The 56,159-nt window shown below is 72.2% G+C and carries 50 protein-coding genes and 1 pseudogene (1 of these 51 cut by a window edge); 26 read left to right on the top strand and 25 right to left on the bottom strand.

Annotated elements, in window-relative coordinates; all coding sequences use genetic code 11:
• The 8 genes from ACZ573_RS25305 to ACZ573_RS25270 form a co-directional block, all read right to left on the bottom strand.
• Nucleotides 1–1,216 carry the 5' portion of a molybdopterin molybdotransferase MoeA gene (locus ACZ573_RS25305; RefSeq protein ID WP_471307817.1) on the bottom strand. It extends 107 nt beyond the left edge of the window, so the window shows 1,216 of its 1,323 coding nt (coding positions 1–1,216); it begins with the start codon at nt 1,214–1,216; its stop codon lies beyond the left edge, outside the window.
• Nucleotides 1,213–2,094: an NTP transferase domain-containing protein gene (locus tag ACZ573_RS25300; RefSeq protein WP_471307813.1), complete on the bottom strand. Its 882-nt coding sequence runs from the start codon at nt 2,092–2,094 to the stop codon at nt 1,213–1,215. Before ACZ573_RS25300 ends, ACZ573_RS25305 begins: the two co-directional genes overlap by 4 nt.
• Nucleotides 2,095–2,308: 214 nt before the next feature.
• Nucleotides 2,309–2,848, bottom strand: coding sequence for a bacterial proteasome activator family protein (locus ACZ573_RS25295; RefSeq protein WP_030014634.1), 540 nt, complete (start codon nt 2,846–2,848; stop codon nt 2,309–2,311).
• Between the two features lie 107 nt (nt 2,849–2,955).
• A complete protein-coding gene (locus tag ACZ573_RS25290; RefSeq protein WP_471307989.1) occupies nt 2,956–5,712 on the bottom strand; it encodes an ABC transporter permease in 2,757 nt (918 codons plus the stop codon).
• Nucleotides 5,713–5,813: 101 nt separating this feature from the next.
• Nucleotides 5,814–6,560, bottom strand: a complete 747-nt coding sequence (locus ACZ573_RS25285; protein ID WP_301368810.1) for an ABC transporter ATP-binding protein — start codon at nt 6,558–6,560, stop codon at nt 5,814–5,816.
• Nucleotides 6,561–6,585: 25 nt separating this feature from the next.
• Nucleotides 6,586–7,239 (bottom strand): PadR family transcriptional regulator, encoded by a 654-nt coding sequence (locus tag ACZ573_RS25280; RefSeq protein ID WP_471307810.1) that lies wholly within the window; start codon nt 7,237–7,239, stop codon nt 6,586–6,588.
• 95 nt (nt 7,240–7,334) lie between these two features.
• Nucleotides 7,335–7,880, bottom strand: a complete 546-nt coding sequence (locus ACZ573_RS25275; RefSeq protein WP_471307808.1) for a hypothetical protein — start codon at nt 7,878–7,880, stop codon at nt 7,335–7,337.
• A 138-nt stretch (nt 7,881–8,018) separates the two neighbouring features.
• The gene (locus tag ACZ573_RS25270) at nt 8,019–9,689 is read right to left on the bottom strand and encodes a protein kinase domain-containing protein (protein ID WP_471307806.1); all 1,671 of its coding nucleotides are present in this window, start codon (nt 9,687–9,689) and stop codon (nt 8,019–8,021) included.
• Nucleotides 9,690–9,918: 229 nt separating this feature from the next.
• On the opposite strand from ACZ573_RS25270, the gene ACZ573_RS25265 reads away from it, so the two are divergent.
• Complete coding sequence (locus ACZ573_RS25265) at nt 9,919–11,529, top strand: protein kinase domain-containing protein (protein ID WP_471307803.1); 1,611 nt, start codon at nt 9,919–9,921, stop codon at nt 11,527–11,529.
• A gap of 70 nt (nt 11,530–11,599) precedes the next feature.
• Here the strand turns inward: ACZ573_RS25265 and ACZ573_RS25260 are convergent, their stop codons facing one another.
• Both ACZ573_RS25260 and ACZ573_RS25255 read right to left on the bottom strand, forming a co-directional pair.
• Nucleotides 11,600–12,016, bottom strand: coding sequence for a pyridoxamine 5'-phosphate oxidase family protein (locus ACZ573_RS25260; RefSeq protein WP_382542611.1), 417 nt, complete (start codon nt 12,014–12,016; stop codon nt 11,600–11,602).
• A gap of 149 nt (nt 12,017–12,165) precedes the next feature.
• On the bottom strand, nt 12,166–12,828 hold the full coding sequence (locus ACZ573_RS25255; protein WP_471307799.1) for a response regulator: 663 nt from the start codon (nt 12,826–12,828) through the stop codon (nt 12,166–12,168).
• 327 nt (nt 12,829–13,155) lie between these two features.
• On the opposite strand from ACZ573_RS25255, the gene pdhA reads away from it, so the two are divergent.
• The 10 genes from pdhA (at nt 13,156) to ACZ573_RS25205 (ending at nt 25,456) form a co-directional block, all read left to right on the top strand.
• A complete protein-coding gene (gene pdhA / locus ACZ573_RS25250; protein WP_052870486.1) occupies nt 13,156–14,355 on the top strand; it encodes a pyruvate dehydrogenase (acetyl-transferring) E1 component subunit alpha in 1,200 nt (399 codons plus the stop codon).
• Nucleotides 14,355–15,335, top strand: a complete 981-nt coding sequence (locus tag ACZ573_RS25245) for an alpha-ketoacid dehydrogenase subunit beta (RefSeq protein WP_030010542.1) — start codon at nt 14,355–14,357, stop codon at nt 15,333–15,335. The genes pdhA and ACZ573_RS25245 overlap by 1 nt, the downstream gene beginning before the upstream one ends.
• Before the next feature lie 12 nt (nt 15,336–15,347).
• Nucleotides 15,348–16,763, top strand: coding sequence for a dihydrolipoamide acetyltransferase family protein (locus ACZ573_RS25240; RefSeq protein ID WP_471307795.1), 1,416 nt, complete (start codon nt 15,348–15,350; stop codon nt 16,761–16,763).
• A 145-nt stretch (nt 16,764–16,908) separates the two neighbouring features.
• Nucleotides 16,909–17,322, top strand: coding sequence for a hypothetical protein (locus ACZ573_RS25235; protein ID WP_471307790.1), 414 nt, complete (start codon nt 16,909–16,911; stop codon nt 17,320–17,322).
• Nucleotides 17,322–17,879, top strand: coding sequence for a hypothetical protein (locus ACZ573_RS25230; RefSeq protein WP_471307789.1), 558 nt, complete (start codon nt 17,322–17,324; stop codon nt 17,877–17,879). Before ACZ573_RS25235 ends, ACZ573_RS25230 begins: the two co-directional genes overlap by 1 nt.
• Nucleotides 17,879–22,492, top strand: coding sequence for a putative T7SS-secreted protein (locus ACZ573_RS25225; RefSeq protein WP_471307787.1), 4,614 nt, complete (start codon nt 17,879–17,881; stop codon nt 22,490–22,492). The genes ACZ573_RS25230 and ACZ573_RS25225 overlap by 1 nt, the downstream gene beginning before the upstream one ends.
• A gap of 12 nt (nt 22,493–22,504) precedes the next feature.
• Nucleotides 22,505–23,134: a hypothetical protein gene (locus ACZ573_RS25220; protein ID WP_471307785.1), complete on the top strand. Its 630-nt coding sequence runs from the start codon at nt 22,505–22,507 to the stop codon at nt 23,132–23,134.
• Nucleotides 23,135–23,215: 81 nt separating this feature from the next.
• Nucleotides 23,216–24,151, top strand: coding sequence for a GNAT family N-acetyltransferase (locus ACZ573_RS25215; RefSeq protein WP_471307782.1), 936 nt, complete (start codon nt 23,216–23,218; stop codon nt 24,149–24,151).
• Nucleotides 24,148–24,633, top strand: a complete 486-nt coding sequence (locus ACZ573_RS25210; protein WP_471307779.1) for a hypothetical protein — start codon at nt 24,148–24,150, stop codon at nt 24,631–24,633. Before ACZ573_RS25215 ends, ACZ573_RS25210 begins: the two co-directional genes overlap by 4 nt.
• Nucleotides 24,634–24,691: 58 nt before the next feature.
• On the top strand, nt 24,692–25,456 hold the full coding sequence (locus ACZ573_RS25205; RefSeq protein ID WP_471307776.1) for a hypothetical protein: 765 nt from the start codon (nt 24,692–24,694) through the stop codon (nt 25,454–25,456).
• 27 nt (nt 25,457–25,483) lie between these two features.
• On the opposite strand, the gene ACZ573_RS25200 is transcribed toward ACZ573_RS25205, so the two are convergent.
• The 3 genes from ACZ573_RS25200 to ACZ573_RS25190 form a co-directional block, all read right to left on the bottom strand.
• The gene (locus ACZ573_RS25200) at nt 25,484–25,894 is read right to left on the bottom strand and encodes a PPOX class F420-dependent oxidoreductase (protein WP_314243005.1); all 411 of its coding nucleotides are present in this window, start codon (nt 25,892–25,894) and stop codon (nt 25,484–25,486) included.
• Nucleotides 25,895–25,990: 96 nt separating this feature from the next.
• Nucleotides 25,991–27,196, bottom strand: coding sequence for a DUF1266 domain-containing protein (locus ACZ573_RS25195; RefSeq protein WP_471307774.1), 1,206 nt, complete (start codon nt 27,194–27,196; stop codon nt 25,991–25,993).
• Between the two features lie 11 nt (nt 27,197–27,207).
• A complete protein-coding gene (locus tag ACZ573_RS25190; RefSeq protein ID WP_471307771.1) occupies nt 27,208–28,242 on the bottom strand; it encodes a TetR/AcrR family transcriptional regulator C-terminal domain-containing protein in 1,035 nt (344 codons plus the stop codon).
• A 166-nt stretch (nt 28,243–28,408) separates the two neighbouring features.
• Between ACZ573_RS25190 and ACZ573_RS25185 the strand changes: the two genes are divergently transcribed.
• From ACZ573_RS25185 to ACZ573_RS25175, 3 genes are all read left to right on the top strand, one after another.
• On the top strand, nt 28,409–29,518 hold the full coding sequence (locus tag ACZ573_RS25185) for an FAD-dependent monooxygenase (protein ID WP_471307768.1): 1,110 nt from the start codon (nt 28,409–28,411) through the stop codon (nt 29,516–29,518).
• Between the two features lie 153 nt (nt 29,519–29,671).
• Entirely contained in the window at nt 29,672–31,567 is a 1,896-nt protein-coding gene (locus tag ACZ573_RS25180; RefSeq protein WP_471307763.1) for a C1 family peptidase, read from the top strand.
• Between the two features lie 15 nt (nt 31,568–31,582).
• Nucleotides 31,583–31,915 carry a protease inhibitor I42 family protein gene (locus ACZ573_RS25175; protein ID WP_471307760.1) on the top strand — a complete coding sequence of 111 codons (333 nt, stop codon included), beginning with the start codon at nt 31,583–31,585 and terminating at the stop codon, nt 31,913–31,915.
• On the opposite strand, the gene ACZ573_RS25170 is transcribed toward ACZ573_RS25175, so the two are convergent.
• A complete protein-coding gene (locus ACZ573_RS25170) occupies nt 31,899–33,080 on the bottom strand; it encodes a DUF418 domain-containing protein (protein ID WP_471307757.1) in 1,182 nt (393 codons plus the stop codon). The two genes, ACZ573_RS25175 and ACZ573_RS25170, sit on opposite strands and share 17 nt — an antisense overlap.
• Nucleotides 33,081–33,269: 189 nt before the next feature.
• On the opposite strand from ACZ573_RS25170, the gene ACZ573_RS25165 reads away from it, so the two are divergent.
• On the top strand, nt 33,270–33,920 hold the full coding sequence (locus ACZ573_RS25165; protein WP_471307755.1) for a GntR family transcriptional regulator: 651 nt from the start codon (nt 33,270–33,272) through the stop codon (nt 33,918–33,920).
• On the top strand, nt 33,917–35,278 hold the full coding sequence (locus ACZ573_RS25160; protein WP_471307752.1) for an MFS transporter: 1,362 nt from the start codon (nt 33,917–33,919) through the stop codon (nt 35,276–35,278). Before ACZ573_RS25165 ends, ACZ573_RS25160 begins: the two co-directional genes overlap by 4 nt.
• On the opposite strand, the gene ACZ573_RS25155 is transcribed toward ACZ573_RS25160, so the two are convergent.
• Entirely contained in the window at nt 35,253–36,083 is an 831-nt protein-coding gene (locus ACZ573_RS25155) for a maleylpyruvate isomerase family mycothiol-dependent enzyme (RefSeq protein ID WP_389114359.1), read from the bottom strand. The two genes, ACZ573_RS25160 and ACZ573_RS25155, sit on opposite strands and share 26 nt — an antisense overlap.
• A gap of 149 nt (nt 36,084–36,232) precedes the next feature.
• Here ACZ573_RS25155 and ACZ573_RS25150 point away from each other — a divergent pair, with 149 nt between their 5' ends.
• Nucleotides 36,233–37,012 (top strand): carbon-nitrogen family hydrolase, encoded by a 780-nt coding sequence (locus tag ACZ573_RS25150; protein ID WP_471307746.1) that lies wholly within the window; start codon nt 36,233–36,235, stop codon nt 37,010–37,012.
• 99 nt (nt 37,013–37,111) lie between these two features.
• Nucleotides 37,112–37,423 (top strand): hypothetical protein, encoded by a 312-nt coding sequence (locus ACZ573_RS25145; protein ID WP_471307743.1) that lies wholly within the window; start codon nt 37,112–37,114, stop codon nt 37,421–37,423.
• Here the strand turns inward: ACZ573_RS25145 and ACZ573_RS25140 are convergent.
• A complete protein-coding gene (locus ACZ573_RS25140) occupies nt 37,395–37,916 on the bottom strand; it encodes an LURP-one-related/scramblase family protein (protein ID WP_471307741.1) in 522 nt (173 codons plus the stop codon). The genes ACZ573_RS25145 and ACZ573_RS25140 overlap by 29 nt on opposite strands.
• 32 nt (nt 37,917–37,948) lie before the next feature.
• On the opposite strand from ACZ573_RS25140, the gene ACZ573_RS25135 reads away from it, so the two are divergent.
• Together ACZ573_RS25135 and ACZ573_RS25130 are read left to right on the top strand one after the other, a co-directional pair.
• Nucleotides 37,949–38,761, top strand: coding sequence for a hypothetical protein (locus ACZ573_RS25135; protein WP_471307738.1), 813 nt, complete (start codon nt 37,949–37,951; stop codon nt 38,759–38,761).
• A gap of 28 nt (nt 38,762–38,789) precedes the next feature.
• The gene (locus ACZ573_RS25130) at nt 38,790–39,317 is read left to right on the top strand and encodes a DUF4240 domain-containing protein (protein ID WP_471307735.1); all 528 of its coding nucleotides are present in this window, start codon (nt 38,790–38,792) and stop codon (nt 39,315–39,317) included.
• Here ACZ573_RS25130 and ACZ573_RS25125 read toward each other — a convergent pair.
• From ACZ573_RS25125 to ACZ573_RS25115, 3 genes are all read right to left on the bottom strand, one after another.
• On the bottom strand, nt 39,308–39,973 hold the full coding sequence (locus ACZ573_RS25125; RefSeq protein ID WP_471307732.1) for an MSMEG_1061 family FMN-dependent PPOX-type flavoprotein: 666 nt from the start codon (nt 39,971–39,973) through the stop codon (nt 39,308–39,310). The two genes, ACZ573_RS25130 and ACZ573_RS25125, sit on opposite strands and share 10 nt — an antisense overlap.
• Nucleotides 39,974–39,996: 23 nt before the next feature.
• Nucleotides 39,997–40,551, bottom strand: a complete 555-nt coding sequence (locus tag ACZ573_RS25120) for a Uma2 family endonuclease (protein WP_471307730.1) — start codon at nt 40,549–40,551, stop codon at nt 39,997–39,999.
• 91 nt (nt 40,552–40,642) lie between these two features.
• Nucleotides 40,643–40,924, bottom strand: a complete 282-nt coding sequence (locus ACZ573_RS25115) for a hypothetical protein (RefSeq protein ID WP_471307727.1) — start codon at nt 40,922–40,924, stop codon at nt 40,643–40,645.
• 74 nt (nt 40,925–40,998) lie between these two features.
• On the opposite strand from ACZ573_RS25115, the gene ACZ573_RS25110 reads away from it, so the two are divergent.
• Nucleotides 40,999–42,840, top strand: coding sequence for an NHL domain-containing thioredoxin family protein (locus ACZ573_RS25110; RefSeq protein ID WP_471307725.1), 1,842 nt, complete (start codon nt 40,999–41,001; stop codon nt 42,838–42,840).
• A 23-nt stretch (nt 42,841–42,863) separates the two neighbouring features.
• Here ACZ573_RS25110 and ACZ573_RS25105 read toward each other — a convergent pair whose 3' ends face one another.
• On the bottom strand, nt 42,864–44,156 hold the full coding sequence (locus tag ACZ573_RS25105; RefSeq protein WP_382548494.1) for a M18 family aminopeptidase: 1,293 nt from the start codon (nt 44,154–44,156) through the stop codon (nt 42,864–42,866).
• A 161-nt stretch (nt 44,157–44,317) separates the two neighbouring features.
• On the opposite strand from ACZ573_RS25105, the pseudogene ACZ573_RS25100 reads away from it, so the two are divergent.
• Nucleotides 44,318–44,494, top strand: a pseudogene (locus ACZ573_RS25100) (helix-turn-helix domain-containing protein); the annotation flags it as partial.
• A 266-nt stretch (nt 44,495–44,760) separates the two neighbouring features.
• Here ACZ573_RS25100 and ACZ573_RS25095 read toward each other — a convergent pair.
• Together ACZ573_RS25095 and ACZ573_RS25090 are read right to left on the bottom strand one after the other, a co-directional pair.
• Complete coding sequence (locus ACZ573_RS25095) at nt 44,761–45,489, bottom strand: hypothetical protein (protein WP_471307722.1); 729 nt, start codon at nt 45,487–45,489, stop codon at nt 44,761–44,763.
• 139 nt (nt 45,490–45,628) lie between these two features.
• Nucleotides 45,629–47,455, bottom strand: a complete 1,827-nt coding sequence (locus ACZ573_RS25090) for an acyl-CoA dehydrogenase (protein ID WP_314242965.1) — start codon at nt 47,453–47,455, stop codon at nt 45,629–45,631.
• A 173-nt stretch (nt 47,456–47,628) separates the two neighbouring features.
• On the opposite strand from ACZ573_RS25090, the gene ACZ573_RS25085 reads away from it, so the two are divergent.
• The 3 genes from ACZ573_RS25085 (at nt 47,629) to ACZ573_RS25075 (ending at nt 49,499) form a co-directional block, all read left to right on the top strand.
• On the top strand, nt 47,629–48,099 hold the full coding sequence (locus ACZ573_RS25085) for an SseB family protein (protein ID WP_030714326.1): 471 nt from the start codon (nt 47,629–47,631) through the stop codon (nt 48,097–48,099).
• A gap of 115 nt (nt 48,100–48,214) precedes the next feature.
• A complete protein-coding gene (locus ACZ573_RS25080) occupies nt 48,215–48,370 on the top strand; it encodes a hypothetical protein (protein ID WP_471307718.1) in 156 nt (51 codons plus the stop codon).
• A 133-nt stretch (nt 48,371–48,503) separates the two neighbouring features.
• Nucleotides 48,504–49,499, top strand: coding sequence for a pirin family protein (locus ACZ573_RS25075; protein ID WP_471307715.1), 996 nt, complete (start codon nt 48,504–48,506; stop codon nt 49,497–49,499).
• Between the two features lie 21 nt (nt 49,500–49,520).
• Here ACZ573_RS25075 and ACZ573_RS25070 read toward each other — a convergent pair whose 3' ends face one another.
• Together ACZ573_RS25070 and ACZ573_RS25065 are read right to left on the bottom strand one after the other, a co-directional pair.
• Nucleotides 49,521–50,585 carry an AI-2E family transporter gene (locus ACZ573_RS25070; RefSeq protein ID WP_471307712.1) on the bottom strand — a complete coding sequence of 355 codons (1,065 nt, stop codon included), beginning with the start codon at nt 50,583–50,585 and terminating at the stop codon, nt 49,521–49,523.
• Nucleotides 50,586–50,625: 40 nt separating this feature from the next.
• Complete coding sequence (locus ACZ573_RS25065; protein WP_471307709.1) at nt 50,626–52,854, bottom strand: SpoIIE family protein phosphatase; 2,229 nt, start codon at nt 52,852–52,854, stop codon at nt 50,626–50,628.
• Nucleotides 52,855–53,012: 158 nt separating this feature from the next.
• Between ACZ573_RS25065 and aspS the strand changes: the two genes are divergently transcribed.
• Nucleotides 53,013–54,836: an aspartate--tRNA ligase gene (gene aspS / locus ACZ573_RS25060; protein WP_471307706.1), complete on the top strand. Its 1,824-nt coding sequence runs from the start codon at nt 53,013–53,015 to the stop codon at nt 54,834–54,836.
• Between the two features lie 77 nt (nt 54,837–54,913).
• Here the strand turns inward: aspS and ACZ573_RS25055 are convergent.
• Nucleotides 54,914–56,159 (bottom strand): VWA domain-containing protein (locus ACZ573_RS25055; RefSeq protein ID WP_471307703.1); only part of this gene is annotated, 1,246 nt, incomplete at its 5' end.

The following is a 56,159-nucleotide window of genomic DNA, read 5'->3' as shown; positions in this document are numbered from 1 at the left end:
CACCGCGCAGCATCGCAGGTCCGTGGTAGCGCAGCGGCACCGCGTGCTCGTCGCTCAGCACGACCGGGACCAGCCGGGTGTCGTACGGGTGGCCGGGCACGTCGCCCTGCACCGGCGCCGTGTAGCGGGGGCGCCTGCGGCGGCCCGCGAGGGCGCGCAGCAGGGGTTCGCCGAGGGTCAGCAGCCCCGAGACGGCGGCCAGCGGGTTGCCGGGCAGTCCGACCACATGGCGCACCGAGTCCCCGTCGGGGGTCCCGGACCCGACGCGGGCCAGCAGCATGGGGTGCCCGGGGCGCACCGCCACCCCGTCGACCAGCAGTTCGGCGCCGGCCTCGCGCAGCACCGGGTGGACGTGGTCGACGGGTCCGGAGGCGGTGCCGCCCGTGGTGACGAGGACATCGGCGGTGCTCGTGGTGACGGCCTCCAGCAGGGCCGCGGCCCCCGCCGGGTCGTCGCCGAGCCGCCGCGTGCCGATGACCTCGGCGCCGAGGCGCTCCATCCAGGGCCCGAGCATGGGGCTGAGGGCGTCGCGGACCAGCCCCTCGTGCGGGAGGCCTTCGGTGAGGAGCTCGTCGCCGAGCACCAGGATCTCCACGCGGGGGCGGGGCCGGGTGGTCAGCCCGTCGTACCCGGCGGCCGCGGCGAGCCCCAGCACGGCCGGGGTGACCAGGGAGCCGGCGGGCAGCAGCAGGTCGCCGGAGCGGCACTCCTGGCCCCGCGGGCGGATGTCCTGGCCGGTGAGGACGGGCCGGTCGGCGAAGAGCTGGGTGCCGGCCTCGCGGCAGTGCTCGCTGCGGATGACGGCGGTGGCGTCGGCGGGGATCCGGGCGCCGGTGGCGATCCGTACGGCCACGCCGTCGGTGAGGGGCTCCGGCCGTTCGGAGCCGGCCAGGACGCCGCCGGCGCGCACGCTCCAGGGTCCGGGGCCCGCGACGGCCCAGCCGTCCATGGCGGAGGTGTCGAAGGACGGAAGGTCGGTCAGCGCGTCCAGGGGGGTGGCCAGGACCTCGCCGAGGGCATCCGCGAGGGGCACGCGGTGGGTGCGGGGCCGCACCCTGCTCCCGGCGTGGGCGGCGGTGTCCCGGGCCCGCTGCCAGCCGGACGCGCGGTGGCCGCCCGCGCCGCCGCCCGCGCCGCCCGTTCCGCCGTCCCGGGCGCGGCTGACCAGAGCCAGGGCCTCGTCGAGGGCCTGGTCGGCGGAGTTCGTGGGGGTCATCCGGAGCCGTTCTGTTCTGAGGTGTCGGCTGCCGCCTCGTCGGCCCACCGCAGCGCCAGGTCGGCCGCCTTGCGTGAGGCCTCGGCGACGGCCTGGGCGGGGTCGGCGCCGGTGGCGGCGGCGTGGGCGGCCGCGTAGCCGACCAGGAAGGTGGTCAGCGGGGCGGCGGGCCGGGCGACGCCGTGGGCGGCGTCCCGGGCGAGGTCGAGCAGGGTCTTGGTGTCGACGGGGAGGTCGATGCCCAGTTCGCTCTTGACGGCGGTGATCCATTGGTCCAGCACGCTTCCATGCTCCCTGATCCTGGCGCGGGCGGCGGCGAGATCGTCCCAGGTGTCGCAGTCGAAGGAGGCGAGTGGCCGTGACGTGACGCGGGCGAGGTCCAGCTCGGCGGTGAGGGCACGGAGCGGGAGCCCGGTGAGGGTGCCGTGCTCGGCGGCGAGCAGGGCGATCTCGCGGCGCAGCGGCTCGGCCCGGTAGGCGGCGACCAGCGGCTGGTCCCGGCCGTCGGGGTCGCGCAGCATCGCCCCGTCCGCGCCGGGGGCCGCGGGCGCGGACGGGGCCTCCAGCAGGGCCCGTACGGTCTCCCGGTCGAGGAACGGCAGGTCGGCGGAGAGTACGAGGACCTGCTCGGCGGTGGTCCGGCGCAGCCCGGCGTCCAGCGCGGCCACGGGGCCGCCGCCGGGCGGGTCCTCGCGGGTCCAGCGGACCGGGCGCGCGGTGGGGCGGCGACCGCCGACCACGACGGTGGTCCGGGCGTCCGGGCAGGCGTCGAGGACGCGGTCGAGGAGTGCGCGGCCGCCGACGCTCAGCGCGGGCTTGTCGGCCCCGCCGAGTCGCCGGGCGGCGCCGCCGGCCAGCACGATCGCGTCGTAGCTCATGCCCTTGAGTATGCGGCGGCCATGTCCCTGGCCGGGAGCCGGACTTCCCGGGGCCCACCCGCGTGCCGGACGTCGGGTGCGGCGCCGTTGCCGGGGGCGCTGCCCCCGGACCCCCGCGCCTCGAACGCCGGCGGGGCTGAATATGGCGGAAGCGGGTCCCGGCCGCGCCCGCGGGGCGTGGGCCGGGCCCGCTTTTCTGCTGTCCGCCGGAGGGCTAGAGGTAGGGGCCCGAGCGGATCGCGCCGTGGCCGCCGTCCTCGTCGTCGTCGTGCGGCCCGCCCGGCGGGAGGGCGCGGCGCATCTGCTCCAACTGGGCCCGCGCCGCCATCTGCTGTGCGAACAGGGCCGTCTGGATGCCGTGGAAGAGGCCTTCCAGCCAGCCCACCAACTGGGCTTGGGCGATCCGCAGTTCAGCCTCGGAGGGGATGGCCTCCTCGGTGAACGGGAGCGACAGGCGCTCCAGTTCCTCCACGAGCTCCGGAGCCAGGCCGTCCTCCAGCTCCTTGACCGAGGCGGCATGGATGTCCTTGAGCCGGACCCGGCTCGCCTCGTCGAGAGGCGCGGCACGTACCTCTTCCAGGAGTTGCTTGATCATGCTGCCGATCCGCATGACCTTGGCGGGCTGTTCGACCATTTCCGTCACCGGGACCTCGCGCGACTCGTCATCGGCGTCGCCGACCGCCGTCCCGTCCTGTCCCACGATCAGGACGTGCGGGGGGCTGTCCTGCGACCGTTCACTCCTCGGCATCTCCATGCCGTCATTCTCTCGCACACCTCCGTACTCACACGGTGTGCCCCCGTACAGTCGTGATCCACCCTGTACGGGGGCACCAAGCGTGGCACCGGTCCCGGCCTGTGGCCCTACCCCGCGGCCCGGCGGGCCAGCGCGCCGCTGGAGCGGGTGACCAGGGCCGCCAGCAGGGCCGCGCCCAGCGGCACCACGACGAGCAGCCCGCCGAGGGTCTCCCACGGCACGGAGATCGGCACGAACGGCACCGCTTCCGTCACCGGCGTGAAGCCCTGCTCGATCGACTCCTGGCGGAGCGTCTCGGCCACCCGCTGCTCCGTCAGGCGCAGGCCGATGGCGGGCAGGATTCCGGCGGCCGAGCCCAGGACGACGCCCATCAGGGCGACCACCCCGCACTGGAAGCCGCTGAGCGTCCGCCGTACCCGCGGCGCGGCGCCCACCGCGGCCAGTGTCTTCAGGTCGGCTTCGGCGTCGGCCTGGGCCAGCCCGGTGGCGATGCCGGCCGCGCCGATGGTGACGATCCCCGCGAAGATGGCGAGGGCGAGCATGGCGAGGCTGTTGTCGCCCTCGTAGCCCTTCTCGATGCGCAGGGAGGTCTCCAAGCCCATCCGGTCGATCTCCCCGTCCAACTTCTGGCGCTGCTCGCTGGTCGGGATCCCGTCGAGGCTGAAGTACGAGCCCACGGGCGCGGTGGCCAGTCCGGCAGCCTTGACGGCCGAGGGCGGCAGGATCAGCTCGACGCCCCAGCCCACGGCCGAGTCGGGTGCCTGGTGGACGGGGAGGACCTTGTCCTCACCGGGCGTCTCGTCGTAGTGCCCGCGCATGATGCCGTTCGCCCCCGGGTCGGTGATGACTCGCAGGGTGAGCTTGCCGTCCTTGACCTGGCGCTTGTCGAAGGAGACGGCCTGGCCGGCCTTGAGGGCGGCCACGGAGCCCGGGTCGGTGACCGCGAGCACGCTCAGCACCTTCTCGTCGCCGACGAGGACGGGGTACTGCGTGCCGTACCGGGACTCCTGGCAGCGCCAGTCCTGGCGCAGTTCCTTCTGCCGCTCCAGCGGGAGCGAATCGCCGCCCTTGGCGTCCTCGTAGAGCGGGCAGCGCTGCTCCTTGGGCGTGATGACCTCGACGCGGCCGCAGCCGGGTTCCGAGGCGGAGGACTCGCACTCCGGCTTGCCGACGACGAGCCGCTCGAAGTCCGCCCGCTGCGTCAGCGGCAGCTGTTTGGCGAGGGCCTCGCGCAGGGCGGGCACCTCCTTGTACTCGCCGTTCTCGTGGGCCACCAGCAGCCCGGTGCCGTGCGGCAGGTCGGCCCGGTACTCCTGGCGCATCTGGACGTCGTTGCTCTGCTCGTACGTCGCGACGGCGACGGTTCCGGCGACGGCGGCCAGGACGGCGGCCACGGCGGGGGCCGTACGCCCGCGGTTGCGTACGGCGTCGCGCAGTGCGAGCCGCGGCGACAGCGGCAGCCACCGGCCGAGCCGGCCGAACAGGCCGACCAGGACCGGGGTCAGGGCGACGATGCCGAGTTCGGCGAGGGCGCTGCCGCCCGCCACGACGGTGCTGCCGAGCCGCGAGGTGGTGCCGTAGAGGGCGATCGCGGCGCCGGCGGCGACGGCGATCAGGCCGAGGACGGGCAGCACCCGGTTGGCCTTGCGGATGCCGCGGCGGCCGGTCAGCGAGGCCAGCACGGTCTGCCGGGAGGCGGTGACGGCGGGGACGATCGCGGCCAGCAGGCCGGTGATCACGGCGAGCAGGGCGATGCCGGCCAGTTCCAGGGGGCGGAAGTCGAAGCCGCCGAAGCGGTTGCCGAGCGTCTCCTCCAGCACCGGCCGCAGGAGGACGGTGAGCAGGACGCCGATGACGGTGCCGGTCACGGCGGCCACGGCGCCGAGGACCAGGCCGCCGGAGAGCACGATGGAGCGGATGTGGCGCCGGTCGCCGCCGTTGGCACCGACCAGGCCGAGCTGGCGGCGCGAGCGGCGGGCGCCGACCGCGAAGGCCGGTCCGGCGAGCAGGCAGATCTCCAGCATGGCCAGGCCCGCGACGGTGGCCAGGATGGCCATTTCGACGACCCTGTTGCCATCGCGCTCGAACATGGCCTTCGGCTCGTCCTGGTAGAGCGGGACCTCGGAGTCGGCGGGCGGGTCGAGGATGACGGCGCGCGAGATGACGACCAGGCCCTTGGCGTTGGCCGCCTTGACGGCGTCCCAGGTGACACCCGCGCCGCCGACCTTGACCAGGTAGGTGTCGTCGGGGGACACCGCGCGGCCGCCGGAGTCCGCCACCGCCTTGTTCAGCGGGGCGATCAGCGTCCCGGGCGGGGCGACGATCTCGGGACGTTCGAGTTCGTCCGGCAGCTCGTAGGCGCCGACGATCTTGTACGGGGAGGTGGCGCCGCGCGGGGTGACCGACGAGCCGACGAACAGGCCGGAGTCCCTCAGGAAGGCCTGGGTGGCGATGACCTCGCCCGAGCTCTCGGGCAGCCGGCCGCGGTCAAGCGTGATCACGCCCTTCACCAGGGGGCTGTGCGTGTCGAGTTCGCGCAGGCGGGTGTCGAGCAGCCCGTGCGTGGTGCGGACCTTGGCGTAGCCGCCGGTGTCCTTGAGGACCTGGGCCCCGGGCGGGAGCGCGGCCTCCACCGGTGCCGGCTTCTCCCGCGGGGACTTCGAGGGGTCGAAGTTCTTGTAGCCGCCGACGGGCGCGGAGGACGTGCCGTCGGGGCTCTGGTTGATGGCCCCGGACATGTGCGAGTGGCTCACCCGGGCGTCGGCGGCGCCGAGCATCCGGGTGAGCGACTGCTCGGGGGAGAGTTCGGCGCTGCGCAGCGTGAGGTCGGCGGCGCTCACCCCGACGATCGGCAGGGCGAGCATCGCGAGGACGAGGGCGCTGCGGCCCTTGGCGCGCCAGGCGTCGCGGCGGGCTATGCGCAGCGCCGCGACCCAGGAGTGGTACCAGCCTTGGAGCGGAGAGGTCACTGGCCGGCCGCCTGCCCGGAGAGGAGGGAGTCGGCGTGGCTGCGCAGGGTCTCGTCGACCACGCTGCCGTCGCGCAGGAAGACCACGCGGTCGGCCCAGGCGGCGAAGCGCGGCTCGTGCGTGACGAGGATCCCGGCGGCGCCCGCGTCGCAGCGGGCGCGCAGCAGGGCGAGGACGGACTCGCCGGTCTCGGAGTCGAGGGCGCCGGTCGGCTCGTCGGCGAGGACCAGGCGGCGGTCGCCGACGAGGGCGCGGGCGATGGCCACGCGCTGCTGCTGGCCGCCGGACATCTCGTCGGGGAAGCGGTCGGCAAGCTGGCCGAGGCCCATCTCCTCGAGTGCGGCGAGCGCGGAGGCGCGGGCCTTGCGGGCGGAGGTCCCGTCGAGTTCCCGGGGCAGCGCCACGTTCTCGGCGGCGGTGAGGGCCGGTATCAGGTTGTAGTCCTGGAAGACGTACCCGATGCTGCGGCGGCGCAGGGCGGCCAGCTGCTTGCGGCTCGCCGCGGTGATGTCGGTGCCCTCGACGATCACCCGGCCGCTGCTCGGGGTGTCGAGGCCGCCCGCGAGGGTGAGCAGCGTGGACTTGCCGGAGCCGGAAGGACCCATGACGGCGACGAGTTCGCCGGGGAAGACGGAGAGGTCGATCCCGCGGAGGGCGTGCACCTCGGTGGCGCCGCTGCCGTGCGTGCGGACGAGTCGGTCCAACTGCAGTACGGGCTGCTGGGACTGGGGCTGGTCAGGCATGGAGTGTCCCCCCTGGAACGGTGGTTCAGCCACGGCGCGTACGAGCGGTACGGGGCGGGGTGGTGGTGGTCGGGGCCGGGGTCCCGGCTGTGTCGGCCTGGGGTCGTTCGGGTTCGGCGGCTCTCCGGTCGGCCGGCAGGGAGAGCCGGACGAGCCGGGCTTCGCAGTGGTCGAGCCAGCGGGCCTCGGCCTCGGTCTGGAAGATCAGCTGTTCCAGGACGAGCAGCCAGGCCACGTCGTCGCGTTCGCGGGACCGGCCGCTCTCGACCGCGGCGAGCGCCGTGGCCTTGAGCCGGGTGTAGTCCTGCATCGCCTTGATCGTGGCGTGCCGCTGGGACTGGATGACCGAGCGGATGTCCACGCCGGGGGCGCCCACGGCCATGGCGAGCTTGATGGACAGCTCGTCGCGGGGCGGGTTGGCCCGGTCGACGGGCCGCTCGTACCACTCGAGCAGCTCGGTGCGCCCGGCGTCGGTGATGGCGTAGAGGGTGTGGCCGGCGGCGTCCTCGCCGCCGGGGGCGACGAGGCCGTCCCGTTCGAGACGGGCGAGGGTCGTGTACACCTGCCCGACGTTGAGGGGCCAGGTGGAGCCGGTGCGGGATTCGAACTCGGTGCGCAGCTGGGAGCCGTACCGAGGACCCCGTTCCAGCAGGGCGAGTAGCCCGTGACGGATCGACATACTCGGTATGTATACCGAGTATGTTCATGTCCGGCAACCGTCCTGAGATGTACGCCGCAAGGGGGACGGCCCCCGCGGCGGGAGGTCCGGGCCGCTCACATCCCCCGGCGCAGACGCATCCCGAGGTAGCCGAGACCGAGGCCCATCAGGGCGAATCCGGTGCCGAGCGGCAGTATGTGCGCGGCCAGGTCGGCGGCCCGGTCGTTGGTCCCGGTGTCGAGGGCGGTGACCACGGCCGGCGGCGGGCTCGGGGCGGCGACGGCGGCCGTCGGCCGACGCCGCGGGGCTGTGGCGGTGGGCGCGGAGGGCTCGACGGGCTCGCCCGGCTCGGTACGCGGGCGGGCCGGCAGCGGGCGGGAGGCCACCGTCAGCTCCGGGTTGGCGGGCTCGCCGACCGGCCGTCCGGGGTGCTCGCGCCCGACGCCGGCGAGGCTTCCGGCCAGCTCCTCGTAGGGGTCGTCGGGCGCGGCGGGCACGGCGGGCGCGGCGGGCACGGCGGGCGCGGCGGGCGCGGCGGGCACGGCGACCTGCCGGGCCGGGGTGAGGTAGGGGCCGGCGGACGCGGAAGCGGTGGGCGCGAGCGCCGCGGCGGCCAGGGCCGCGCAGGCCAGCCAGTGCGGCGGGCGGAAGCCTTGGATCACGGCGAGCCCCTCCCGTCCCGAGCCACGAGCTGCTCGCTGCGCGTCAGAGATATGCGCCCAGATTTACATAGTGGGGCAAAAGCGGCATCCCGGACGCCCCATCAGGGTGTCCGGGATGCCGGTGTGTCGGATCTGCGCTTATTCGGGGTTGCCGGTCGACACGGTCAGCGTGTACTCCGTGCCTTCCTTGTCGATCTTCTCGCCGGCGGCCGGGGACTGGAACAGCACCGTGTCCTTGCCGTACACGGCCTCGTCCTTCGGCACGATCTTGTACCGGCCGCCCGAGGCCTGGATGCACTCCTTCACGGAGAGCAGGTTCTTGTACTTGAGGTCCGGCGCCGAGTACTTCCCGGCCTCGCTGTAGTGCTTGACCGGCTCCGTGCACTTCTTCTTGTCGATCGTGCGCGTGAGGTCGGGCCCCTTGAACCCGGCCTTCGCGGAGGCCGACGCGGACGCGGAGTTCTGCGGGTCCGCCGTGGTGCCCTTGTCGTCGTCGCCGTTCATCGCGATCGACGCGATCAGACCGCCCACGGCCAGCAGCGCCACCGCGATCGCGCCCACCACCACCGGCATGTTCCGCTTGCCGTCACCGGCCGCCGCGGACGAGCCCGCCGCGGACGGCGTGCCCGTCGGGGAGATCGTGTACGGCGGCGGGGTCTGCGGCGCGTACTGCTGCTGCGGCGGGGGCGTGTGCGGGTAGGCGTAGCCGCCCTGCGCGTGCTGGGGGGCCGGCGTCGGCGCGTACGGAGCCGGCGGCGGGGTGTGCGGCGCCTGGTACGGCTGCTGCACCGACTGCGGGGGCGCCTGGTACCCGGACTCCACCGGCGGGAACACGGCCGAGGCCACGCCCGCGCCACTGCTCAGGGGCCCCTGGCCCTGGACGATGACCGGCGCTCCGGTCTGCCCGGCGCCCAGCACGCGAGCGACCTCGTCGCCCATGGCCGCGGCCGTGGGGAAACGCTCGTTCGGGTTCTTCTTCAGGGCCCGTGCCACCAGCGCGTCCATCGCCGGGGTCAGCGACCGGTTGATGGACGACGGGGCGACCGGCTCCTCCTGCACGTGGGCGTACGCGATGGCCAGCGGCGAGTCCGCGTCGAACGGGATCCGCCCGGTCAGCAGCTGGAACAGCATGATGCCGACCGAGTAGAGGTCGGAACGGGCGTCGACCCCGCGCCCCAGTGCCTGCTCGGGCGAGAGGTACTGGGGGGTGCCGACGACCATGCCGGTCTGCGTCATCGAGGTCACCCCCGACTGCATGGCGCGGGCGATGCCGAAGTCCATCACCTTGACCACGCCGCGCTTGTTCACCATGACGTTGCCGGGCTTGATGTCGCGGTGGACGAGCCCCATCTCGTGGCTGGTCTCCAGGGCGGCCAGCACATCGGCCGTCACCTTCAGCGCCTTGTCCGCCGGCATGGCCCCGTGCAGGCGGATGTCCTCCTCCAGCACCGAGCCCAGCGGCCGGCCCTCCACGTACTCCATGACGATGTAGGGCATCACCGCGCCGTCGCCCGCGGCGCCGCCGCCGCCGAACGTCACTTCGCCTTCGCCGGTGTCGAACACCGAGACGATGTTCGTGTGCGACAGTTTCGCTACAGCCTGGGCCTCGCGGCGGAACCGTTCGCGGAAGGACTGCTCGCGGCCGAGGTCGCTGTGCAGCGTCTTGATGGCGACCTGCCGGTCGAGGGCCGAGTCGTACGCCAGGTACACGGACGCCATGCCGCCCGCACCCAGCAAGTCCCTTAGCTGGTAACGGCCACCGGCCAGAGAGCCGCCCGCGTACTGGCCCTGAGTGCCGTCCTGGCTCATGACTGTTGCTTCCCCTCGGGATGTGTCCCCACGCCGCTGGCCGGGCGCATATGGCGCCCAGTCTGCCCGAGGGCAAGCACACGTCAAGCCAGGTGCCCGTTCCGTGACCACACGCGCACAGGCAGCCTTGTCCGAACGGTGACCGGTTCCGAGGCTGTAGCGTTCACCGGAGCACCGACGAAGAGGACGACCGCTGAGCGGCGGCCGAGAGATACGACGGCGAGGACTGATGGCACCCGAACCCGATGGAAACGGCGCCGGGATGACCGATGGTCCTGAGCACTGGGGCGCCGGCGGCCTGGTGGGAGACGGCCGTTACCGGATGACGCACCGGCTGGGCCGCGGCGGCATGGCCGAGGTGTTCGCGGCCGAGGACGTCCGGCTGGGCCGCACCGTCGCCGTGAAGCTGCTCCGCGCGGACCTTGCCGAGGACCCGGTGTCCAAGGCCCGCTTCACGCGCGAGGCGCAGTCCGTCGCCGGACTCAACCACCACGCCGTCGTCGCCGTGTACGACTCGGGCGAGGACCGGGTCGGCCCGAACACCGTCCCGTACATCGTCATGGAGCTCGTCGAAGGCCGCACCATCCGCGACCTCCTGCTCAGCGCCGAGGCCCCGGGCCCCGAGCAGGCGCTCATCATCACTTCGGGCGTGCTCGAAGCCCTCGCGTACTCGCACCAGCACGGCATCGTGCACCGCGACATCAAGCCCGCGAACGTCATCATCACCGAGACCGGCGCGGTCAAGGTGATGGACTTCGGCATCGCCCGCGCCCTGCACGGCGCCCAGTCGACGATGACCCAGACCGGCATGGTCATGGGCACCCCGCAGTACCTGTCGCCCGAGCAGGCCCTCGGCAAGGCCGTCGACCACCGCTCCGACCTGTACGCGACCGGCTGTCTGCTCTACGAACTGCTGGCGCTGCGTCCCCCGTTCACCGGCGAGACCCCCCTCTCGGTGGTCTACCAGCACGTCCAGGACGCGCCGGTGCCGCCCTCGCAGCTGCCGGAGGGGCGTCACCTCCCGCAGGAGCTCGACGGCCTGGTCATGCGCTCCCTCGCCAAGGATCCGGACGACCGGTTCCAGAGCGCCGAGGAGATGCGCGGGCTGGTGCAGTACGCGCTCCAGATGCTGCACGACCAGGGGCCGAACACCGGCACCTGGAGCACCGGCCCGGTCACCATGTCCCTGCCGCACGGGCGGGGCGGTGCCGCCCCCACCACGGCCATGCCCGTGAGCGGGACCGGCGGCCAGCAGTACGGGGCGCACGCCTCGACCTCGCAGTTCCAGCAGCCGATGGTGCCGTCGCTGAACCCGGACGACGGCTCGGCCTTCCCCGGTGGCCACGGCCCGGCCGGCAACGGTGGTTACGACGGATACGACGGCTACGACGACCACGGCGGCAGCGGCAACCGCTGGAAGGCGTGGCTGTTCGCGGTCCTCGCGATCGTCGCGGTGATGGGCGGTGTGGCCTACGCCGTCAACACCGTGGGCCAGGGTGACAAGAAGAAGCCCGAGACCACCCAGACCACGCCGGGCGACCAGCCGAGCAAGTCGGCCTCCCCGAACCTCACCCCGCCGCCGCAGACCCAGGACAACACCCCGCCCACCAGCGATAATTCGCCCCAGCCGACGCGCAGCCGGACGCAGAGCTTCAGCCCGACGCCGACGGCCACCGCGACGCACACGCCGACGGGTTCGGCCTCGCCGAGCAGCTCGGCGTCGACGAAGCCCTCGACGACCCCGCCGACGAAGCCCGCGACGACGCCGCCGACCAAGCCCACGGAGACGGCCGGCGGCGCCGGTGGCCCGGGCGGTGGCGGCGCCAACTCGGAGGAGTGAGACGGATACGGGGACGGGCCCGGCGGAATCAATTCCGCCGGGCCCGTCCCCGTATCCGGGTGAGCGTGGGTCAGAGCGCGTACTGGTACTCCCGGTCCGGATTCCGGGCCAGTGAGTGCACGGTGACGAACTGGGGTTCTATCCGCATGTAGACGGGGTCGAAGACCTGGCCGTCGATGAAATGCGGAACCGGGCCGAAGAGCTCCAGTTCGGCGTTGGTGGGTTCGGTGACCTGCGCCGTTCCGGTGAACTGGACCGACCAGAGCTCGGGGTCCGGCGCATGGGAATTGTCGGCCCCGTAGGCCACCACACTGCCGTTGCAGGCCTGGTGGTAACCGAAACCGGAATGCATTCTCAAGATCACCCTGCCGTCCACCACGATATGGCGGGCGAGCGCGAGGAAGGGCAGCGCGCGCATGCTCGTGGCCACGCGGCCGTACGGCACCCGGCGCAGCAGTTCGACGGCGTGGAGTTCCTCGGGGGACATGGCGTCCACTCTCGGCCACGGACACCCCGCCGGGGAAGAGCAGCCCGCCCCGAGGGCCTGGGACGTTGGTCCCGAAGGGAACGCCCGGCCCCGTGGAACCCGTACCGCCGCCGGGGCGTCACCCTGCGTGACGGGCGTGCGCGCGGGGGTCAGCGCCGCTCGGCCTGCAGGCGGGCCACGTAGGCGGCGGCCTGCGAGCGCCGCTCCATGCCCAGCTTGGAGAGCAGACTGGAGACGTAGTTCTTGATGGTCTTCTCGGCCAGGTGCAGCCGCTCGCCGATGACGCGGTTGGTCAGGCCCTCGCCGATCAGGTCGAGGATCTTGCGCTCCTGCTCGGTGAGGTGGGCCAGGCGGTCGTCGCCGCTGCCGCTCCTGCCGCCGTCGCGCAGCCGCTCCAGCACGCGGGCGGTGGCGACCGGGTCCAGCAGCGACCTGCCGGCGGCGACGTCGCGCACGGCGCTCAGCAGCTCATTGCCGCGGATCGCCTTGAGCACGTAACCGGAGGCGCCGGCCATGATCGCGTCGAACAGCGCCTCGTCGTCCGCGAAGGAGGTCAGCATCAGGCATTTGACGTCCTCGTCCTGCGAGCGCACCTCGCGGCAGACCTCCACACCGCTGCCGTCCGGGAGCCGGACGTCGAGGACGGCCACATCGGGACGGGTGGCGGGGATGCGGACCAGGGCATCGGCCGCGGTACCGGCCTCGCCGACGATCTCGATGTCGTCCTCGACCGACAGGAGCTCGTGGACGCCCCGGCGTACCACTTCGTGGTCGTCCAGGAGGAATACCTTGATTTTTCCGTCTTCGCGCACGAAGTCAGTTTCACACACTCACCCCTTCCCTGCCGGAGTTACCCGGGATAACGTGCCGTTGTTCCCGGCCCCTGCAAGGCTGTGACCAGTGGTTGTTCCCGTTGCTGCGTTTTTACTAGGAAATCCAAGCAAAAACGCAGGTCAAACGGGGTTTCGCAGTTATGCGGCGCACTGGGTAACGTGCATTGCGCAGGGCACTCGCCGGGGCACCTGTCACGCCTGAATCCCCGTACGCGAAGCGCACCCACCCCGTGCGCTCGTTACGGATACAGGTGAGCCGCACTGGACCCCGGAGAACCCGGGTGCCGGACCGACGGAGGAGCACACGTGACCGTGGAGAGCACTGCCGCGCGCAAGCCGCGACGCAGCAGCGGCACCAAGCGGGCGGCAGGCGCGGCGAGCGCCGCCAAGCCCGCCGCTGCCACCGCGCAGACGCAGGATGTCGTACCTCAGCTCGTACAGCTGCTGACGCCCGAAGGGGACCGCGTCGACAACGCGGAGAACGCCGAGTTCGCCCCCTTCGTCGCCGACATCACCACCGAGGACCTGCGCGGGCTGTACCGCGACATGGTCATGACCCGTCGGTTCGACGGTGAGGCGACCGCCCTGCAGCGTCAGGGCGAGCTGGGCCTGTGGGCCTCGCTCCTCGGCCAGGAGGCCGCGCAGATCGGCTCCGGCCGGGCGCTGAACGACGACGACTACGTCTTCCCGACGTACCGCGAGCACGGCGTGGCCTGGTGCCGCGGGGTCGACCCGACCAACCTGCTCGGCATGTTCCGCGGCGTGAACCACGGCGGCTGGGACCCGAACACCAACAACTTCCACCTCTACACGATCGTCATCGGCTCGCAGACGCTCCACGCGACCGGTTACGCGATGGGTGTCGCCAAGGACGGCGCGGACTCCGCGGTCATCGCCTACTTCGGTGACGGCGCGTCCAGCCAGGGTGACGTCGCGGAGGCGTTCACCTTCTCCGCCGTCTACAACTCCCCCGTGGTGTTCTTCTGCCAGAACAACCAGTGGGCGATCTCCGAGCCGACCGAGCGCCAGATGCGCGTGCCGCTCTACCAGCGCGCGCAGGGCTTCGGTTTCCCGGGCGTCCGCGTCGACGGCAACGACGTGCTGGCCTGCCTGGCCGTGACCCGCTGGGCCCTGGACCGCGCCCGCCGCGGCGAGGGCCCGACCCTGGTCGAGGCGTTCACGTACCGCATGGGCGCGCACACCACCTCCGACGACCCGACGAAGTACCGGCGGGACGAGGAGACGGCGGCCTGGGAGGCCAAGGACCCGATCCTGCGCCTGAAGGCCCACCTGCTGGCCACCGGGGGCGCCGACGAGGCGTTCTTCACGGAGCTGGAGGCCGAGAGCGAGGCCATGGGCAAGCGCGTGCGCGAGGCCGTGCGCGCCATGCCCGACCCGGACACCATGGCGATCTTCGAGAACGTCTACGCGGACGGGCACGCGCTCGTCGACGAGGAGCGCGCCCAGTTCGCCGCCTACCTCGCGTCCTTCGAGGAGGGTCACTGATGGCTGTCGAGAAGATGTCGATCGCTAAGGCGCTCAACGAGTCGCTGCGCAAGGCCCTGGAGCAGGACCCCAAGGTCCTGATCATGGGTGAGGACGTCGGCAAGCTGGGCGGTGTCTTCCGGATCACCGACGGCCTGCAGAAGGACTTCGGCGAGGAGCGGGTCATCGACACCCCGCTCGCCGAGTCGGGCATCGTCGGCACCGCCATCGGCCTGGCCCTGCGCGGGTACCGGCCGGTCGTGGAGATCCAGTTCGACGGGTTCGTCTTCCCCGCGTACGACCAGATCGTCACGCAGCTCGCGAAGATGCACGCGCGCGCCCTGGGCAAGGTCAAGATGCCCGTCGTCGTGCGCATCCCGTACGCGGGCGGCATCGGCGCGGTCGAGCACCACAGCGAGTCCCCCGAGGCGCTCTTCGCGCACGTGCCGGGTCTCAAGGTGGTCTCCCCCTCGAACGCCAGCGACGCCTACTGGATGCTCCAGCAGGCAATCCTCAGCGACGACCCGGTGATCTTCTTCGAGCCGAAGCGCCGCTACTGGGACAAGGGTGAGGTCGACTTCGACGCCATCCCCGGTGAGCTGCACAAGGCGCGCGTGAGCCGCGAGGGCTCGGACGTCACCCTGGCCGCCTACGGCCCGATGGTGAAGGTCTGCCTGGAGGCCGCGGCCGCGGCCGCCGAGGAGGGCAAGTCGGTGGAGGTCCTCGACCTGCGCTCGATGTCTCCGGTCGACTTCGACGGGATCCAGGCCTCGGTCGAGAAGACCCGCCGGCTCGTGGTCGTCCACGAGGCGCCGGTCTTCCTCGGCGTGGGCGCGGAGGTCGCCGCCCGCATCACGGAGCGGTGCTTCTACCACCTGGAGGCGCCGGTCCTGCGCGTGGGCGGTTTCCACGCCCCGTACCCGCCGGCCCGCCTGGAGGACGAGTACCTGCCCGGCCTGGACAGGGTGCTCGACGCCGTCGACCGCTCGCTGGCGTACTAGGAGACCCGCGTCATGACCATCCGCGAATTCAAGATGCCCGATGTGGGCGAGGGCCTCACCGAGGCCGAGATCCTCAAGTGGTACGTCCAGCCCGGTGACACGGTCACCGACGGTCAGGTCGTCTGCGAGGTCGAGACGGCCAAGGCCGCCGTGGAACTGCCGATCCCGTTCGACGGTGTCGTGCACGCGCTCCTCTTCGAGGAGGGCACCACGGTCGACGTCGGCCAGGTCATCATCTCGGTGCAGACCGGCGAGGCGGAGGCCGCGGCCCCCGTCCAGGAGGTGGCCGCTCCGGCCGCCGCCGAGGCGGCCCCGGCCGCCCGCCAGCCCGTCCTGGTCGGCTACGGGGTCTCCGAGTCCTCCACCAAGCGCCGCCCGCGCAAGGCCGCCCCGGCGCCCGCCGTGGCCGCACAGAACGGCACGGCGGCCCCGGCGGCCGCGCCCGCTCCGGCGGCTCCGGCCGCACCGGCGCCGCTTCCCGCCGTCCCGGCGCAGCCGGGCGGTGAGCGGCCGCTGGCCAAGCCGCCGGTGCGCAAGCTCGCCAAGGACCTCGGCATCGACCTGGCCTCGGTGGTCCCCACCGGCGACGGCGGGGTCGTGACCCGGGAGGACGTGCACGCCGCGGCCGCCGCGGCGATCACCCCGCAGGCCGCCGCGCCCGCGGCGGCTCCGGCCGCTGTGGCCGCGCCCGCCGCGGTGGCCGCGGCCCCCGCGGCCGACGCCTCGGCGCGGGAGACCCGTATCCCGGTCAAGGGCGTCCGCAAGGTCACCGCGCAGGCCATGGTCGGCTCGGCCTTCACCGCGCCGCACGTCACCGAGTTCATCACCTTCGACGTGACGCGCACGATGAAGCTGGTCCAGGAGCTCAAGGCCGACCCGGACCTCGCGGGGCTGCGGATCAACCCGCTGCTGCTCATCGCCAAGGCCGTGCTGGTGGCCATCCGCCGCAACCCGGACGTCAACGCGTCCTGGGACGAGGCGGCCCAGGAGATCGTGCTCAAGCACTACGTCAACCTGGGCATCGCGGCGGCCACCCCGCGCGGGCTGATCGTCCCGAACATCAAGGACGCGCACGCCAAGACCCTCGGCGAGCTGTCGGAGTCCCTGTCCTCGCTGGTCGCCACGGCCCGTGACGGCAAGACCTCCCCGGCGGACATGCAGAACGGCACGATCACCATCACCAACGTCGGCGTCTTCGGCGTCGACACCGGTACGCCGATCCTGAACCCCGGCGAGTCCGCGATCCTCGCGGTCGGCGCGATCAAGCTCCAGCCGTGGGTCCACAAGGGCAAGGTGAAGCCGCGTCAGGTCACCACCCTGGCGCTGTCCTTCGACCACCGTCTCATCGACGGCGAGCTCGGCTCCCGGTTCCTGGCCGACATCGCGGCGGTCCTGGAACACCCCCGCCGCCTGGTCACCTGGTCGTAGCGGCACGTAGGACGTCCCACCCGATGGCCGGTCTCCCCCGCGGAGGCCGGCCATCGGCATGTCTGGAACCGACCGGACCCCCGGGCATCTCTTAGTAACGTATGCGAATTGTTGGCTGCTCACCGACCACGGGGACGGGTAACACATGGGACTGACCGAGGAGATAGCCGCCGTTCGGGGCGGCTCCGGGCATTCGGGTCGTTTGCTGGGCGAATTCCGCCGTACTCCGCTGCTCGTGCCGCTGTCGGAGGGTGATGACGGCGGTCCGATGTCGGGGTGGCAGGGCGGTGTCCGCTGGATCTACGCGTTCACGGACGAGGGGGCGCTGGCCCGTTTCGCGCAGGCGCGCGGTGCCGGTACCGGGGCCCGCGAGTGGGGGTACCTCTCGATCCTTGGCGCCCGGCTCCTCGACGCGGTGATTCCCACGGTCGACGGCCCGACCGGGGTGGCCGTCGATGTCGCGGACGAGGAGGCCTCGATGCTGTTCCCGCCGGTCGTGGGCATCGTCGCGGACGCGTACGCCGTGGATGCGGAGCCCGACCGTGCGGAAGCCGTCTGATGGCGGGTGACGGGGACCTCGAGGTCTCGGCCGCCGCGGTCAAGAACATCCAGGACGGTCTGCGCAAGGCCATCGCCGAGTTGCGCGAGTCGGGGGATGCGGCCGGTGCCTCGCAGGGTGCCGGGTTCAGTGATCTGTCGATGACGGGGATGGAGGCCGGGCACATGGGCCTGGCCACCGACTTCGAGGATTTCTGCGAGCGCTGGGAGTGGGGGGTGCGCAGTCTCGTGCAGAACGCCAGCACCCTCGCCGGGAACCTCGGTATCGCGGCGGGCACGGTGTGGGAGGAAGAGCAGTACATGCAGGGCGCGTTCAAGGTCGTCGCCAATGCCGCGTACGGCAATCCGCACGCGAGTGAGGACGAGATCGAGCAGAAGAGCTGGGACGACATCTGGCGGGCGGACGTCTACAAGCCGGACTACAGCGCGGAGTCCTTCGAGAAGGGCCGGCAGGACATGAAGCAGACCTGGTCGGACACGGGCGACAAGCTGACCTCCAGCGGGAAGATCGGCTCGATCAAGGATCTGCTGGACCAGGCCGGCGGGGGCGGTAACTGATGGGCTGGAAGGACTTCGTACCGGACTCGGCGGAAGACTGGGTCGAGGACCGGGCCAAGGACGTCGGCGACGCGATCGAGTGGACCGGTGACAAGGTCGCCGATGTCGCGGAGGAGGTCGGTCTCGACGAGGCGGGCGACTGGGTCCGTGACAAGAGCCGCTCCGCCGCCAACCAGCTGGGCGCCGATGTCTCGGAGCTGGAGCTCGGGCAGACCGAGGACCCGAACAAGCTGGTCTACGGAAGTGTGTCGAAGATCCGCGCGCAGGTCTCGCACCTGAACGACTTCAAGTCCTCCTTCACCATGGTCGGCAACGGTCTGAAGGGTCTGGAGGGCGATGGTCTGAAGGGTGCGTCGGCGAACGCGTTCCGGGAGGCGATCGCCAAGGAGCCGCCGCGCTGGTTCGAGGCGGCGGAGGCCTTCGGCAAGGCCGCCGACGCGATGAGCCGCTTCGCGGAGACCGTCGAGTGGGCGCAGGGCAAGGCCAAGGAGGCCCTGGAGGACTACAACAAGGCCAAGAAGGTCTCGCAGGACGCGCGCACCGCCTACAACAAGTCGATCACCGACTACAAGGCCGCGGTCAAGGCGGAGAAGGACACGCTGCCGCCGCGGCCGGCCGATGACTTCACCGACCCCGGCGAGCCGCTGATGAAGGCCGCCCAGGACAAGCTCGACACCGCGCGCACCCAGCGCAACGAGGTGGCCGAGACGGCCCGTACGGCGGTCCGCGCAGCCCGCGACGCGGCCCCGCCCAAGCCCTCGTACGCCGAGCAGCTCAAAGACGGCATGGACTACCTGGACCTCGCGCAGACCCATCTCGCGGGCGGCGTCATCAAGGGCACCGCGGGCCTCGCCAACTTCGTCCGCTCGGTCAACCCGATGGACCCGTACAACCTGACCCATCCCGCCGAGTACCTGACCAGCCTCAATTCGACGGTCGCGGGCCTGGCCGTGGCGGTCAACGACCCCATGGGCGCGGGCAAGCAGATGCTCGACGAGTTCATGAAGGACCCCAGCGAAGGCGTCGGCAAGCTCCTCCCGGAACTCGTCGGCACCAAGGGCCTCGGCGCCCTGAAGAAGGGCGCGAGCGTCGCCAAGCTGGCGGACGATATCCCCGCGAGCAAGCCCCGCGTCTCCCTGAACAAGGACGGTCCGGGTGCGAGCGACAAGCCGGACGTGCACAAGACGAGCGAGGGCACCGACCCCATCGACCTGGCGACCGGCCGGATGTATCTCCCGCAGACGGATGTGGAGCTGCCCGGCGCCCTTCCGCTGGTCTTCACCCGCAGGGTGGACTCGGGATACCGCTCGGGGCGCTGGTTCGGCCCCTCGTGGTCGAGCACGATCGACCAGCGGCTGGAGATCGACGCCGAGGGCGTGATCCTGGTGACGGAGGACGGCCTCCTCCTGCCGTTCCCGCACCCCGCTCCCGGCGTCCCCGTCGTTCCGGTCTCCGGTGCCCGAATACCCCTGGAGCGGGCCCCGGACGGCGACTACACCGTCACCGATCCGGACACCGGCATTGTCCGCCGCTTCACCGGTCCGCCCGACGACTCCGGGTCCGCGACGGCCCCGCTCGCGCAGCTGGAGGACCGCAACGGCAATGTCATCACCTTCGAGTACGACGCGGCCGGCACCCCGCTCGGCATCTCCCACAGCGCCGGCCACGGGCTGCGCTTCGAGACCGCCGACGGGCGGATCACCGCCCTGCATCTGGCCGGTGGCCCGCGCGTCCTGGCGTACGGATACACCGGCGGCAACCTGACGGAGGTCGTCAACTCCTCCGGCTTGCCCTTGCGTTTCGCCTACGACGAGCGCGACCGGGTCACCTCGTGGACGGACACCAACGACCGCCGGTACGAGTACGCCTACGACGACCAGGACCGCTGCATCGCCGAGGGCGGCTCCGGCGGCCATCTGGCGCTCACCCTCACCTACGACGACGTGGACCCCGGCAGCGGCAACCGCATCACCACCGTGACCACGGCCGCCGGACACATACGCCGCTACCTGGTCGACGACCAGTACCGGATCGTCGCCAGCACCGACGAGCTGGGCGCGCTCACGAGTCTCACGTACGACCGGTACGGGCGCCTGCTGACCGAGACCGACCCGCTGGGCCTGTCCACGCACCGCACCTACGACGACGCCGGAAGGCTCCTCTCGGTCGTCCGCCAGGACGGCCGCGCCTGGAGCGCCGAGTACAACGAGCTCGGGCTGCCGGTGAAGGTGGTGAATCCGGACGGCACGGTCATCCGCCAGACGTACGACGAACGCGGCAACCGCACCTCGGTGACGGGCCCCTCGGGTGCGACCACGCTCTTCACGCACAACAGCCGCGGTCAGCTGTCCTCGGTCACCGATCCGCTCGGCCGCACCTCGCGCATCCGCTTCGACGCGGCCGGCCGGGTCGTGTCGGCCACGGAGCCGCTGGGCGCGACCACCTCGTGGCAACGGGACGCCTTCGGCCGTCCGGCCTCGGTCACCGACGCGCTGGGCCACACGACCCGCTTCACGTGGAGCGTGGAGGGCCTGATCCTGCACCGGGTGAACCCGGACGGCAGCGAGGAGTCGTGGACGTACGACGGGGAGGGGAACTGCCTGACCCACCGGGACGCCGCGGGCGGGGTGACCGTCAGCGAGTACGGCGATTTCGACCTGCTGACCGCCCGGACCCGGCCGGACGGGACCCGCTACGCCTTCGCCTACGACGCGGACCTGCGGCTCACCGAGGTCACCGATCCCCGCGGCAGGAGCTGGAACTACACCTACGACGGCGCGGGCCGGCTGGTCGAGGAGAACGACTTCGACTCCCGGTCCATCAGCTACCGCTACGACGCGGCGGGCCGGCTGATCTCCCGCACCGACGCACTGGGCACGACCATCGTCTTCGAGCGCAATGTGCTCGGGCAGGTGGTCCGCAAGGACGCGGCCGGCGCGGTCACGACCTTCGAGTACGACGTGTCCGACCACCTGGTGGCGGCGACCTGCCAGGATTCCACCATCACCTGGCTTCGTGACCGCTCCGGGCTGGTCCGCTCCGAGACGGTCGACGGCCGCACCATCGGCTTCGAGTACGACGCGCTCGGCCGCCGGACCCACCGCACCACCCCCACGGGGGCCCGGTCCGCGTGGACGTACGACGAGACGGGCCGGCGCAGCGCACTCACCGCCTCGGGGCGCACGCTCACCTTCGAACGGGACGCGGTGGGACGCGAGTTGACCCGGCGTGTGGGCGGCCTGACGCTCTCCCAGGTCTATGACGAGGCGGGTCGCCTCACCGGACAGCACCTGGCGGGCCCGGACGGGGACTCTGCGCGCAGGCGTGCCTTCTCCTACCGGGCGGACGGCCTGCTGACCGGGATCGAGGACTCGCACACCGGCAGCCGGACCTTCGCCCTGGACGCCGTCGGCCGGATCACCGGTGTCGACGCGGCGGGCTGGAGCGAGCGCTACGCCTACGACGAGACGGGCAACCAGAGCACGGCCTCCTGGCCCGAGGCCCATCCCGGGGCCGCGGCCCGCGGGGAACGCGTCTACGACGGCACGCGCGTCACGCGCGCGGGGGCGATGCGCTACGAGTACGACGCGCTGGGCCGCATGGTCCTGCGGCAGAAGGCCCGTCCTTCCCGCAAGCCCGACACATGGCACTACGCCTGGGACACCGAGGACCGCCTCACCGGGGTCACCACGCCGGACGGGACGGTCTGGCGCTACCGGTACGACGCCCTGGGCCGGCGCAGCGCCAAGCAGCGCCTCGGGGCCGACGGCGAGACGGTGGTCGAGCAGGTGGACTTCGTCTGGGACGGCACCACGCTGTGCGAGCAGATCTCGCGCACCGCGGGCTCTCCGCACCTGATGGTCCTGACCTGGGAGCACAACGGTCTGCGGCCCCTCACGCAGACCGAGCGCATCCTGGCGGCCGACGCGCCGCAGGAAGCGGTCGACGAGCGGTTCTTCTCCATGGTGACCGACATGGTGGGCACGCCGACGGAGCTCGTCGACGAGTCGGGCGCCCTGGCCTGGCAGAGCCGCAGCACCGTGTGGGGCGCCACGGCGTGGCCCGCGGCCAGCACCGCCGCGACTCCGCTGCGCTTCCCGGGCCAGTACCACGACCCGGAGTCGGGCCTCCACTACAACGTCCATCGGCACTACGACCCGGAGACGGCCCGCTACGCCAGCCCGGACCCGCTGGGGCTGAAGGCGGCGCCCAACCCGGTCGCGTACGTGGTCAACCCGTACCGGGAACTCGACCCGCTCGGCCTGACCCCGTACAAGGTCCTGTACCACGGCACGCAGGAGTGGAAGGGAACCCACTTCTCGCTCGATCCCGACGTCAACGTCAAACGCGAGTACACGCCCGACGCGGGCGTCTATCTCACGGACGACTTCCAGCGGGCGGCGCAGCAGTACGCGGGTCCTGGCGGAACCGTGGTCCGGGTGGAAGTGCCCGCCGATTTCGCCGAGTCCGTGTACCGGCTGCACTCCGGCCCCGGCGGCAACCTGCCGGAGTACTTCGTGAACACGGCGGAGGGAATCGAACTGCTCAACAAGCACCTGCGGGCGCTCCCACAGGCAAAGGCGTTCGTGGAAAATGTGATGGGAACATTCTGAAGGAGCGGCGAGATGGCGGACCAAGGGGCTGCGGTACCGGTGGCATCGGAGACGACGCTCGTACGCGAGGTCTTCGGTCCGCTCGGCGCGCTCGTCGAGTGCGGCGCGGCGCTGGAATCGGTGTCGGTGGGCGCGTTCGTCGCGCGTCACCGCGGCGAGCTGGACCGGGTGCTGGACGTGGTGCGGCGGCTGGGTGACTTCCACGCCGAGTCGATGGAGATCATGGACGGGCTCGGCTACCTGCGGGAGCACGACGTCCCGCCGGTCACCCTGCTGATGTGGTCGGGATGCATCGAGGAGTACACCCCGGACCTCGGCGCGCCGGAAACGGTGCGCCGCATGGCCCGGATGGGCGCCGACCTCCAGCTGGCGCACCTCCTCCAGGCGCTGGTGGGGGTGGCGGCCCTGCGCGGCGGCGACGACGTGGAGTCCGGGGCCCGGGAGATCGCGGAGGTGATCGGCGCGGCGAGCACGTGGGGCGGGCCCGGCCGTGGACGGTCGCTCCACGAGGTGTTCCTGATGTGGCGGGTCGCGTCCCTTCCCGGGCTCCTGATGCCCTCGTCGGGCTCGGCGGAGCCCTTCAAGCGGCGCCTGCGGGAGTACGCGCACGCGCTGGAAGGGATCGTGGGACGGGGGGAGTGACCGGGGCAGTGACAGGGGCGGTGACCGGCCCGCGGGGCGAAGTCCCTGGTCGGAGCGGTGGCCCCGTGTGATCATCTCTCAATGATCTTTCGTGCCGCCACCGCGGACCCCGTGGACCTCGACCGCGCCCTCGCCCACCCCGCCGACGGCCCCGTGCCCGCCCTGACCGCCGAGCGGATCCGTGAGGAGCTCGCGGAGAACCAGATCCGGCCCGAATGGATCTGGCTCGCCGAGGACGAGGACGGGCGGATCCTCGGCCGGGCCCTGTGGTGGGGGCGCGCCGACAGCGAGCGGCCCGTCGCGCTCGACTGCCTCCAGGTGCGCGGGGACGTGGCCGAACCGGCCGAGGTCGCCGCCGGGCTGCTGGAGGCCGGGCACGCCGCCTTCGGCAAGCGGCCGGGCTACAACCTCTCGCTGCCCCGCGACTGGCGGGAGCAGCCGGAGCTGGCCGCGGCGGTCGCCTGGCGCCAGGAGGCCGCGACCGCGGCCGGGCTGACGCGCGAGATCGAGCGCCTGCGCTACGAGTGGACCCCGGACGCCGGCACCGCGGAGCCCACCGGCCGGCTCGTCTTCCGCGAGGGCACCGACGAGGAGATGCTGGACGCCTTCGTCCGGCTCTCCCACGACAGCCTCGACCTGGCCACCCAGCACGAACTGGAGCTGATGGACGCCGAGCAGCTGGCCCGCGAGGACTTCGAGTTCTACCTCGACTGCCCCGGCGAGCGCTCCTGGTGGCGCCTGGCCCACTTCCCGGACGGTCGCCTCGCGGGCCTGGCCATCCCCTCGGCGACCCCGTACCACCGCAACGTCGGCTACCTGGGCGTCGTACCGGAGCAGCGCGGCCAGGGGCTGATCGACGAGATACTCGGCGAGATCACCCGCTTCCACGCCGCCGCAGGCGCCGAGCGCATCACCGCGACCACGGACACCGTCAACGTGCCGATGGCCGCCGCCTTCGGCCGGGCCGGCTACGAGGTCACCGAGATCCGCCTGGTCCTGGAGGCCCCGAGCCGGTGAACTGGGCCGACCTCGTCCCCGGACCGCCCGTCCTCGCGCCGTACTACGACGAGGTGCCCGGGCTGACCGGCGTCCGGCTGCGGTCGGTGCACGTGGACGGCTGGGGCTCGGGCGTCGTCCTGCGCCTGGACCTGCCGCGGTTCCCCGACCGCTGGGACGGCGGGCCCGGGGACACGCTGCAGTGCCAGATCGGCTTCGTGCACGTGGAGGACTTCGTGATGGAGGGCTGGCGGCCACCGGTGACGGCGGACGTCGGGCTCACCTCCCTGCCCCGGAACCGGCTGGCCGTCCACGTCACCGCGTCCGGCACCGAGGTGTCGTTCACCTCGAACGCCTCGCTCTCGCTGGGCAAGGCCGCCGTCTTCACGCGGGGTGCGGACGGCACGGACGGCGGGCCGCGCCGGCACGTCAGGCCGTTCGAGGACAGGCTGTACCCGCAGCTGCCGCCGGCGTACCGCAACTCCTTCTACGAGCGGGCCTGAGAGGAGCCCCGCGGGACCCGCCCCGGGAGGTAACCTCCGCCCGGGGAAGGGGGCGCGGGTGTCCATCGCCGAATTGCAGGTGTACTCCGTCGAGGAGGCCGACGTCACGGGCGGGGTGTGCGTGGTCCGGTGCGTCGGCGGGGTGGCACGGGCCGGACAGGTCTACGCCGTCGGGGAATCCAGGATCGCCCTGCGCCGCATCGAGCGCCACGGGCGGGCCGTCGGCTCCTTCGACGCCGGGCACGTCGCGAGGGTCCACCTCGCGGGCGCCATGGTCGCGCTGCTCACCCGGGGACAGGTGCTCACCTCGGTGCCGCCCGACGGGCACTCGCTGGAGGAGCTGGAGGCCTGGCTGGCCACCGGCCCGCCGCTGCGGGACGAACCGCACCCGCGGACCCTGCGCGTCCTGGCCGGGGTGCGGATGCGGGACGAGCGGCTGCCGGACGGGATCCGGCTGCGCTGGGGCCGGATCGCGCTGGCCGCCACCCACCGCTGCGTGCGGGCCGAGGGCGGGCCCGATCTGCTCCGGGCGCCCGAACTGGCCTCCGTACAGGTCTACCTGATCGAGCAGTTCGGCCCGGACGAGGGCGGTGACCCGGCCGCCCTGTGCCGGGAACTGCTGGCGCTGATGGACCTGACCCCGGAGCAGGCCGCGGCGCAGGGCCGGGTCTGGCGGGACCTCCCGTACCACCGGATCCGGCACCTGCGCCGGATCAAGAGCCTGATCCCGTGGCTGGCGCTCGTGCGGCCCCACCTCGCGGACGCCGACCCTTCGGCGCGGGCGGTCGACGCCTGGGCGGCGGTCCGGCCCGGCCTTCCCTGAGGGCTGCCGGGCCGCTCGCCGGTGCTTCTAGCGGGCCGCGTTGCCGAGGACCTTGGTCGGGGTGATGCGGACGACCACCCGGACGTCCTCGGCCGGGGCCTGCGCGTACTCCTTGCCGGCGCCCGGGCCCATGTACTCCTCGGCGATACGGACGGCCACCGCCCGGCCGATGTCCTCGGTGACGGTGGCCGTGCCGCGGATCTCGGCGTAGAGGAAGGGGTTGGCCAGGTCGAAGACGGTGATGCCGACCCGCCCGTCCCGGACGATGTTGCGCTCCTTGCGGCGGCCCTGCTCGGTGGAGACCAGCAGGTCGCCGCCGTCGCGGGTCACCCAGATCACCGAACTCTGCGGGCTTCCGTCGGGGTTGATGGTCGACAGGACGGCGGGGTGCGGCGCGTCGAGCAGCCCCCGCACGGTCTCGTTCAGCTCAACAGTCATGGCGGCGAGGCTAGTCGGGGACCCCGGTGGCCCGCCGCCGGTTTCCGGCCCCGGTCGCCGACTACCCGAGGTCGGACACCGTCCGGAAGAGACGGCCTAGTTCCAGGGGATGTTGAGCCAGGGGCTGGCCGGGTCGGTCGTCAGTGCGAGGTGCGCGGCGAGGGCGGTCGTGTACCAGGTGCCGAACTCCTCCTCGTCGAAGTGCAGGCACCGGCCGAGGACGTACCCGGCGGAGAACTCGGCCCACGTGCGGTACGTGTCGCGCGCCGCCTCCCCGGCGCGCAGTACGGCCTGCTCGGCCTCGGCGACGGTCCCGTAGCGGCAGCCGACGCCCCAGCGGGCCATCTGCGAGGCCCGGCCGATGTCCCAGCCCTCCACGGAGCGGACCCAGCCGTCCTCGGGGAGCAGTCCGTCGGCCCGGAAGCGCTGCTCGTAGCGGGTGATCCGGCCGATGAGGCGTTTGACGCCGGCTATCTCCCCCTCGACCTCGGCGACCGGCCGGGGCTGGGCGACGGTGACCCCGTCGGGGGTGAGCTGCGGCTCGGCGGCGCGTTCGGCGTTGCGGCGCAGGCTCGCCTCGGCGGCGTGCCGCCAGTGCTCGATGTCCACCGGCCCGGCGAAGTCGGAGGCGAGGGCGCGGCGGACGCGGAGCGCGTACTCCCAGACGGGGCTGACCATTCCGCGGTCCAGCAGCGTCTCCAGGGTGGAGAGCCAGTCGGGCCGGTCGGTGATGCTCCAGCTCTTCGCGACGCGGCGGCGCTCGTACTGGTAGCCGCTGCCGTGGTAGGCGAGGGAGTTCCAGAACTCGCCGTTCGTCACGGCGAGATGGCCGCCGACGGCGAGGCCGTGGGCGACGGGACCGTGCAGCGGGCCGCCGGTGAACAGGGCGTGGACCTTGCCCTCGGGCAGGCCGTAGTGGGGGGCGGCCTCCGCGTGGGCGCGCCAGCGGGCCAGGTCGGCGGGGGCGGTGGTGAGGTAGGCCTCGGAGGGGGAGCCCGGGTTCACGGCGAGGAAGGCGGGGTCGTCGGCGTTCCAGACCTTGGCGAACCAGCGCAGGCTCCGCGACTCGTAGACGGTCTCGGGGGTGGGGGCGGGCAGCATGCCGGCGGTGTGGACGACGAGCATCCGGTCCGGGGTGGCGTGGAAGAACACCGAGTCGGGATGCGCATCGGACCGCGCCCGGGACTGCGCCACGTACAGCGGCGTACGGGCCAGTACGTCGAAGTAGGCGGCCCAGTCGCCGGCGGTCTTGGCCTCGTACAGCTCTCTCTCGATGGCGCTCGGCGCGCTCCACGTCCCCATACGGCCCGAGCCTATACGGGCCCGCGCCGGGGCCCGAGGGAGCGTCCTTCGCCTTCGACGACGGGGGTCAGGCCGTCCAGGAGGGCCCCCAGTCCGAGGTCGAAGAGCGCGTCGAGCCGCAGGTCGTAGCCGTCGTCGAAGGATCCGACCACCTTGGCGAAGGTCGGGAAGCGGCCGGAGTCCACCAGTTCCTGCAGGACGGGGGCGCGGCTGTCCATCCACTGGTCCTCCGACTGGCCCGTGGCGGCTTCGGCGTCGGCCTCCAGTTCCAGGTGGACCGCCAGGCCGTGCACATGGCTGTAGAGCAGGACGTGGATGTCGAAGAGGGTGGTCGGGTCGAGTCCGTGGCCGTCGAGGGCGGCCAGCATCCACTCGCCGTGGACCAGCAGGTTGGGCACCAGCAACGGGCGGGTGAGGGAGCCGATCCGGGCCAGCCACGGGTGCTTGCGGTAGAGCCGCCACAGGGTCCGGGCGCACACCTCGACGCGCGCCCGCCAGTCCTCGGGGGCGTCGGCGGGGTAGGCGTCGGCGGGGTGGGCCTCGCCGAACGCGGCGTCGGCCATGAGCAGGACCAGGTCCTCCTTGCTCGGCACGTACCGGTAGGTCGACATCGCCGCGACACCGAGCCGGGCCGCGACACCGCGCATGGAGAGCGCCGCGAGTCCTTCGGCGTCGGCGATCTCGACGGCGGCGCGGACGATCCGTTCGACGGTCAGTTCCGGCTCGGTGTCCGGGGCGGGCGAGGGGCGCCTGCGGGCCGCCGGGGCGGTGGGGGAGGTGGGGGCGGCGGGTGCAGCGGGTGCGCTCCCGGCGACGACCGTGCCGATCCGGGGGCGGGCCTCGACCAGGCCCTCCAGGCGCAGGGTGGTCAGCGCCTTGGTGGCGGTGGCGAGCGCGACGCCCCAGTGCGCGGCGATCTGCCGGGTGGAGGGGACGCGGTCCCCGGGGGCGAGTTCGCCGTCCGCGATGCTCCGCCGGATCGCGGCGACGATGCGCAGGTAGGGCGGATCACCGGCCGCGCCTGCCGCGCCTGTGGTCTGCGTCACGTTCTCCCGCCTTTCTGTCCTGTACTAGTGCAGAGGGTAGCAGCGGAGATCTCTTCCGGAGCCGGTCTGAGCTAGTACAGGCCGGTCGTTGTGCCAGTTGAGAGGCCTGCGCGTACGTCGTACATTCAGAACGCGTACACCGTACGAATCACCGAAGGAGCCTCTCATGCGGACCGTACTCATCTCCGGCGGCGGCATCGCAGGACCCGTCCTCGCCCACCTCCTGCACCGCCACGGCTTCGAGCCCACCGTCGTCGAACGCGCGCCGGGCGTGCGCGGCGGCGGGCAGGCCGTGGACATCCGCGGCGTCGCGCTCGACGTGGTGGAGCGCATGGGGCTGCTGGAGCGGGCGAGCCGCGTACGCACCCGGATGCGCGGTATGTCGATCCTCGGCCCCGACGGCAGCGAGGTCGGCCGCTCCACCGAGGCGACCTTCAGCAGCGGCCGGCTCGACGGCGAGGACATCGAGGTGCTGCGCGAGGACCTGGTGCGGATGGTCCACGAGCACACCCGCGCGGACGTCGAGTACCTCTTCGGCGACACCGTCACCGGGCTGGAGGAGGACGGGAGCGGAGTGCGGGTGGAGTTCGCGCACGCGGCGCCGCGCACCTTCGACCTCGTCGTCGGGGCGGACGGCCTGCACTCCACCGTCCGCCGCCTGGCCTTCGGCCCCGAGGAGGGCTACGCCCACCACCTGGGCAGCTACCTCTCGGTGTTCGGCACGGACAACTTCCTCGGCCTGGAGGACTGGCAGATGTGGCTGCGGGACGGGGACATGGGCTTCGGCATCATGCCCGTCCGCGACAACACCGAACTGCGCATCGCCTTCGGCTTCGAGTCCGCCCCCCTCGCCCCCGAACTGCGCACCGCCGAGGCTCTGCGGCGGACCGTCGCCGACAGGCTGGAGTCCGTGCGGTGGGAAGGGGCCCGCCTCGCCGAGGCCGCCCGGAAGGCGCCCGACTTCTACTGCGACGCCATGGCCCAGATCCGCATGGACCAGTGGTCGCGGGGCCGGGTCGCCCTGCTCGGGGACGCCGGCTACTGCCCCTCCCCCCTCTCGGGGCAGGGCACCAGCCTGGCCCTGGTGGGCGCCCACGTGCTGGCCGGCTCCCTCGCCCGGGCCGGCGGCGACCACCTCGCCGCGTACGCCCGCTACGAGGAGCGGATGCGGCCCTTCGTCGACCTCAACCAGGCGCTGGCGACGGAGAATCCGGGCGGACCCGCGTCCGGGGAATCGGTGGACCGCGCCAAGCACGCGATCTCGCTGGACGGCTGACGATCGCGCCGCGCCCGGCGGGTTCCGGCGGCCCAGCGCCGCGGCACGCCCCCTCGTGCCACCGCGCGACCGTGTGAACCCCCTTGACGCCCCCGGGCGCCGGGGAGACGCTCCCGGGTCTTGGATCCGAACGGTTGCAGCTGGGGGGCCGCCATGCCGGAGGAATCTGTCCAGTCGGTGGGGGAGCTGCGTGCGCAGCTCGTCGCGCGGGGGGCGCGCTGGTCGGTCCTGGAGCACCTCGCCGACGAGGAGCCCGTGCCGCGGCCCTCGCTCGGTCTGGAGCCCGGGGCGAATCTGACCACCGCCGAGGACGCGGGGGTGATCGATCTCCCGGGGATCATCGGCCACGCGAGCGGCAATCCGCATCTGACCCGGCGCCGAGCCGCCCACGGGCTGCTGCCCGGGGTCGAGGCGCAGGTTGCCCCGGCCCGGCCTGCCGCCGTGGACTGGCGCAACCGCTGGGGATGGCCGTGGATCACCAAGGTCAAGGACCAGAACCCGTGCGGTTCCTGCTGGGCCTTCGGCGCCGCCGGCCTGGTGGAGTCCATGGCCCGGATCGAGCACGACGTATGGGCGCAGCGCTCCGAGGGGGACGTCCACGACGGCCTGCGCTTCACCTGCGGCCAGGGCAGCAATCCGGAGACCGCCCTCGACTGGATCAAGGCGAACGGCGGGCTCGCCGACCCGGACTGCTGGCCGTACAGCACCCCGCCCGCCGGTCTGCCGGCCGCCCGCCGCGACGCCTGGCGCGCCGAGTACACGCCCAGCTGGGACCGGTCCGGCCGGACCGTCCGGATCACCGACTACGTCCGGCTCGGCGACGTGGAGCAGCAGAAGGTCTGGCTGGACACGGTCGGCCCGCTGACCGCCTGCTTCGACGTCTACGACGACTTCTTCGGCCTCGGCTCCGGCGTCTACCACCGCACCAGCGACCATCTCGCGGGCGGCCACTGCGTGTTGATCACCGGCTACGACGACGCGGCCGGCTGCTGGCTGTTCAAGAACTCCTGGGGGACGGGCTACCACGTCGGCGGCTACGGCCGGATCGCCTACGGCGAGGTCAACATCGATCACTGGGCCAAGTGCGGCCTGCGCGGCACCAACATCGACCCGTGGACCAAGCGCCGCCTGCACACCGGCAACGTCTACGAGAGCGGCAACGGCCGCGCCCACCGCAATTTCGAGCTGCTCGCCACCGCCCCCGGCGGCCGCCTCCAGCACTGGTGGCGCGAGGGCGACTCCCCGTTCGCCTGGGCCCGCGCGGGCACCTTCGCCGCCGACGCCTCCGGCCAGCCCGCCTTCACCGGCACCACCTACAACCGCAACATGGAGTCCCTGCACGTGACCACCGGCGGCCGGCTGCGCCACTGGTACTACGAGCAGTCCGGCGGGGCCTGGCGCGACGGCGGCCTCTTCGGGCCGGGCGACGCGGCCGTCGGCTCCACCCCGGCGTTCATCCAGAGCGACTACGGCAAGCCGGGCAACTTCGAGGTGGTCGTCCGGACCACCGACGGCCGTCTGAACCACTGGTGGCGGATCAACGGCGCCCCCTGGACCTGGAACGACGGCGGCCGGTTCGCCTCCGGCATCGCCCACTACGGCCCCGCCCTCGTCCAGACCCGCGGCCGCCACCTCGACCTCGTCGCCGCCCTTGCCGACGGCCGCATGCAGCTGTGGTGGCGCGACGATCCGAACGGCTTCACCTGGCGGGCCGGGGAGATCTTCGGCAGCGGTACGGCGGCCGTCTCCGCGCCCTGCCTGATCGAGGGGCAGTTCGGGGCCGCGGACGAGGACAGCGCCGGGAACTACGAGCTGTGCGTGGCCGTCGCCGGCGGGCAGGTCGAGCACTGGTGGCGGGGCAACGCGGGCGGCTCCCCCTGGCGGCGCAGCGCGGTGTTCGGGCACGACGTCGCCTCCGTCACCGGGATGCTCCAGGGCAGTTTCGGGTTCAACCTGGAAGTCATCGTCCTGCGCACCGACCGCCGCCTTCAGCACTACTGGCGCGACGGCGCGGGCTGGCACGAGGGGTCGGTGATCGGCCCCGTCTGAGAGGACCGGGCGGGCGTGGAGGTACGGAGCATCGTGCTGGGCCCGGACGAGTCGTACGAGCTGCGGCTCACCGGGCGCGGCGCGCGCGGGTACGTGTGGACCTGGCAGGTCACCGGGGACGCGGACGTGGTGACGGTCGCGGAGGCCCCCGGCGCGCCGGCCGCCGGGGTTCCGGCCCCGCCGCCGGGGGCCCCGGTGGAGCGGACCTACGTGGTCCGGGCCCGGCCCCCGGGCGGGGGCCGGGCCCGGATCCGCTTCGCGCAGGTCCGGCCGCCCTACCCGGACGAGTCCCCCTACGACGAATTCGTCCTGGACGTGGAGGTGCGGGCGGTCACCGGCGGGACCTGAGCACCGTGCGCTGTACGGCCTCCAGGGGGCCGTGGCCGAAGCGGCGCAGCCAGAGCCACGATCCGGCGGCCAGGGTCAGGCTCACGCCGGCCCACAGGCCCATCACCCACCAGGGGCCGCTGCCGCCGAGCCGGTCGGCGAGGCCCAGCCCGATGCCGTAGCAGAGCAGCATGCAGAGCAGGTTCTGGGCGACGTAGCAGGACAGGGCGGTGCGGCCGACGGAGCCCAGCGCGCGGCTCACCGGGGCCGGGATCCACCGCCGGTCGAGGGCGAGGCCGATCAGGCCGATGTAGCCGAGGGCGAGCAGCGGCGCGGCACCGTAGCGGCCCAGGAGGTAGAAGTCGGAGCCGCCGAGGGTGGTCGCGGCGTTCAGCGGCAGCCCGAGGCCCAGGCCCCGGACGGCCATCCGGGTCCGGATGCGGCGGCCTTCGGCGGTGGCGGTGAAGGCGCCCGCGCGGTGCAGCCGCACGCCGAGGAGGAAGAGGAACACGAGCAGCCCGAAGGAGATGACCGGCTCGATGCGCAGCGCGAGGAAGTGTTCCAGGCGGAAGGCGATCTGGGCCGGATAGCCGCCGTGGGCGTACAGCTCGACGGCGGCCGGGTCCGGGCTCATGGGGGCGCCGGCGGGCCGGCTCAGCGCGTCGAGGGTCACCAGGGACATCAGCGCCAGGTGCAGCGCTCCGGCCGTCCACATGGCGCCCTTGCGCACCTTCTCGGAGCGGGCCAGCAGCCAGGCGACGAGGAGGGCGGTGACGGCGTACCCCATGAGCACGTCCCAGGCGAAGACGAGCACGAAGTGGACGGTGCCCTCTGCGAAGAGGAAGGCGGCGCGGCGCGGGTAGCGGCCGGGCCAGGGGTCGCCGCGGCGGGCGGCGGAGTCGAACTGGATGGCCAGGCCCACCCCGAACAGGACCGTCAGCAGGGCCAGGAACTTGCCGTCGGCGAGGAAGCGGAAGACGCTCTCGGCGAGGTGGGCGGCGGAGGGGTCGGCGATCGGGTCGGGCGGCTTCGGACCGCCCTGCAGCACTCCCCACTCCGAGCCGGGCGAGGTGAAGATCCAGACGTTGGTCATGAGGGTGCCGAGGATGGCGGCGCCGCGCAGGACGTCCAGGAGGGGGAGCCGGGCGGTCTTCTGTGCCGCCGGGGCGAGCAGGGTGTCGGCCATGACTTCAGCGTCCCGTCGCGCGGGGCCCCGTACGTCCTGCGGGCGGACGAAGGCGCGGTACACCCTTCGGTGCAGTGGGCGGTCCGCGGACCACACCCCGGGCGCCCGCCCGAGGTACCCGCCCCGGGGGCCGGGTCCACATCCTGGACCCCGCAGGGCCCCCACCCCTGTTGTATCTATCCTGTGCGCATGTCCGCCCCCACCGCTGCCGTGACCGCCGCCGACCGCGTCTACCAGCACGTCAAGCAGGGGGTGCTCGACCGCCGCTACGAAGGCGGCACCCTCCTGACCGAGGGCGAACTGGCCGCGGCCGTCGGGGTGTCCCGTACGCCCGTCCGCGAGGCGCTGCTGCGGCTGGAGACCGAGGGGCTGCTGAAGCTGTACCCGAAGAAGGGCGCACTGGTCCTGCAGGTCTCCGCGCAGGAGATCACCGACGTCCTCGAAACCCGGCTGCTGGTCGAGGAGTTCACCGTACGCAGGGCCGTGCCGGCCCCGCCGGGCCTGCTGGACCGGCTCGCCGCCCTGCTCGACGAACAGCGCCGGCACGCCGACGCCGGCGACCTCGCCGCGATGATGGCCGCCGACCGCGGCTTCCACGCCGAGATCGTGCGCAGCGCCGGGAACCAGATCCTGTGCCGCCTCTACGACCAGCTCCGCGACCGGCAGCTGCGGATGGGCGTGGCCCTGCTGCACGCCCACCCGCAGCGGCTGGACCGGACGCTCGCCGAGCACGCGGAGATCCTGGACGCGCTGCGCGCCGGGGACGCGGACACGGCGGCCGCGGCGGTCCGCGGTCACATCGGCCGGGTCGAGGCCCTGGTGCGGGGGCCGGGCCGGTGAACGGGCCGCTGAACGGTTCGGCGAGCTCCTCCCCTGCCAGGGACGGCCTACCCGCCGACCCGCCGGGCGGCCGGAGGGCCGTCGCCGTGTGGGGCATCGGCGTCGCCGTCTACTTCGTGGCGGTGATCTTCCGTACCAGCCTGGGCGTGGCCGGCCTGGACGCCGCCGACCGCTTCCACGTCAATGCCTCGGCGCTGGCCACCTTCTCCCTCCTCCAGCTGCTGGTCTACGCGGGCATGCAGATACCGGTGGGCCTGATGGTCGACCGGCTCGGCACCAAGAAGGTGCTGACGCTGGGCGCGGTGCTCTTCACCGTCGGCCAGCTCGGCTTCGCGCTGTCGCCCTCGTACGGGACGGCGCTCGCCGCGCGGGCGCTGCTCGGCTGCGGCGACGCGATGACCTTCATATCGGTGCTGCGGCTCGGCACCCGGTGGTTCCCGGCCCGGCGCGGGCCGCTGATGGCGCAGCTGGCCGGGCTGGTCGGCATGGCGGGCAACCTCGTCTCCACCCTCGTCCTCGCCCCGGTCCTGCACGAGATCGGCTGGACCGCCGCCTTCGCGGGCAGCGCGGTGGCCGGGCTGGTGGTCCTGGTGCCGCTGACGCTGTTCCTGCGGGACCATCCGCAGGGGTACGGACCCGCGCCGCGCGCCGCTTCGGGGGGCTTCGTACGCCGCCAGATCCGGGAGTCCTGGGCCGAACCCGGCACCCGGCTCGGCCTGTGGGTGCACTTCACCACGCAGTTCCCCGCGATGGTCTTCCTGCTGCTGTGGGGCATGCCCTTCCTGGTCGAGGCACAGGGGCTGTCGCGGACCACCGCGGGCGGGCTGCTGACGCTGGTCGTCGCCTCGAACATGGCGCTCGGGCTGGTCTACGGCCAGATCGTCGGCCGCCGCCAGTCCGCGCGGATCCCGCTCGCCCTGGGCACGGTCGGCCTCACCGCCCTGCTGTGGGCAGCGGTCCTCGTGTACCCGGGCGACCGGGCGCCGATGTGGCTGCTGGTCACCCTGTGCCTGGTGCTCGGCAGCTGCGGACCGGCGTCGATGATCGGCTTCGACTTCGCCCGCCCGGCCAACCCGGCGGAACGCCAGGGCACCGCCTCCGGCATCACGAACATGGGCGGCTTCATCGCGTCCATGACCACCCTGCTGACGGTCGGCATCCTGCTGGACGCCACCGGCGACAACTACCGCATCGCCTTCTCCACGGTCTTCGTCCTCGAGGCGCTGGGCGTGATCAGCATCCTGCGCCTGCGCCCCCTCGCCCTGGCCCGCGAGGCCGCCCGGGGCCGTGTCACCGTCCCCGCGCAGGAACCGCGGACGGACCCCGTAGGCCCTACGGGGTCACGGAGAACTGCGTGAGGATGGCGTCCGCCAGCTCCACGTCGCCCTCCACCTTCACCCGGTCCGCGACCGTGTGCGCCCGTACCCGGCCCGCCGCGAGGCGGACGTAGGTCTCCCAGTCCAGCGTCAGGGTCACCGCCGGGCCCAGCGACGGCGACTTGTCCACCGTGCCGCGGCCGTCCGCGTCCACCCGTACGGTCCGCATGAACTCCAGCTGACCGTGCACGTCGATCACCACGGCCGAGTTCGCCGGCGCGCCCGCCCGCTTGGCCACCACCTTCGGCAGCCCGGCCAGCAGGAGGTCCCGCGCCACGTACGCGCCCGGCGAGTCCCAGTTCCCCGGTACCCCCAGCGCCGCCCGCAGGTCCTGCTCGTGGATCCACACGTCGAACGCCCGCAGCCGCAGCGCCTGCTCCAGCGTCACCTGGTCACCGAGCGGCCCGCGGACCATCGTGGCCGGATCCCGCTTCTCGTTGCGCAGCTGCCGGGAGCGCCGGATCACCGTGTACTCCAGCTCCGAGGTCATCTCCGGCGCGGTGTGGTGACGCCGCACGTCGACCTGCACCTCCATGTACCGGCTGAACTCGTCCACCACGTGCCGCAGGTCCCGCGCCACGGTGTGGATCGGCCGCGGGTCCCCCAGCTGCTCGCACTCGATGCCGATGATGTGTGACACGACATCACGGACCGACCAGCCGGGACACGGCGTCGCCCGGTTCCACTCGCCCTCCGTCAGCGGGAGGACCAACTCGGATATCGCCTCGATGGAGTGTGTCCAGGCGTCGGCATAGGGCTGGAGGGCGGGATGCGGCTGGACGGTCAACGGGACCCCTCGCGGTGCTGTTCAATGGCGCGTTTCGGAAGCGGTGGACTCAGTTTCCAAAACTACGCTGCCGGTGAGCACCCCGGCAGTGCTTTCGTGTGACGATCGTAGGCCCGAGTTGACGGCTTGAACGCCAGGACGGTGGTAGTGTGCGCGCCTCGCTGATCCAAATCGCAGTGAACGAGGGCGAGTCGGTGTCTTCCCGACGTGCCCGCGTGGCCGAACTCGTACGGGAGCGGGCGGGCTCCGATCTCGTCGTCCTGCCGGAACTGTGGCCGGTCGGCGCGTTCGCGTACGAGCAGTTCGAGACCGAGGCCGAACCGCTGGACGGCCCGACCTACGAGGCCATGTCCAAGGCGGCCCGCGACGCCGGCGTCTGGCTGCACGCGGGCTCGGTCGTGGAGCGCGCGGGCGACGGCTCCCTCTACAACACCGCCCTCGTCCTCTCCCCGGCGGGCGAGCTCGCCGCCACCTACCGCAAGATCCACCGCTTCGGCTTCGACCAGGGCGAGGCGGTGCTGATGTCCGCCGGGGACTCCCTGACCACGGTGACCCTGCCGGAACAGACCCTCGGCGTCGCCACCTGCTACGACCTGCGCTTCCCGGAACTGTTCCGCGGCCTGGTCGACGCGGGGGCCACCACGATGGTCGTCGCCGCGGGCTGGCCCGCCCGCCGCCGCTCGCACTGGACCCTGCTCAGCCGGGCGCGCGCCGTGGAGAACCAGTCCTACGTCCTGGCCTGCGGGACGGCCGGCACCCACGCGGGCGTGGAGCAGGCCGGGCACAGCCTGGTGGTGGACCCCTGGGGCGAGGTCCTGGCGGAGGCGGGACCGGGCGAGGAGGTCCTCACCGTGGACCTGGACCCGGCCAAGGTGGCCGACACCCGCTCCCAGTTCCCGGCCCTGAAGGACCGTCGGCTGGGCCGCTGACGCCGGCCCGGAAACCCCGGTTGGCGCCGGGGTTTCGGGGCAGAGGAAGGGGACGGGCGGCGCCGGCCGCCGGGTCCACGAGGAGGAGGCGGGTACGACGTGACGGGTGACGCAGAGGCCGCGCTGGAGGCCGCCCTGGAGCCGCACGAGCCCGCCCCCGCGGAAATCACGGCCCGCCGGCGCGTACGGGAGCGGGCCACCGGCATGACCCACCACGAGGCACAGGCGGCCCTGGAGGCGGTGCTGGAGGCCGCCGGAGACCTGGATCGGGCCGGCACGTCCGTCCGCGCCGAGGCCGCCGAGTGGCAGCGCATCGCCGAGCTGCTGTTCGACCACGGAGGCCCGTACGCGCCGGAGACCGACGCCTACGTCCAGGGGCAGCTCACGGCCCGGGAGCACCATCGGGACTGACTCCGCCCTCCCGCTCCTTCTCGGCCATCCGGATCACGCACACCGCGACCGCGATCAGCAGCGCCGCGTCCGCGTCCTCCCGGACCACGTCCACCGCGTACGTCTCGCGGACCCGGTACCACTGCCGCGAGACCAGCGCGAGCAGCTCCCCGTCGTACTCGACCTTGAACTCGCGCTCCAGGATCTGCCCGCTGATGTTGAGCTCTGTGCCCTCGGCCAGGGTCACCCGGAAGTGATTGCGCAGCAGCGAGAGCCGCTTGCGGCGGATGACCGCGAGCCGCCGCTCGTCCCGCTCCAGCGTCATCGCGTCCCGCAGGGTGAACAGCTTCTCCCGCAGGGTGATCAGGATCAGCCCGTCCGGATCCTTCAGCTCCAGCGTGTCCCGGAAGCGCAGCGCCTTCCCGTCGACGAGGAAGGCGTGCCGGCCGTCCTCGTCCTCGATCCAGTAGTCGTCCCCGATGGCCAGCACTTTGTCCCGAACGAGGTATTTCATACCCCGATCAGTGCCCGCGATAGGTTGCCCCCATGCCCCTGCTCTACGTGACCGACCTGGCGTACCCCGCACGCGGCCGCCGCTACTGCGACGAGGACATATTCCTCACGTCCCGGCTGCGCGCCGAATTCGGCCTGGCGCTGTGCCATCCCGCGGACGCGGAGGCCATGCTGCCGCTCGGCTTCGACGCGGTGATCGTCCGCAACAGCGGCCCGGTCCTGCACTACCAGGAGGCCTACGACTCCTTCCGCGCGGCCGCCCTCGCCGCCGGAGCCCGCGTCTACAACCCGCTCACCGGGCGCGCCGACATGGCGGGCAAGCAGTACCTCCTCGACCTGACGGCCGCCGGTTACCCGGTCATCCCGACGATCGACGACCCCGCCCGGCTGGCGGAACTGCCGCGGGTGCCGCAGTACGCGGTCAAGCCGAAGCAGGGCGCCGACTCCATCGGCCTCACCTTCACCGCGGCACCGGACGGCCCGGCCGGGGCCGTGCTGATCCAGCCGCGCATCGACTTCACGTACGAGGTGTCCTTCTACTTCGTCGACGACGCCTTCCAGTACGCGCTGTACGCCCCCGATCCGGACCGCCGCTGGGAGCTGGAGCTCTACACCCCGACCGGGGCGGACCTGGCCTTCGCCCGGTCCTTCGTCGACTGGAACACCCTCGACCACGGCATCCAGCGCGTCGACGCCTGCCGGGCGCCGTCCGGCGAACTGCTCCTCGTCGAGCTGGAGGACCTGAACCCGTACCTCTCCCTGGACCTCGTCCCGGCACCGGTGCAGGACGCCTTCGTCGCCGCTCTCACAAGATCCCTCCACACCTTCCTCAGCACCACCGCCTGATGTCAGACCCGGCTGCCAGGCTTTCCCCATGGACAAGCAGACGTTCTGGAAGCTGATCGAGACGGCCCGCGCCGACGCGGATCCGCAGGAAGTGGCCTCGCGCGCGGCGCAACTCCTCGCGGACCGGGAGGCGGCGCAGATAGCCGCCTCCCAGCAGGTGCTGTGGGACCTGCTGGCGGAGTCCTACCGTGCGCCGCTCTGGGCCGCGGCCTATGTGATCAACGGGGGCTGCTCGGACGACGGCTTCGACTACTTCCGCGGCTGGCTCCTCACCCAGGGCCGGGAGGCCTTCGAGGCGGCCCTGGCCGACCCCGACACCCTGGCCGAACACCCCGCGGTCCGCGAGGCCGCGGAGCAGGGTCTGGAACTGTGGGACGAGTCCGCCCTGTCCATAGCCTGGACCGCCTACGAGGCCGCCACCGGCCGCGAACTGCCCGCGGACTCCTTCACGATCAGCTACCCGGCCCTGGACCCGTCCTGGGACTTCGACTTCGACGACACCGACGAGATATCGGCCCGACTGCCCCGGCTGAGCTCCCTCTTCGACTACTCGTAGCGGTACAGGAGGGACTCGCGCTCCTGCTGCCGGATCTCCTCGATCGTCAGACCGGGGAGATCCAGGTGGGCGAGGGTGATCTCGGCGGAGCTCGGGACGGCGTCCTCGGCGAGCCACTGCCCGGGCTGCCACGCGTTGCTGCGCAGGAACGCCTTCGGGCAGTGCTGGTAGGCCTCCTCGACCTCCACCACGATCGCGCTCCGCGGCGGCTTGCCGACGGCCGTCAGCTGCTCCAGCAACCGCGGATCGGCGGACACGCAGGCCCGCCCGTTCACCCGCAGGGTGGTGGTCCGCCCGGGGATGACGAAGATCAGCCCGGCCCGGCCCGTCTCCACGATGTTGTGGGCGGTGTCGAGCCGCTTGTTGCCGGTGGCGTCGGGCAGCGCGAGGGTGAACTCGTCCAGCACGGCCACGAATCCGGGCGGCCCGCCCCGGGGCGTCACATCGCAGCTCCCGTCGGCCCCGGCACTGGCGACGAACACCAGCGACGACCGCCCGATGACGGCCCGCGCGGCCTCGTGGATCCGGTCCACTGCCTTGCGGCGGGCCATCTCGCCGGGATGTTCGTAGAGCTCGCGCAACGCGTCGGTGCTCCGGACGGCGGTGGCGCTCACGGCATCGAATATCCGCCCGCTCGGCGGCGTGCTGACTGTCACGTCCCGCACGCTACCGGGCTCCGCTACAGCCCGCTGGTGTCCAGCTCGATCCCGAACGGCTCGGGCAACAGCACCGGCGTCCCGAAGGGGTGCGGCCCGTCCACCTTGGTGTACCCGAGCCGCCCGGGCAGTGCGAAGAGCGTCACGGTCGCCTCCATCCGGTCGACCAGCAGGTACAGCGGTGCCCCGTACTCGGCGTACCGCTTGCGCTTGACGACACGGTCGGTCTCGGCGTTGGACTCGGACGTGATCTCGACGACGAGCAGCACCTGGTCCGGCAGGAGAGCGCTGCCCCCCTTCGCCAGCGCCTTGGGAACGACGGCAAGGTCGGGCACGTACCAGTTCGGCGAGCCCGGGAGGTCCAGGTTGCCCGAGCCGGTGACGCAGTCCAGTTCCTTGACCCGCGGTCGGATCTGATCGCGGATCTCTTCGGCCGCGTTCTCGTGGTCCCAGCTCGGTGTCACGCTGCTGATGACCCCTTCGACGATCTCGGTGCGGTCCCCGCTGAAGTGCTGGATGGCGTACTTCAGCGCGCGCTCGGGGTCGACGCCTTCGCTGTAGTCGTGCGCGGTGGTCATTCCGAACGCCTCCCTTGCTCTCCGGGACCAGGCTCCCACGGGGTCCCGCCGCCCGTCGTCACCCCTGCGGGTGCACTTCGCGCAGCGGGCCTCAGCCGCCGACCTGGTGTTCCACGCGGTGGCGGATGTAGGCGTTCAGGGCCGGCTCGACGAACTGACGGTTGAAGCTCGGGTTGGGGTCGTGGACCGCCGCCCTGAGCAGTGCGTCGAAGGCTTCGTCGGAAAGGACCACGCCATCACGCCAGACCTCGCGCAACGCCGCCCTGGCACGGTGCTCCCAGGCGAGTCCGTCGGCGGACTCCGGCTCGGCGGCGACTTCGAGCCCGAGGACCCGTACGACCTCCGCCAGCGCCCTGGCCAACTCCTCGGGCATCCGTCGCTCGCCCGTCGTGGACCTCGCCGCATACGCGTGATCCGATGTTCATACCCGAATGGCAAGCTTGAAGCATGAACGATGCCGCCCCGGCGCCCACCTCCGCGCCCGCGCCCCGCCGTGCCCGTGTCCGTGCCCCCGAGCTGATCGGCAAGGGCGGCTGGCTGAACACCGGCGGGAAGGACCTGAGCCTCGCCGACCTGCGAGGACGCATTGCGATCCTCGATTTCTGGACCTTCTGCTGTATCAACTGCCTGCACGTCCTCGACGAGCTGCGCGAGCTGGAGGAGAAGCACCGCGACACCGTCGTGATCATCGGTGTGCACTCCCCGAAGTTCGTGCACGAGGCCGAGCATGCCGCCGTCGTCGATGCCGTCGAGCGGTACCAGGTGCACCACCCCGTGCTGGACGACCCCGAGCTCGCGACCTGGAAGCAGTACGCCGTACGGGCCTGGCCCACGCTCGTCGTGATCGACCCCGAGGGGTACATCGTCGCCCAGCACGCCGGTGAGGGGCACGCACACGCCATCGCCCGCCTGGTCGAGGAGCTGGAGGCCGAGCACGAGGCCAAGGGCACCCTGCGGCGCGGAGACGGGCCGTACGTGGCGCCCGAGCCGGTGGCCGGCGCCCTGCGGTTCCCCGGGAAGGCGCTGCTGCTGCCGTCCGGGAACCTGCTGGTCTCCGACTCCACCCGGCACCAGCTCGTGGAGCTGGCCGCCGACGGCGAGAGCGTCGTGCGCCGCATCGGCAGCGGCGAGCGCGGCTTCGCCGGGGACAGCTTCAGCGAGCCGCAGGGCCTCGCACTGCTGCCCGACGGCAGGGTCGTCGTCGCCGACACCGTCAACCACGCGCTGCGCACCTACGACCCGGCCACCGGGCACGTGGAGACCGTGGCCGGGACGGGCCGGCAGTGGTGGCAGGGGTCGCCGACCTCCGGGCCGGCGCTGGAGGTGGACCTGTCCTCGCCGTGGGACGTGGCCTGGTGGCAGGGCCGGGTCTGGATCGCCATGGCCGGTGTGCACCAGCTGTGGACCTGGGACCCGGAGGCCGGGACGGTCGAGGTCGCGGCCGGTACGACCAACGAGGGGCTGCTCGACGGGCCGGCCGCCGAGGCCTGGTTCGCCCAGCCCTCGGGGCTCGCGGCCGCCGGGGACCGGCTGTGGATCGCCGACTCCGAGACCAGCGCCCTGCGCTACGCGGAAGCCGCGGACGACGGGTACGTCATCAAGTCCGCCGTCGGCACCGGGCTGTTCGACTTCGGGCACCGGGACGGCGACGCCGCCCAGGCCCTGCTCCAGCACCCGCTCGGCGTGACGGCCCTCCCCGACGGCTCGGTCGCGGTGTGCGACACGTACAACCACGCGCTGCGCCGCTACGACCCGGCCACCGGTCAGGTCTCGACCCTGGCGACCGACCTGCGCGAGCCCAGCGACGCCGTGCTGGTGGGCGAGGACATCGTGGTCGTCGAGTCGGCCCGGCACCGGCTGACCCGCCTGCGCCTGCCGGAAGAGGCGGTCCGGGTGGACGCGGTCGCCCACCGTACGCAGCGGGCCGCCACCGAGGTGGCCCCCGGCACGCTCCGCCTCGACATCGTCTTCCAGGCGCCGAGCGGGCAGAAGCTCGACACCCGCTACGGGCCCTCCACCCGGCTGCTCGTCTCCTCGACCCCGCCCGAGCTGCTGGCGGACGGCGAGGGCGCCGGGACCGACCTGTTCCGGGAGCTCGCGCTGAACCCGGACGTCACCGAGGGCGTCCTGCACGTCTCGGCGATGGCGGCGTCCTGCGACGACGACCCCGCCAACGAGTACCCGGCCTGCCACGTCCACCAGCAGGACTGGGGCGTGCCGGTCCGCGTCACCGCCGACGGCGCCTCCCGGCTGCCCCTCGTCCTCGCGGGGATGGACGCCGAGGGGTAGCCGGCCGCGGCCTTCCTGGGGGCTCAGCCCTCCAGGAAGGCCACCAGGGCGTTCGCCAGCAGGAACGGGTCGTCCGCGCCGCACAGTTCGCGGGCGCTGTGCATCGAGAGGATCGCGACGCCGATGTCCACGGTCTGAATGCCGTGGCGGGCGGCGGTGATCGGGCCGATCGTGGTGCCGCACGGCATCGAGTTGTTGGAGACGAAGGTCTGCCACGGGATGCCGGCCCGCTCGCACGCGGCGGCGAACACGGCGCGTCCGCTGCCGTCGGTGGCGTACCGCTGGTTGACGTTGACCTTCAGGATCGGTCCGCCGTTGGCGCGCGGGTGGTGCGTCGGGTCGTGCCGCTCACCGTAGTTGGGGTGCACGGCGTGCCCGGTGTCCGAGGACAGGCAGATGGTGCCCGCGAAGGCCCGCGCGCGGTCCTCGTACGAGCCCCCGCGGGCGAAGACTGAACGTTCCAGCACGTTGCCCAGCAGCGGGCCGTCCGCGCCCGTGTCGGACTGCGAGCCGTTCTCCTCGTGGTCGAAGGCGGCCAGCACCGGGATGTGGTCGAGCTTGCCGGTGGCGGAGACCGCGGCCAGCGCCGCGACACCCGCGTGCACCGACAGCAGGTTGTCCATGCGCGGACCGGCCACCAGCTCGCGGTCGCGGCCCAGGTACGACGGCGGCTCGATGGAGTGGACCATCAGGTCCCAGCCGGCCACCGACCCCTGGTCCAGGCCCTCTTCCTCCTCCAGGAAGGAGATCAGGTCGCCCTCCTGGACGTCGCCCAGCCCCCAGATCGGCTGCATGTGCCGCTGCTTGTCGAGCTTGAGGCCGTCGCTGTTCACCGACCGGTCCAGGTGCACGGCGAGTTGGGGAACGCGCAGCAGCGCGCGGTCCACGTTCACCAGGCGCTCGGTGCCGTCGCGCAGGGTCAGCCGCCCGGCCAGTCCCAGGTCGCGGTCCAGCCAGGTGTTGAGCAGGGTGCCGCCGTAGATCTCGACGGCGATCTGCCGCCAGCCCTGCGAGCCCGTGTCCGGCAGCGGCTTGACCCGCAGGTTCGGGGAGTCGGTGTGCGCGCCGACGATCCGGAACGGGGTGTGCGCGGCCGCGCCTTCGGGGACGAACCAGGCGATGAGCGCACCGCCGCGGAGCACGAACTTGCCCCCGGTGCCCGCATCCCAGGCGTCCGTTTCCGACAACTGCCTGAAGCCTGCCTTCTCCAGCCGCTCCGCGGCGTTGGCCACGGCGTGGTACGGCGACGGACTGGCCGTCAGGAAGGTCATCAGATCGTCGGTGTGGCCGCGGTCGAAGCGGGCGGGAGAGCTCATCGTATTTCCCTTGTGTGGAAGCCCCCGGCTTCAGCCGGGTGAGGAAACGCAGTTCCGGCTCGGAGCCTCGCTGTGGCGAAGTGCCGCAGCGTGAGGCTGTGACCTGTGCTTGTGTTCGGATCGTGACCGACCGTAGCCTCCCCGGTGTGGGGTTTCCTTCCGTGAAGCGGTCGTTCAAGTACCGTTTCTATCCGACGGACGCGCAGGCCGGGGAACTGTCGCGGACGTTCGGGTGTGTGCGGAAGGTCTACGATCCGGCTCTCGCCGCCCGTGCCGAAGCCCGGAAGGCGGCCGGCGAACGGATGGGCTACGGGCAGACATCGGCCATGCTCACCGCGTGCTACGCGGAGGGCCGGGTGCGGCCGGCGAAGATGGACGAGGGAGCGGATGTGAGACCTCATCGGGAGCCCTCCTCTCGGTCGGGGCGGTCCGTGGCGAAACAGGAATCCCCACTCGTGAGTGTGGGAATCCCCTCCTGCTAGGGAGGGGAGGAAGCCAAGTGGTTCACCTTAACGAGGGTCGGGTTCGTGTTCGTCACGGCCGGACCGTGCGACAGCCGGGAGATCTGGTTCCGCGCCCGTTGCCTCTGCGGTCCCGTCGGGTTTCAGCCCGGCGGACGTTCGAATCGGCGCTGCAGTTGCCTGCGCTCGCCCCGGCGGATGCGCGGGAGCATCTCCGGGGTCTGCGGGGAGCGCTGCGCGCGTCTTTTGCGTCCGGCGCAGAAGATACAGGCCTCGCCGGGAGGAGCGTCGGGGTCGATCGGCGCGCCGGGATGTTCGGCGCATCCCGAGGCGTTGCGCGGCCGGGAGAGCTCGCGGGCGACGATGAAGGCGCGGTGGAGGTCGTCGGCGATGCGGACGAAGTCCTCTGCGGGTGAGGACAGGCCCAGGTGGAACCGCTGGTCCTCGACCGTGCGCAGGTACGTGCGCAGCCGCTGGAGCGTGTACGGGGGGTCCGGTACGGGGTAGCCCAGGCGCCGCTGCTCCCCGGCGGGGGCGGCCGGCGGACCGCCGTGCCGGCGCGCTCCGAGGCGCCGCCGGTCGTTGCAGATGAGGCAGCGGCCCCAGCCTTCGGGTGCCTCGGGGTCGAGGGCGCCGTTGGGGTGCTCGGGGCAGCCGGTGTAGCTCTTGGCCGGGGCCAGTCCGGTGGCGGTCTGGAAGGCCACGTACAGCGCGTCGGCGATGGTGTCGTACTCGGCGGGGTGGGCGCCGTCGTACAGCTCGCGCAGGTGGTCGCCGAGGCTGCCCAGGCTCGCCTGCAGCTCCTTGAGGGCGTACGGACGCCCGGTGGGGACGGAGTACCCCCTGCTGCCGTGCTGATCCTGTGGACTCATGTGTACGAGCGTCCCATGAACGACTGACATCGGGGAAAGCCGCAGGACAGGGGCCTGGGGCCGGGTACGCGGCAGCGGCCGGGCCCCTGTGCGGGGGGCCCGGCCGCTGGTGCGTGTGCGCGGTGGTGGCGCGACCGGCCTAGAAGGCGGCCTCGTCGAGCTCCATGAGGGAGTTGTCGACGACCTCGGCCAGCTGGCGCTGGACCGAGACGTTCGGCAGGACCTGCGACGCGAAGAACTTCGCGGCGGCGATCTTGCCGGTGTAGAAGGGGACGTCCTTCGGGGCGGCGGTCGCCAGCTTCTCGGCGGCCACGGCGGCGCCCTTGAGCAGCAGGTAACCGACGACCACGTCACCGGAGGCCATCAGCAGGCGGGTGGTGTTCTGGCCGACCTTGTAGATGTTCTTGACGTCCTCGCCGGTGGCGGTGAGGTCGACGATCATCTGGCCGACGATGGCCTCCAGGTCGACGGCGGCCTTGGCCAGCGCGTCGCGGGCGCCGGCCAGCTCCTCGCCGCCGACGGCCTCGGCCAGGAACTTCTTGATCGTCTCGGAGAGGACGTTCAGGGAGGCGCCCTGGTCGCGGACGATCTTCCGGAAGAAGAAGTCCTGGCCCTGGATGGCCGTGGTGCCCTCGTAGAGGGTGTCGATCTTGGCGTCGCGGATGTACTGCTCGATCGGGTACTCCTGCAGGTACCCGGAGCCGCCGAAGGTCTGCAGGGACTGCGCGAGCTGCTCGTAGGACTTCTCGGAGCCGTAGCCCTTCACGATCGGCAGGAGCAGGTCGTTCAGGCCGATCTCGGCGGAGGCGTCCTCGCCAGCGGCCTGCTTGAGCTGGATCTCGTCCTGCACGGAGGCCGTGTAGAGGACCAGGGCGCGCATGCCCTCGGCGTAGGCCTTCTGCGTCATGAGCGAGCGGCGCACGTCGGGGTGGTGCGTGATGGTGACCTTGGGCGCGGTCTTGTCCATGAAGTTCGCCAGGTCCGGGCCCTGCACGCGCTCCTTGGCGTACTCCAGCGCGTTCAGGTAGCCGGTGGAGAGGGTGGCGATGGCCTTCGTGCCGACCATCATGCGGGCGAACTCGATGATCATGAACATCTGGCGGATGCCGTCGTGCTTGTCACCGATCAGCCAGCCCTTGGCGGGGTGCTGGTCGCCGAAGGTCATCTCGCACGTGTTGGAGGCCTTGAGGCCCATCTTGTGCTCGACGTTCGTGGCGTAGACGCCGTTGCGCTCGCCCAGCTCGCCGGTCTCCCAGTCGAAGTGGAACTTCGGGACGAGGAAGAGGGACAGGCCCTTGGTGCCCGGGCCGTGGCCCTCGGGGCGCGCGAGGACGTAGTGGAGGATGTTCTCCTCCATGTCGTGCTCACCGGACGTGATGAAGCGCTTCACGCCCTCGATGTGCCAGGAGCCGTCCTCCTGCTGGATCGCCTTGGTGCGGCCGGCGCCGACGTCCGAGCCGGCGTCCGGCTCGGTGAGGACCATGGTGGAGCCCCAGCGCTTCTCGACGGCTATCTGGGCGACCTTCTTCTGCGCCTCGTTGCCCTCTTCGAAGAGGATGCCGGCGAACGCCGGGCCGGAGGAGTACATCCAGATGGCCGGGTTCGAGCCGAGCAGCAGCTCCGCGTAGGCCCAGATCAGGGAGCGGGGCGAGGTGGTGCCGCCGATCTCCTCGGGCAGGCCCAGGCGCCAGTACTCCGACTCCATGAAGGCTTCGTAGCTCTTCTTGAAGGAGGCGGGGACGGGCGCGGTGTTGGTGGCCGGGTCGAAGACCGGCGGGTTGCGGTCGGCGTCCTCGAAGGAGGCGGCCAGCTCGTTCTCGGCGAGGCGGGCGATCTCGGACAGGACGCTCTTGGCGGTCTCGGTGTCCATCTCCTCGAACGGACCGGTGCCGTACTGCTTGTCGCGGCCGAGCACCTCGAAGAGGTTGAACTCGATGTCGCGGAGATTCGACTTGTAGTGCCCCATGGCGACGGCTCCGTTAAGGCTCGGGGAGACAGGGTTCCTCGTACATACCAATCGGTAACGTAATGATGCTACCCACCGGTAATAAGACGCAACCCCTGACGACTGTGACCAGCGTCAAGCCTGGCGGGAAATACGTGTCCGACGGCGAGTGGCCGGTCGGTAGGCTTCGCCCCATGTACGGCTACGACCAGAACGTGAGCGCGGGGCACGCGGGGCAGCAGCAGTACGCCGCCCCGCAGCAGATGGCCGGCGGTTACGCCGAGCAGCCGCTCTACCCCGAGCCCTCGCCGCCGTCGCTCGCCGACGCCGTGCGGGCCTTCACCACGGGGTCCCTCTCCGCCGAGGACTTCCAGCAGATCTTCGCCACCTCGAAGGTCTACTGCCCGCGCGGCGACACCCCCGGATTCCTGGCGCTGCACAACACGCAGCACCCCGTCATCCCCATGTTCACCACGCTCAAGGAGCTGCGCCGGTACGCCGGCAAGGAGTCCAAGTACTTCGTGATCACCGGCGCCGAGGTGATCGACCTGCTGCCGACCGGGTACGGCTTCGTCCTCGACATGGAGGGCGACCACCGGATGGTCTTCGACGCGAAGGCCGTCGAGCAGATGGTCGACTTCGCGATGCGCCGGATGTACGGCTAGCCGTAGACGTACCGGCTGACGCCTGACGGGGGGCGGATCGTGCTGCGCGTGCACTTCCCGGCGGAGGACCTGCTCGACGTCACCTTCGCGAGCGAGCCGCTGCCGCCAGGAGGGGATGCGCTTCGTCGTCAGCCACCAGACCGACGGCTGGGTCGACCGCCTCTGCTGCGACTCCTGCGGGAGCAACTGTGACCCGTACGTCCAGCCGCCCGGCACCACCTGGCAGGAGAACCTCTCCCCGATGAACCCGATCAAGCTCGGCAGGTCCTAGGCGGACCGGTTCGGCAGGCACCAGTAGGACCCGAAGGCCCCGGGGGAATTTCCTCCGGGGCCTTCTCCGTTCAGTGGGGTGTGGCAGAAAGTTCGAGTTTCAACTAAACTCGAAGCAGAAGGAGGTCCTGACCATGCCCGCAGTGACTGTTGAGAACCCGTTGACCCTTCCGCGCGTGGCCGAGCCGCAGGCCGCCGTCCCGCGCAAGGTGCTGGCCGTCGTCTCCGCTCCCGGTGGGTTCGAGGGTGAGGGATTCCCGGTGCGCCGCGCGTTCGCCGGGATCAACTACCAGTACCTCGACCCGTTCATCATGATGGACCAGATGGGTGAGGTGGAGTACGCGCCCGGCGAGCCCAAGGGCACGCCCTGGCACCCGCACCGCGGCTTCGAGACCGTCACGTACCTGATCGACGGAACCTTCGTCCACCAGGACAGCAACGGCGGCGGCGGCGTCATCAACGGCGGCGACACCCAGTGGATGACCGCCGGTTCGGGCCTCCTGCACATCGAGGCCCCGCCGGAGTCCCTCGTCGTGTCCGGCGGGCTGTTCCACGGTCTCCAGCTGTGGGTGAACCTCCCGGCCTCCGACAAGATGATGCCCCCGCGCTACCAGGACATCGGCGGCGGCCAGGTCCAGCTGCTGACCACCCCGGACGGCGGCTCCCTGCTCCGCGTCATCGCCGGTGAGCTCGACGGCCACCAGGGCCCGGGCATCACCCACACCCCGATCACGATGATCCACGCGACCGTGTCGCCGGGCGCGCAGATCACCCTGCCGTGGCGCGAGGACTTCAACGCGCTGGCGTACGTCATGGCCGGGCGCGGGTCCGTCGGCGAGGACCGCCGGCCCGTACAGACGGGTCAGACGGCCGTCTTCGGCGAAGGCGGCTCGCTCACCGTGCGGGCGGACGCGTCCCAGGACTCCAACGCCCCGGACCTGGAGGTCGTGATCCTCGGCGGACGTCCGATCCGGGAGCCGATGGCGCACTACGGGCCGTTCGTGATGAACAGCAAGCACGAGCTGCAGCAGGCCTTCGACGACTTCCAGGCGGGCCGGCTCGGCCGCATCCCCACCACCGCGCGCACCGGCCTCGGCCACCGCGGCACGGGTGAGGCCGACCAGGACTGACCCGGCGGTTCCGCAGGTCCGCTACGCGGGATCCACGGGCCCGGGCGCCGCACCGTCGGCGTACCGGGCCCGCAGTTCCGAGATCACCCCGAAGACGGCGGCGGTCAGCGGCACCGCCAGCAGCATCCCCAGGATGCCGGCGACGCTCGCGCCCGCGGTGATGGCCAGCATCACCACGGCCGGGTGCATCTGCACGGTGCGGCTCTGCACCACGGGCTGCAGTACGTAGCCCTCGATCATCTGGACCAGCAGCACCAGGCCCAGCGCCCACAGGCCGATGATCCAGCCCCGGTCGGCGAAGGCCACGAGCACGGCCACGGCGCCCGACAGGATGGCCCCGAGGTAGGGGATGTAGGCCGTCACGAAGACCAGGGCGGCCAGCCCCAGCGCACCCGGCACATCGAGGATCAGCAGACCCGCGCCGATCAGCACGGCGTCCACCAGGGCCACGAACGTGGTCCCGCGCATGAACCCCTCGACGGCCTCGAACGCGCGCCGCCCCATCGCCTCCATCAGGTCGCCCGAGCGGCTCGGGACGAGGGAGCGCAGGGTTCCCACGGCCCGGTCGGAGTCGCGCAGGAAGAAGAAGATCAGCACCAGCGCCAGCAGCACCATCGCGAGCATCGAGCCCACCACGCTGAGCCCCGTGACCACGCCCGAGGCGGCCGTGCCGCCGAACTTGGCGAGCAGGTCCTTGGAGTGCGCGGCGATGTCCTCCAGCGAGGTGCCCACCGCCCCGAAGTGCTCGGCGACCATCTCGCCGGCCCGCCGCAGCGCGTCGACGATCTGGCCGCCGGTCCCGATGAGCGCGAGGACCACGATGTACGTGGCCCCGCCGACGACGGCGATCACGGCGAGGCAGGTCAGCGCCGCGGCCAGCGAGCGGTTCATCCCCATGCGCACCAGGCGCCGGTGCATCGGCCCGAGCAGGGCCGTACCGAGCACGGCCAGCAGTACGGGCGTCACCACCGACTCGAAGACGGTGCACAGCCATACGCCGACGGCGAGGACCGCGGTGACGAGCAGGACGACGCCGCACCAGGCGGCGAGCCGCCGTACGGGCGCGGGCAGGAGGGGTTCGGACACCGCTGCATCCAATCACGCCCCGCCGCGCGCCCCTCGCGGTTCAGAAATCCGGGTCGGCGTCCGTCTTCGACTGCTCGTGCAGCTCGAACCAGATCGACTTGCCCTCGCCCCGCGGGTCCACGCCCCACGCGTCGGCCAGCATCTCCATCAGCAGCACCCCGCGGCCGCTCGAGGACATCTCCCCCGGCTGCCGCTTGTGCGGGAGCTCGTCGCTGCCGTCCGCGACCTCCACGCGCAGCCGGCGCGCGCCCGGCTCGCCGACCGCCTCCGCGACCAGCAGGGCGTCGCCGTCGGTGTGCGTCAGTACGTTCGTCACCATCTCGGAGACCATCAGCACCGCCGAGTCCACCTGGTCGGGGTCGGCCCAGTCGTGCAGCAGCTCGCGGATCTGCTGCCGCACTCCCGCGATCCGCTCGGGCTCCGCCTGGGCCACGCTCAGCACGGTGCGGCGCACGGGCCGGGCCGGGTGCCGCGGCGCGGTGCCCGCGCCGCGGTCCGCGCTCTCGCGGCACAGCAGCACGACGGCTATGTCGTCCTCGCGGCGGTCGGCGAGCGGGCCGGTGGTGTGGTGCGAGGACGGCCCGTGCACGGCCTGGACCAGGAGGTCGGCCAGTCTCTCCAGATGCGGGGGCGGGATGGGCCCGGCCGCGGCGCCGCCCGCTTGCGGGACCCGCTCGTCGTGGGCGCTCTCGTGCGCGTCGGACTCCAGGACGGCCCGCAGCCGCGCCCAGCCGCTGTCGAGGTCGTGCCCGCCGGTCTCGATGAGCCCGTCGGTGCAGAGCATCATCGTCTCGCCGGGCTCCAGGGTGAACCGGGTGGTGGGGTAGTCGGTGTCGGGGACGATCCCGAGGGGCAGTCCGCCGGCGGTGGGGCGCATCAGGACGGTGCCGTCGGCCATCCGGATCGCCGGATCGGGGTGGCCCGCGCGGGCCACCTCCAGCATGCCGGTCTTCGGGTCGCACTCCACGTACAGGCAGGTCGCGAACCGCGGGCTCTGGAAGTCGGAGTCCTGGCCGCCGTCGGCCCCGTACGGGCCGGACTCCGGCGAGGAGCACAGCCCGGCCAGGAAGCGGGAGGCGCGCGAGAGCACCGCGTCCGGCCGGTGGCCCTCGGAGGCGTACGCCCGTACGGCGATCCGCAGCTGGCCCATCAGCCCTGCCGCCCGTACGTCGTGGCCCTGCACGTCGCCGATGACCAGCGCGAACCTGCCCGACGGCAGCGGGATCATGTCGTACCAGTCGCCGCCGACCTGGAGCCCGCCGCCCGTCGGGACGTAGCGGGCCGCGATCCGCATGCCGGGGATCTCCGGGCCGAGCTGCGGCATCATCGACCGCTGCAGGCCGGTGGTCAGCTCCCGCTCGGAGTCGGCCACCACGGCGCGCTGGAGCGCCTGGGCCAGCATCCGGGCCACGGTCGTCAGGACGGACCGCTCGTCGGGCGAGAAGGACGCCGGGTGCTTGAAGGCGGCCATCCAGGCGCCCATGGTCCGCCCGGCCACGATCAGCGGCAGGAAGGCCCAGGAGACCCGGTCGAAGCGCTGGGCGAGCGGCCAGGCCGCCGGGAAGCGCCGTTTGTAGTCCTCGGGGGTGGGCAGGTAGATCGCCCGGCCGGTACGGACGACCTCCGCGGCCGGATAGTTCGTCTCCAGCGGCATGTCGGAGAACGGGCCCTCGTCCCCCGGATCGTGCCCGTGGTGCCCGATGATCGACAGCCGGTCCCCGGCCACGCCGAAGACGGCCAGCCCGTCCGGGCTGAAACCGGGCATGGACAGTGAGGCGGCGACCCGCAGCACCTCGGCCGTCGACCGCGCCTCCGCCAGCGCGCGCCCCGCGTCCAGCAGGAAGGCCTCGCGGGAGCGCCGCCAGTCGCCCGTGATGGGGGTGTGGGCGGCCGTGGTGCCGGGCTGCGGCTCGGCGATCTCCTGGATGGTGCCGATCAGCTCGTAGTCCGTGGCACCGTCGGGTGCCCGGTTCTGCACCGGTTTGGAGCGGCTGCGCACGGTGCGCAGCACCCGGCCGTCGACGTCCATGATCCGGAGCCGGGCCTCGGCGAGGGTTCCCTCGGCGACGGCCAGGTTCACGATCCCGTTGATCTCGTTCCAGTCCACCGGGTGGAAGCGGGACCGTACGGCGACCTCCGGCAGCACCACCGGTTCGGCGGGCAGCCCGAGGAGCCGGGCGGCCTCACCGTCGAGGGTGACCGTCCCGGAGGCGTTGTCCCATCGCCACAGGCCGGTCGCGATGGCGGCCAGAACGTCCTCGGTGCGCACCCGGCCATCTTTACAGGTCATATCCGTTACGTGCCTGTTCGCCCGCGCCACCGGACGCATTTGCGCAGGCTGGAGGGAGTGCCCGACCCGTCACCGTCCCGGACGGTAACCTTGGGACGGTTGAATCCACCCTGGTATCGCGTAGAACTGGATGACTGATGCATCGGTACAGGTCCCACACCTGCGGCGAGCTCCGCGCTTCTGACGTCGCCGCCGACGTCCGGCTGAGCGGCTGGCTGCACAACCGTCGAGACCTGGGCGGCATCCTCTTCATCGATCTGCGTGACCACTACGGCATCACGCAGCTCGTCGCCCGGCCCGGTACCGCGGCGAACGAGGCGCTGAGCAGCCTCACCAAGGAGACGGTCGTCCGCATCGACGGCAAGGTCGTCTCCCGCGGCGCCGACAACGTCAACCCGGAGCTGCCGACCGGCGAGATCGAGATCGAGGTCTCCTCGGTCGAGGTGCTCGGCGCGGCCGCCCCGCTGCCGTTCACGATCAACACCGACGACGGTGTGAACGAGGAGCGGCGCCTGGAGTACCGCTTCCTCGACCTGCGCCGCGAGCGCATGCACCGCAACATCATGCTGCGCTCGGCCGTCATCGCGTCGATCCGCTCGAAGATGGTCGCCCTCGGCTTCAACGAGATGGCGACGCCGATCCTCACCGCGACCTCCCCCGAGGGCGCCCGTGACTTCGTCGTGCCGTCGCGCCTGAACCCGGGCAAGTTCTACGCCCTGCCGCAGGCGCCGCAGCAGTTCAAGCAGCTGCTGATGATCTCCGGCTTCGACCGCTACTTCCAGATCGCGCCCTGCTTCCGCGACGAGGACGCCCGCGCCGACCGCTCGCCGGGCGAGTTCTACCAGCTCGACGTGGAGATGTCCTTCGTCGAGCAGGAGGACGTCTTCCAGCCGATCGAGCGCCTGATGACCGAGCTCTTCACCGAGTTCGGCAACGGCCGCGAGGTCACCTCGCCGTTCCCGCGGATCCCGTTCCGCGAGTCGATGCTGAAGTACGGCAACGACAAGCCCGACCTGCGCGCCAAGCTGGAGCTCGTCGACATCACCGACGTGTTCGAGGGCTCGGAGTTCAAGGCGTTCGCCGGCAAGCACGTGCGTGCTCTGGCCGTCCCGGACACCGCCGCGCAGCCGCGCAAGTTCTTCGACGGTCTCGGCGAGTACGCGATCTCGCTGGGCGCCAAGGGCCTGGCCTGGGTGCGTGTGGGCGAGGACGGTGCCCTGACCGGCCCGATCGCCAAGTTCCTCACCGAGGAGAACGTCAAGGTCCTCACCGAGCGCCTGGGCCTGGTCCCCGGCCACGCCGTGTTCTTCGGCGCGGGTGACTTCGACGAGGTCTCCAAGATCATGTCCGGTGTTCGCGTCGAGGCGGCCAAGCGCGCCGGCCAGTTCGAGGAGAACGTCTTCCGGTTCTGCTGGATCGTCGACTTCCCGATGTACGAGAAGGACGAGGAGACCGGCAAGATCGACTTCTCCCACAACCCCTTCTCCATGCCGCAGGGCGGGATGAAGGACCTGGAGGAGAAGGACCCGCTGGACATCCTGGCCTGGCAGTACGACATCGTCTGCAACGGCATCGAGCTGTCCTCCGGCGCCATCCGCAACCACGAGCCCGAGGTCATGCTGAAGGCCTTCGAGATCGCCGGGTACGAGGCCGAGACCGTCGAGCGCGAGTTCGCGGGCATGCTCCGCGCGTTCCGCCTGGGCGCCCCGCCGCACGGTGGCATCGCCCCGGGCGTGGACCGCATCGTGATGCTGCTGGCCGACGAGCCGAACATCCGCGAGACCATCGCCTTCCCGCTGAACGGCAACGCGCAGGACCTGATGATGGGCGCGCCGACGGTGCTGGAGGAGGCCCGTCTGCGCGAGCTGCACATCGCGCTGCGCAAGCCGGTCGAGACGAAGGCGGCGGAGCGGCCGGTCTCCGACGCGGTCACCCCGGACGCCGGTTCCCCGCGCGGCTGACCCGCATACGCCGAAGGCGGCGCCCCCCTCCTTGCCGGAGGGGGGCGCCGCCTTCGTGTTTCCGCCCGTCGTACTAGCTAGAACCGCTCCAGGATGCCCTTGACGAGGGCGGCCGAGGCCAGCTCGGTGGGGGCGGGGCCGGCGTGGAAGAAGCCGGCGTTCTCGGCGTCCAGCTTGCGCAGGAAGTCGAAGGCCTTGGCGTCGTGGTCGCCGAAGGCCACGAACTGCCAGTGGATGCCCGGAGCCGCGGTGGCGGCGTCGGCCAGTGCCTGGCGGGCGGGCTGGCGGTTGTCGGGGGCGCCGTCGGTCTGGAAGACGACCAGGGCCGGGCCCTCGCCGCCGTCCTTCTGGTAGCGCTCCACGACGGCCTCGACGGCCACGTGGTAGCTGGTGCGGCCCATCCGGCCGAGCTCGGCGTGGCGGGCCTCGACCCAGGCGGCGTCGTAGCCGTCGAGGGTGAGGTCGGCGGTGCCGTCCACGTCCGTGGAGAAGAACACGGTGTGCACGGTCGCCGCGTCGTCCAGGTGCGCGGCGAGGGCGAGGGCGTGGTCGGCGAGGTACTGGGCGCTGCCGTCCTTGTAGAACCCGCGCATCGACCCGGACCGGTCCAGCACGAGGTAGACCTTGGCCCGAGCCCCGGCCTTCCCCTTGCCCCGCAGCACCTGCCCGGCGGCCTTGTACGCCCCGGCGACCTCAGGAGCCCGCCGCTTGACGACGGCCAACGCCTGCGCGGGAGCCTCCGCCCCGGCCACCGACTCCGCCTCCGGCGCGGCCTCGGGCTCGGCCTGGTCCTGCGCCTGCGGCGCGGCGGCTGCCGGCTCCGCCTCCGGCGCGGCCTCGGGCTCCGCCTCGGCGGCAGCCGGGGCCTCAGGCTCGTCCTGTGCCTGCGGTGCGGTGGCTTCGGCGGCAGCCGGGGTCTCGGCTTCGGCCTGCTCCGCGGCGGGGGCGGTGTCCGCCTCCGGCGCGGCGGCGGGCTCCGCTTCGGCGGCGACCGGGGCGGCTTCGTCCTGCGCCTGCGGCGCTTCGGCCTCGGCGGCAGCCGGTTCCGCCTCGGCGGGGGTGTCCGCCTCCGGCGCGGTGGTCTCGGCGGCTGCCGGGGCGTCTGCCTCGGGCTCGTCCTGCGCCTGTGGCGCTTCGGCCTCGGCGGCAGCCGACTCGGCCTCCGGCGTAGTGTCGGCCTGCGGTGCTTCCGCCTCGGTCTCGGGCTGCTCCGCAGCGGCGGCGACCGGCTCGTCCTGTGCCTGCGGTGCGGTGGCTTCGGCGGCAGCCGGGGTCTCGGCTTCGGCCTGCTCCGCGGCGGGGGCGGTGTCCGCCTCCGGCGCG

This window comes from Streptomyces sp. NPDC040545, from assembly GCF_055595065.1.
This window is presented reverse-complemented; position numbering and strand designations above follow the sequence as displayed.

Excerpts from the sequence above, each read along its gene's own strand:
- ACZ573_RS25300 (WP_471307813.1), bottom strand. The coding sequence starts at position 2,094 with ATGAGCTACGACGCGATCGTGCTGGCCGGCGGCGCCGCCCGGCGACTC.
- ACZ573_RS25295 (WP_030014634.1), bottom strand. The coding sequence starts at position 2,848 with ATGGAGATGCCGAGGAGTGAACGGTCGCAGGACAGCCCCCCGCACGTC.
- ACZ573_RS25290 (WP_471307989.1), bottom strand. The coding sequence starts at position 5,712 with ATGCTCGCCCTGCCGATCGTCGGGGTGAGCGCCGCCGACCTCACGCTG.
- ACZ573_RS25285 (WP_301368810.1), bottom strand. The coding sequence starts at position 6,560 with ATGCCTGACCAGCCCCAGTCCCAGCAGCCCGTACTGCAGTTGGACCGA.
- ACZ573_RS25280 (WP_471307810.1), bottom strand. The coding sequence starts at position 7,239 with ATGTCGATCCGTCACGGGCTACTCGCCCTGCTGGAACGGGGTCCTCGG.
- ACZ573_RS25270 (WP_471307806.1), bottom strand. The coding sequence starts at position 9,689 with ATGAGCCAGGACGGCACTCAGGGCCAGTACGCGGGCGGCTCTCTGGCC.
- ACZ573_RS25265 (WP_471307803.1), top strand. The coding sequence starts at position 9,919 with ATGGCACCCGAACCCGATGGAAACGGCGCCGGGATGACCGATGGTCCT.
- ACZ573_RS25260 (WP_382542611.1), bottom strand. The coding sequence starts at position 12,016 with ATGTCCCCCGAGGAACTCCACGCCGTCGAACTGCTGCGCCGGGTGCCG.
- ACZ573_RS25245 (WP_030010542.1), top strand. The coding sequence starts at position 14,355 with ATGGCTGTCGAGAAGATGTCGATCGCTAAGGCGCTCAACGAGTCGCTG.
- ACZ573_RS25240 (WP_471307795.1), top strand. The coding sequence starts at position 15,348 with ATGACCATCCGCGAATTCAAGATGCCCGATGTGGGCGAGGGCCTCACC.
- ACZ573_RS25235 (WP_471307790.1), top strand. The coding sequence starts at position 16,909 with ATGGGACTGACCGAGGAGATAGCCGCCGTTCGGGGCGGCTCCGGGCAT.
- ACZ573_RS25230 (WP_471307789.1), top strand. The coding sequence starts at position 17,322 with ATGGCGGGTGACGGGGACCTCGAGGTCTCGGCCGCCGCGGTCAAGAAC.
- ACZ573_RS25225 (WP_471307787.1), top strand. The coding sequence starts at position 17,879 with ATGGGCTGGAAGGACTTCGTACCGGACTCGGCGGAAGACTGGGTCGAG.
- ACZ573_RS25220 (WP_471307785.1), top strand. The coding sequence starts at position 22,505 with ATGGCGGACCAAGGGGCTGCGGTACCGGTGGCATCGGAGACGACGCTC.
- ACZ573_RS25215 (WP_471307782.1), top strand. The coding sequence starts at position 23,216 with ATGATCTTTCGTGCCGCCACCGCGGACCCCGTGGACCTCGACCGCGCC.
- ACZ573_RS25200 (WP_314243005.1), bottom strand. The coding sequence starts at position 25,894 with ATGACTGTTGAGCTGAACGAGACCGTGCGGGGGCTGCTCGACGCGCCG.
- ACZ573_RS25195 (WP_471307774.1), bottom strand. The coding sequence starts at position 27,196 with ATGGGGACGTGGAGCGCGCCGAGCGCCATCGAGAGAGAGCTGTACGAG.
- ACZ573_RS25185 (WP_471307768.1), top strand. The coding sequence starts at position 28,409 with ATGCGGACCGTACTCATCTCCGGCGGCGGCATCGCAGGACCCGTCCTC.
- ACZ573_RS25180 (WP_471307763.1), top strand. The coding sequence starts at position 29,672 with ATGCCGGAGGAATCTGTCCAGTCGGTGGGGGAGCTGCGTGCGCAGCTC.
- ACZ573_RS25170 (WP_471307757.1), bottom strand. The coding sequence starts at position 33,080 with ATGGCCGACACCCTGCTCGCCCCGGCGGCACAGAAGACCGCCCGGCTC.
- ACZ573_RS25165 (WP_471307755.1), top strand. The coding sequence starts at position 33,270 with ATGTCCGCCCCCACCGCTGCCGTGACCGCCGCCGACCGCGTCTACCAG.
- ACZ573_RS25140 (WP_471307741.1), bottom strand. The coding sequence starts at position 37,916 with ATGAAATACCTCGTTCGGGACAAAGTGCTGGCCATCGGGGACGACTAC.
- ACZ573_RS25135 (WP_471307738.1), top strand. The coding sequence starts at position 37,949 with ATGCCCCTGCTCTACGTGACCGACCTGGCGTACCCCGCACGCGGCCGC.
- ACZ573_RS25130 (WP_471307735.1), top strand. The coding sequence starts at position 38,790 with ATGGACAAGCAGACGTTCTGGAAGCTGATCGAGACGGCCCGCGCCGAC.
- ACZ573_RS25120 (WP_471307730.1), bottom strand. The coding sequence starts at position 40,551 with ATGACCACCGCGCACGACTACAGCGAAGGCGTCGACCCCGAGCGCGCG.
- ACZ573_RS25115 (WP_471307727.1), bottom strand. The coding sequence starts at position 40,924 with ATGCCCGAGGAGTTGGCCAGGGCGCTGGCGGAGGTCGTACGGGTCCTC.
- ACZ573_RS25110 (WP_471307725.1), top strand. The coding sequence starts at position 40,999 with ATGAACGATGCCGCCCCGGCGCCCACCTCCGCGCCCGCGCCCCGCCGT.
- ACZ573_RS25105 (WP_382548494.1), bottom strand. The coding sequence starts at position 44,156 with ATGAGCTCTCCCGCCCGCTTCGACCGCGGCCACACCGACGATCTGATG.
- ACZ573_RS25095 (WP_471307722.1), bottom strand. The coding sequence starts at position 45,489 with ATGAGTCCACAGGATCAGCACGGCAGCAGGGGGTACTCCGTCCCCACC.
- ACZ573_RS25090 (WP_314242965.1), bottom strand. The coding sequence starts at position 47,455 with ATGGGGCACTACAAGTCGAATCTCCGCGACATCGAGTTCAACCTCTTC.
- ACZ573_RS25085 (WP_030714326.1), top strand. The coding sequence starts at position 47,629 with ATGTACGGCTACGACCAGAACGTGAGCGCGGGGCACGCGGGGCAGCAG.
- ACZ573_RS25080 (WP_471307718.1), top strand. The coding sequence starts at position 48,215 with ATGCGCTTCGTCGTCAGCCACCAGACCGACGGCTGGGTCGACCGCCTC.
- ACZ573_RS25075 (WP_471307715.1), top strand. The coding sequence starts at position 48,504 with ATGCCCGCAGTGACTGTTGAGAACCCGTTGACCCTTCCGCGCGTGGCC.
- aspS (WP_471307706.1), top strand. The coding sequence starts at position 53,013 with ATGCATCGGTACAGGTCCCACACCTGCGGCGAGCTCCGCGCTTCTGAC.